A 57,671-nucleotide genomic window follows, 5' to 3' on the forward strand; every position below is an offset into this window, starting at 1 on the left:
AGATCTTAAAAGAGGAATAGAATCAGGTTGTCTTGCAGCACCTTCTAAAAATTTTCCTCCCAAAAGACCAATACCTATTGCAGCACCAATTGATCCTAAACCAATCATAATTGCTGCTGATAAATATATAAATTTCATATCAATATTATGCATTGTAATCTCCAAATTTTTTAAAAATATAATTTAAGATATTTATGTTTTTTTATCTGTCATAGAAAGATAAACAATAGTTAAAACCATAAATATAAAAGACTGTAAAAAAATTATTAAAATATGAAAAATAGCCCATGGTACACTTAATATCCATTGTAACCACCAAGGTAATAATGCTGAAATTAATATAAAAATCATTTCTCCTGCATATATATTTCCAAATAACCTTAAACCCAAAGAAATAGGTTTAGAAAGAAGAGAAATAAATTCTAAAAAAAAATTTAAAAAAACAAAACAAAAATGATTAAAAGGATGAAAAAATAAACTTTTTAAAAAATTATTTAAACCTTGATACAAAATACTATAATAAATAATCAAAAAAAATACACTAAAAGATATAGAAAAAACAACATTAATATCTGTTGAAGGAACAAATCTAATATTAGAAATATTTAAAAAATATTGACAAAAAAAAGGTATGAAATCTATAGGTAATAGATCCATAAAATTCATTAAAAATATCCAAATAAAAATTGTTAACGATAAAGGAGCAATTAAATAATTTCTGTTATGAGGATATAAATCCTTAATATTTTTATAAACAAAATCAACAGAAATTTCAACAATAGATTGTAATTTTCCAGGAACTTCAAGATTTAAATTTTGAGAAATATAATAAAAAAAAAATAAAAAAATAAAACCCAAAAAAAATGAAAAAAAAATAGAATCAAGATTTAAAATAAAAAAACTAGTGCTATTTTGTTCTAAATTTAAAATCTTAAAAGTTTTTAAATCTAATTGAAAATTTTTTAAATGATGATGAATATATTCTTTTGTATGAAATGTAATTCTAGAAAACATTATAATTCTAACCTTTCTATAATTCAAAAATAAATTTAAAAATAAAAAAAATTAAAATCTTAATAAAGAATTTTAATATAAAATATATATAAAATTTATTATATAAATTTTATAACATTTAATTTATTAATTTTAATTTCATAATTAAAAATATTTTTTTTTTAATAATATTATTTAAATATATATCATATAATATTTTTTTTATAAATAAATTATTTATTATATACTTTTTTTTTTAAGATATATCAGTAATATTGATATTGCGGCAGGAGTAATACCAGAAATTCTAGATGCTTGTCCTATGGAAGATGGTTTATAAAAATTTAATATATTAGTTACTTCATTTGATAAACCTTTAATTTTTTTATAATTAATCTTAGAAGATAAAAATAAATTCTCATATTTAATATACTTTTTAATTTCTTTATTTTGTCTATGAATATAACCTTTATATTTTAATTGAATTTCGATCTGTTTTAAGGACTCTAAATCATATAAAATATTAGATTTATAAATCTTTAATTGAATTAATTTTTCAATAGTAACTTCTGGTCTTTTTAAAATATCACTTAAACATATTTTAGAAGATAATGTAGAAATTGAAAAAAATTTTTTAATTTTTTTAGAAATAGAAGTATAAGGTTTAATTTGAATAGAATGAATATATTTTTTTTCATTTTTAATATTATTAAGTTTTTCATTATAACGAATCCATCTAAATTTATCAACTAAACCTAAATTTCTTCCAATTTTAGTTAATCTAAGATCAGCATTATCTTCACGAAGAAATAATCTATGCTCTGCTCTTGAAGTAAAAATTCTATAAGGTTCTTTAGTGCCTTTAGTACACAAATCATCAATTAAAACACCAATATAAGCTTGATCTCTTCTAGGATACCAAAAAGGTTTATTAAGCGCATATGAAGCAGCATTAATTCCTGCTATTAATCCTTGCGCTGCAGCTTCTTCATAACCTGTAGTTCCATTAATTTGCCCTGCTAAAAAAAAACCTGAAAAAAATTTAGATTCTAAAGTTAAATATAAATCTTGAGGATTTAAATAATCATATTCTACTGCATATCCAGGTTTTAATATTTTAGCATTTTCTAATCCTAAAATTGTTCTAATAAATTTTTTTTGAATAGAAAAAGGTAAACTAGTAGAAATTCCATTTGGATATATTATATTACTTTCTAGACCTTCTGGTTCTAAAAAAATCTGATGTCTAGATCGATTAGAAAATCTCGAAATTTTATCTTCAATAGAAGGACAATAACGTGGACCAATACCTGAAATTTTTCCTGAATAAACTGCACTTAAATGAATATTTTCTTGAATAATTTGATGTGTTTTAAAATTAGTATATGTAATATAACAAGGTACTTGATTTAAAATATTATTATTTTTCTTTAAAAAAGAAAAAAAAGGAATAGGAAAATCTCCAAATTGTTTTTCTAAAATATCTGTTGTAATACTTTTTTTATCTAATCTAGGTGGAGTACCTGTTTTTAAACGATTTATACGAAAAGGTAAATTTTTTAAATTCTTTGAAAGTAAAATAGAAGATTTATCATTTATTCTACCTCCAGAAAAATGATGTTTTCCAATATGTATTTTTCCATTTAAAAAAGTACCTGTAGTTAAAATAATTGATTTAGAAAAAATTTCTATATAATCAGATGTGATTATACCAATAATTTTATCTTTTTTTAAAATAAAATTAATAACTTCTTTTTCCAGAATTAATAAATTCTTTTGAGAAAATAAAACTTTTTTAACAACTTTTGAATAAATATTGCGATCAATTTGTGCTCGAGTGGAACGTACAGCTGGACCTTTTCTTGAATTCAAAATTCTAAATTGAATACCTGCTTGATCAGCAAAAATACCTATAAAACCACCTAAAGCATCAATTTCTTTTACTAAATGACTTTTTCCAATTCCTCCAATAGCAGGATTACAAGATAAACATCCTAAATTTTTAATATTCTGTGTCAAAAGAAGAGTTTTACAACCTAATCTTGAAGATGCTAAACACGCTTCAATTCCAGCATGTCCTCCTCCGACTACAATCACATCATAAAAATTTTTATATATATTATGCAAATTATTTTTTCCTATATACGAAAATAGATTAAAAAATTATTAAATATATAAAATATATTTAAACAAATTTTAATATACCATATAAAATTTATATATTTAAAAACATTTATTTTAAAAAAAAAATTAAAATTAATTTAAAATATATAAATCAATACATATAATAAACTATTTTTACATATTAATAATTTTATATGATTTAAAAAAATTTTTAAATATTTAAATAAAATTATAGCTTAAATCAAAATTTTATATTTTTTTTTAAAATATATTAATTCTTTTTATATCTAAAAATTTTATATCATTAAAATAATTATTATATTTTTATTCTCTTATCTATTTAAACATAATAAATAAGAATAAATTAATTAAAGACAATAAATAAATTAAATAAAAATAAAAAGAATACAAACAAAAAGAAAAAAAAAATATAAATAAATATATAAATTATTATTATTTTTCAAAAAAATGTTTAAAATTTATTTTTTAATCAATGTATAAAACATTTTTTTAATAATTTTTTATGTAAATAATATGTTTATAAGTTGTTTAAAAATATATTTTTTTCATAAAACTATTGATTTCATTTGAAAAACTTATATATTGGTATATATTATTTAATAATTTTTAAAAGGTATAAATTTTTTTATGGATTTAAAAAAAAATAAAATTTTTGTTTATTTTTTTGTTATAATTTTATTTATCTCAAGTATTTTTTATTTTAAAAATAATTCTATTATTCAGAAGTATATTAATAAACTAGATTTTATAAATTATAAAAAAGCTATAGATTATTTAGGAAAAAAATATTCAAAAATATTTTCTCAACATAATATTCATAATTCTTATGGACATTTAAATTCATATAAATTAATGGATAAAAATTTAAATAAACAAGAAATTTCTTTTATTACACATAATTATCAAAATTATTTTTCTGATATTAAAGATAGTAATATAAAAAATACATTATCTTGGAAAATTTTTAATATACAATCTCAATTAAAAAATTCAGAATTTTCTTTACAAACATTAAATTATTTAAATGAATATCCATGGAATAATATTTCTAAATTATTTAAAAATAATTTAGATAGTGCAATAAATCAACAAAATAAATTCAATTTTTTATGTTTAAATAATAATATTTCATTTGATTAGTTTTTTAAGATTAAGTAATTATTTTTAAAAATTTTGATTTTATAAATTAGGTATTAATAGAGAAATGAATTTTAAAATAGCTCTTATTGGAAATAAAAATGTAGGCAAATCTACAATATTTAATAATTTAACAAAAACTAAACAATCTTTAGTATTAAAAAAATATAAGAATTTATCTAGAGATCGACAAACTGGATTATTTATATTAAAAAAAAAAATAATTAAATTAATAGATACAGCAAGTTTTTTTCCATCAAAAAAAGATATTTTAAAAAAAGAAATATTTATACAAAATAATTTAGCTATATCTGAATCTGATATAATATTTTTTATAGTTAATGCAGAATCTGGATTAACATATTCAGATTTAGAAATATCTAAAAAATTAAGAAAATATGAAAAACCAGTTTTTTTAATTATAAATAAAATAGATCAATTAAAAAACCTTGATTATATAAATGATTTTTATAAATTAGGATTTCAAGAAATATTTAAAATTTCAGCTTTAAGTAAAAAAAGTTTAAAAAAATTCAAAAAAAATATTTTGTTTGTTTTTAAAAATAATCAATCTTTAAAAAATAAACTAAAATTATTTCAAAAAATTTTTTTATTAAAAAATATTAATTTTACAATTAAAGTTTCTGTTATAGGTAAACCAAATGCAGGAAAATCTACTTTAATTAATAGGTTAATAAAAAAAAATGATAGAATTATTACTTCTAAAATTTCTGGAACAACAAGAAATACAGTTCTAGTATCTACAATTTTTAAAAATATAAAATATATTTTTCTTGATACTGCTGGTATAAGAAGAAAATCTAAAATAAATAGTGATTTAGAAAATATATTTGTCAAAAAATCTATTTCTGCTGTTAAAAATTCAGATTTATCAATATTAGTTATTGATGTCAAAGAAAAAATTATTTCTAATCAAGATATTAATTTATCGAATTTAATTTATAAATCTAGATCATCTATGATTATTTTGTTAAATAAATGGGATTTATTAAATAAACAAGATCGAATATTTTTTAAAAAAAAATTTTTATTTCGTTTTCGCTTTATTAAGAATATAAAGTTTTATTATATTTCTGCAATTTTTACAAAAAATATTCGAAATTTAATTTTAAAATCTATAAAAAAAATATATTTTTTACAAAATAAAAAACATAGTAGTACATTTTTAACAAAAATTTTATACAAAGCAGTGAAGAATCAAAAACCTTTATCAAGAAATAGTTATATTCGTACGAAATTAAAGTATGCTCATTCTGGTGGAATAAATCCACCAATTATTATTATACATGGAAATAGAGTAAATAATTTATCTACATCATATAAAAAATATTTAAATAATTTTTTTAAATCTTCTTTAAATTTATTTGGAATTCCTTTAACTTTAGAATTCAAAAATAGTCGAAATCCTTATGTTTAAAAAATATTTTATAATTAAATTTCATGAAAAAATTTATAAAATTAATTATAGTTTGTAGTATATTTAGGAATTTTAACTTCAATATTTGATTTCCCTAATTTTGCTTGACATGACAATCTACTATTTTCAGTTAAATTCCATGCTTTATCTAAAACATCTTCTTCTTTTTCTGTAATTTGAGATAATGTAGTAAAACCTTTTTTTATTATACAATGACATGTACTACAAGAGCATGATTTTTCACAAGCATGTTCAATTTTTATTTTATTTCTTAAAGCAACATCTAAAATAGATTCTCCTTCTTTCCCAAAAAAAGAACCTCCATGGGGTAATAATTTTTTATGTGGTAAAAATTTTATTTTAGGCATTCTATCTACTCTTAATGAAATTAATTTTAAAAATTTTATAATGATTTTATTTTTCTAATTTTTTTTTTAAAATTATATAAAAATAATATTTTTTGAAATATAATAAAAGATTTTTTCCAAGATTTATTTTTAAATTTTTCTAAAATTTTTTTAATATATTTTTTTAATAATTGATTAATTTTTTTATAAAATAAATTAATTTGATTTATATTATTTTTTTTGGTTTTTATTTGATTTAATATTTTATAATATTTGAATTGTTTATTTAAAAAATTTTGATTTAAATTAATATTTATTGTTAATAATTTTAAATCGAATCCATTTAATTTTAAAATATATTGCATACGTTTTATTGGATTTTTTAAAATTTTATAACCTTTATTAATATAAATAGATTTTTTTAATGCTTTTTTTTTTTTTTTATAGAACAATTAACAAAAAAGTCAGGATGATATTTCTTCTGTAAAGAATAATATTTTTTAGATAAATCTTTTACTTTAATATTGAATTTTTGTGGTAATTTAAAATAACTAAAATAATTCATATTTTCTCTTTTTTTATTTTAATTTTATAAATTGAGTTTTATTCATAAAGAAGTTATTAAGATTGTATAAATTTTAATTTTTATTTAATTTTATTTTTATTTTTATAATCTTGAATTGCAGCTTTAATAGCACTTTCAGCTAAAATAGAGCAATGTATTTTAACTGGTGGTAAACTCAATTTTTTTGCTATAGATTTATTTTTTATTTGACTTGCAGAATTTATAGATTTTCCTTTAATCCATTCTGTGATTAAAGAACTAGATGCAATAGCAGAACCACACCCATACGTTTTAAAACGTACATCTTCAATAATTCCTTTTTTATTAACTTTAATTTCTAATTTCATCACATCTCCACATGCTGGAGCTCCAACTAAACCACTTCCTATTTTTTTACTTTTTTTATTAGAAAAAGATCCTACGTTTCTAGGATTTTCATAATGATCTAAAACTTCTTTACTATATGCCATTTAATTCATCCTTTTTAAAGTTTAATATAAAATTAAGTATTCCAATTCACTTTATCTAAATCAATACCATTTTGATACATTTCCCATAAAGGAGATAAATTACGTAGTTTTTTTACAGATTTTTTCACTAATTTAATAGTAAATTTAATATCTTGTAATGTTGTAAAACGACCTATAGAAAACCTTATAGAACTATGTGCTAATTCATCTTTTAATCCAAGTGATTTTAATACATATGATGGTTCTAAACTAGCTGAAGTACAAGCTGATCCAGATGAAATTCCAATTTCTTTTAAAGACATAATTAGAGATTCTCCTTCAATATATTTAAAACTAATATTTAATATATAAGGAGTTCCTTTTTTTAAATTTAAATTACTATTTAAATGAATCTCTTTAATTTTTGATAAACCATTCCATAAAATATCTCTTAATTGTTTGATTTTCAAATAATCTTTTTTAATTTTTTTTCTAGCCAGTTTACATGCTTGACTCATACCTACAATTTGATGTACTGCTAAAGTTCCAGATCTCATACCTCTTTCGTGTCCTCCACCATGTATTTGTGGATAAATTCTAACTCTAGGTTTTCTTTTTACATATAATACTCCTATACCTTTAGGTCCATAAATTTTATGTGCAGAAAAAGATAATAAATTAATTTGTGTTTGTTTTAAATTTAAAGGTATTTTTCCTACACTTTGAGTAGCATCTACATGAAAGAAAATATTATTTAAAAGACAAATTTTAGATATTTTTTTTATATTTTGTATAGCTCCAGTTTCATTATTTACATGCATAATTGAAATTAAAATGGTTTTTTTTGATATTTTTTTTTGTAGTTCTTCTAAATTAATTAGCCCATTTTTTTTTGGTTTTAAATATGTAATTTTAAAATTTTTACTTTCTAAATATCGACATGTATCTAAAACAGATTTGTGTTCTGTTTGACTAGTAATAATATGATTTCCTTTTTTTTTATAAAAATCAGTAATACCTTTTATAGCTAAATTGTTTGATTCTGTAGCTCCTGAAGTAAAAATAATTTCTCGAGGATCTGCATGAATTAATTTAGAAATCTCAAATCTAGCAATATTTACAGCTTCTTCAGCAGACCATCCAAATTTATGTGATCTGGATGCAGAATTTCCAAATATTCCATCTATAGTTAAATATTTTATCATTTTTTTTGCAACTATAGGATCTACTGGCGTAGTAGAAGCATAATCTAAATAAATTGGAATTTTCATTTTTTTTGTATACTCTTAAAGAACTTTTTGATTATATTAGATTGATAATTATATGAATATATTTGTATATAATTAAAAAAAATTTTTATCTTTAATATATTATACATTATAGCAAATTAAATATTGAGTATTTTATAGAATTTTAAATAGATTCAATAAAATTAATTTTAGTAAAATAATTATTCTTGATTTTTTTATTAAATTGTATTATATAAAATATTGTTTTTATTTTTTTTTATAAGGGTGTAGTTCAATTGGCAGAGCATCGGTCTCCAAAACCGACTGTTGGGGGTTCAAATCCCTCCACCCTTGTATAAAAATATTATCATAAAAAATTAAATTTAAATATTTTAAAGTAAATATTTAAGAAAATTTTTAGATAAAAGTATTTTATATATATTTATTATATTTCTTATAAAAAATTCTATTTATATAACAAAAATGTATAAAAATTTTTTAAAAATTTTTATATTTGTAAATGATGTTTGTTTATAAAAATTTAAAAAAAATATTTTATTAAATATTTTTATGGAATAAAAATTATGCCTGAATATCGTTCTAAAAAAAGTACTCATGGAAGAAATATGTCTGGAGCCAGAGCTTTATGGAGAGCTACTGGAATGACTGATCAAGATTTTGGAAAACCAATTATTGCTATAGTAAATTCTTTTACTGAATTTGTTCCAGGTCATATTCATCTTAGAGAAGTTGCACGTCTAATTTCAAAAGAAATATATAATTCAGGTGGTATTCCGAGAGAATTTAATACTATTGCTATTGATGATGGTATTGCAATGGGTCATTCAGGAATGTTATATTCATTACCTTCGCGTGATTTAATTGCAGATTCAATAGAATATATGATTAATGCGCATTGCGTAGATGCTATGATTTGTATTTCAAATTGTGATAAAATTACTCCTGGTATGTTAATGAGTGCTTTAAGATTAAATATTCCTACAGTTTTTGTCTCTGGTGGACCAATGGAAGCAGGTAAAAAACTTAATACTCAGAATAATATATTAAATAATTTTAAATTAGATTTAGTAGATGCTATAATGAGTAGTGCAAATCCAAGTTTTTCTGATTTAGAAGTAGATCAAATTGAAAAATCAGCTTGTCCTACATGTGGTTCTTGTTCAGGAATGTTTACCGCTAATTCTATGAATTGTTTAATAGAAGCATTAGGTTTAGCTCTTCCAGGAAACGGTACTTTATTGGCTACACATATTGATAGAAAAAAATTATTTTTAAAAGGATCTAGATTAATTGTTAAAATTACTCAAGATTATTATAAAAATAATAATCAAGAATATTTACCTCGTTCAATAGCTAATAAAAATTCTTTTTTAAATGCGATGTCATTAGATATAGCTATGGGTGGGTCTACAAATACTGTTTTACACTTATTAGCTGCAGCATATGAAGGAAAAGTAAATTTTACAATTAAAGATATTAATTTTTTATCTAAAAAAATACCACATATATGTAAAGTTTCTCCAAGTACATCTTTATATCATATGGAGGATGTACATAGAGCTGGAGGAATTATATCTATTTTATCTGAATTAAATAAAAATAAATTAATTAATTCAAAAGTTAAAAATATACTTGGGTTAACTTTAGATCAAACATGTAAAAAATATGATGTTTTATTAACAAAAGATAAAAAAATAAAAAAATTTTTTTTAGCAGGACCGTTAGGACGTAGAACAAAAAAAGCTTTTTCTCAATCATTTAGATGGAATAAATTAGATTTAAATAGAAAAACAGGATGTATTCGATCTATAAAAAATTCTTATAGTAAAGATGGAGGTTTGGCAGTTTTATATGGAAATCTTGCATTAGATGGATGTATTGTGAAAACTGCTAGTGTTGATGAAAAATTAAAAATATTTACAGGACCTGCTAAAGTTTATGAATCACAAGAAGATGCATCTTTTGCTATATTAAATAAAAAGATTTGTATTGGAGATGTCATTGTTATTAGATATGAAGGACCTAAAGGTGGTCCTGGAATGCAAGAAATGTTATATCCTACAACATATTTAAAATCAATGGGTTTAGATAAATCGTGTGCATTAATAACAGATGGAAGATTTTCAGGAGGAACTTCTGGTTTATCTATAGGTCATATTTCTCCAGAAGCTGCAAATAAAGGATTAATTTCTATAGTAAAAGACGGTGATTTAATAGAAATAAATATTTTAGAACGTAGTTTAAAGTTATTAATCTCTCAAAAAGAAATTACTCAAAGATTCATTTCAGAAAATAAAAGAAATAAACCATTTACTCCTATCAATCGAAAACGTTTAGTATCTTCTTCTTTAAAATTTTATTCTTTCTTTGCAACAAGTGCAGACAAAGGAGCAGTGAAAGATAAAATGAAATTAAAAAATTTTTAAATAAATATCATTTTATAAATTTATTTGAATAAATATTATTTTCCTGAAAAAATATAATATTTTATCAATAATGGAGTTATTTAAACATGTTGAATTATTTTAATACATTAAATTTTCGTCAAAAAATTCAAGAATTAAGTCAATGTGAAATTATTCATAAAGAAAATTTTTTAAATGGATTAAATATTTTAAAAAATAAAAAAATTGTAATTATAGGATGTGGTTCTCAAGGTTTAAATCAAGGTTTAAATATGAGAGATTCTGGTTTAGATGTTTCTTATGCATTAAGAAAAAAAAGTATATTAAATCAAAATAAATCTTGGTTAAGAGCTACTAAAAATAATTTTTGTGTAGATACATATGAATCTCTCATTCCTAAAGCAGATTTAGTGATTAATTTAACTCCAGATAAACAACATGAAATTGTAATAAAAAAATTGCAGTTATTAATGAAAAAAAATTCTATATTAGGTTATTCTCATGGTTTTAATATTGTAGAAATGGGAACTATTATTAGAAAAGATATTACAGTAATTATGGTTGCTCCAAAATGTCCTGGAACAGAAGTACGTGAAGAATATAAAAGAGGATTTGGAGTGCCTGCATTAATTGCAGTACATAAAAAAAATAATATTTTAAAGAAAGGTTTAGATTATGCTAAAGCATGGGCTTTTTCAATAGGATCGCATAAAGCTGGTGTGTTATATTCATCTTTTTCAGCTGAAGTTAAATCTGATTTAATGGGTGAACAAACCATATTATGTGGTTTATTACAAACTGGATCTATAGTTTTATATGAATATTTAGTAAATGAAGGTCATGATGCAGGATATTCTGGAAAATTAATTCAAAATGGATGGGAAGTAATTACAGAATCTCTCAAACATGGTGGTATTACTTTAATGATGAGTAGATTATCTAATCCATCTAAAATAAGAGCATATTATTTAGCACAGAGTTTAAAAAATATTTTTAGATCTTTATTTAAACAACATATGGATGATATTTTTTCAGGAAAATTTTCTTTAAATATGATTAAAGATTGGAAAAATAATGATAAGAAATTATTAAATTGGAGAAAAGAAACTCAAAAATCTATGTTTGAAAATTCTCCAAATTATTTAGACAATATTTTAGAAGAAGAATATTTTGCACATGGATTATTTATGGTAGCTTTATTAAAAGCAGGAGTTGAATTAGCTTTTGAAACTATGTTGAGTGCAGGTATTCGTGAAGAATCTGCATATTATGAATCTTTACATGAATTACCTTTAATTGCAAATACTATTTCTAGAAAAAAATTATTTGAAATGAATATTGTAATATCAGATACTGCTGAATATGGTAATTATTTGTTTTCTAAAAATGCAATTCCTTTATTAAAAGATTTTGTTATTAATTTAAAATATGGAGATTTAGGAAATCTTTTAGTATCTAATGATGTTGATAATATAATATTAAGAGATATTAATGAAAAAATTTATAATCATCCAATTGAAAAAATTGGAAGAAAATTAAGAAAATATATGAAAGATATGAAAAAAATTGATTTAAAATCATAAATATATATTTTTTGAATAAATTTTTTATTTTATTAAATATTATTTTTTAGGAATTATTTTTAAGAAAATTATTTTATTTTCTTAAAAATATTCTAGTTATTTTTGAAATTTAATTTAAAATTTTATATTTTGAATAAATTTAAAATTATTAAATCAATTTTTTTAAATAATTTCACAAATATTCTTTTGAATTTAATACTTAATTTATTATAAAATTTTAAAATTTTATAAAAATTTTATTATTTTGTATATATAATTACTTAAAAACATATTTTTAAAAATATTTTAGAGATTTTATTTATGACAAACAAAATTAAAAATATTACAGATGAAAATTTTAAAAAATATTTATTAACAAATAAAAAATATCTTTTAGTAGATTTTTGGGCTACTTGGTGTGCTCCATGTCAATCTTTATCTGTTATATTAAAAGAAATTTATAATCAATATCAAGATTGCTTGAAAATTATAAAAATTGATGTTGAAAAAAATATTAAACTTACATCTAAGTATTCTGTACAAAGTATACCAACTTTAATTTTATTTAAAAAAGATCAAGTTATTGATAAAAATATTGGATTTTTGTCTAAAGAACAACTATGTTTATTTTTAAATAAACATATGCAATAATTTTTTTTTAAAGTTATATATTTTAAATACATTCTTATTTAGAATTTTAATTTAAAAAAAATTAAAAAATATATTTTCAAAATTATTACTTTTCTATTTATTAAGAACTTATCATTATGAATCTAACAATTCTAAAGAACACCCCTGTATCAAAATTAATCATACTTGGAGAAAAAGTTGGTTTAAAAAATTTAGCTCGTATAAGAAAACAAGATATTATTTTTTCAATTTTAAAACAGCATGCTAAAAGTGGAGAAGATATTTTTGGAGATGGAGTATTAGAAATATTACAAGATGGATTTGGATTTTTACGATCTTTAAATAGTTCTTATCTAGCAGGTCCAGATGACATTTATGTTTCTCCTAGCCAAATTAGAAGATTTAATTTAAGAACAGGTGATACAATTTCAGGAAAAATTAGACCACCTAAAGATGGAGAAAGGTATTTTGCTTTATTAAAAGTAAATAAAGTAAATTATGATCAACCTGAAAACGCTAGAAATAAAATTTTATTTGAAAATTTAACACCCACTCATGCGAATTCTCGTTTAAGAATGGAAAGAGGTAATGGATCTACTGAAGATTTAACTGCACGTGTTTTAGATTTAGCTTCTCCAATAGGTCGAGGACAAAGAGGATTAATTGTAGCTCCTCCTAAAGCTGGTAAAACTATGTTGATTCAAAATATTGCTCAAAGTATTGCATATAATCATTCAGATTGTGTATTAATGGTTTTATTGATTGATGAAAGACCGGAAGAAGTTACTGAAATGAGAAAATTAGTACATGGAGAAGTAATAGCTTCTACATTTGATGAACCAGCATTACGTCATGTTCAAGTTTCTGAAATGGTTATTGAAAAAGCTAAAAGATTAGTAGAACATAAAAAAGATGTAATTATTCTTTTAGATTCTATTACAAGATTAGCTAGAGCATATAATACTATTGTACCTTCTTCTGGAAAAGTATTAACAGGTGGAGTCGATGCTAATGCATTACATAGACCGAAAAGATTTTTTGGAGCAGCTAGAAATGTTGAAGAAGGTGGTAGTTTAACAATTATTGCTACTGCTTTAGTAGATACTGGATCTAAAATGGATGAAGTCATTTATGAAGAATTTAAAGGTACAGGAAATATGGAATTACCTTTATCTAGAAAAATTGCTGAAAAAAGAGTTTTTCCAGCAATTGATTATAATCTTTCTGGAACACGAAAAGAAGAGTTATTAACGTCTACTCATGAATTAAAAAAAATGTGGGTTTTAAGAAAAATTCTTCATCCTTTATCTGAAATAGATGCAATAGAATTTTTAATTAATAGATTATCTGTAAGTAGAACTAATGAAGAATTTTTTGATTTAATGAAACGTGGATAAAATTTATTTTTTAATATATTTTTATATAAATTATATTTATAAATATACAAAATTCATATAATTCCTATCTGATATATTTTTTTTAGAATTAAAAAAAAATTATTTTTTAATTTATTTTTTTAGATATAAAAAAATATGTTATTAATATTTATAAAAATAATTTTTGATTATTGTGTGAGATTTTTTAAAATATATATAAATACGCTTGTAGCTCAGTCGGATAGAGCGCTACTTTCCGAAAGTAGAGGCCTCAGGTTCAAATCCTGTCAAGCGTATATAAATAGAATTATTGTTAATTTATATTGATAATTTTTTAAAATTATAATATATTTATTTAAATATAAATAAATATAATTTGGTGGCTATAGCTCAGTTGGTAGAGTCCTGGATTGTGATTCCAGTTGTCATGGGTTCAAACCCCATTAGTCACCCCATAATATTTTTTTAAAATTTAATTTAATTTGAAAAAAATTAAATATTTTTATTTATTTATAGTATTATATCGGCGAATAGCGCAGCTTGGTAGCGCAACTGGTTTGGGACCAGTAGGTCAGAGGTTCAAATCCTCTTTCGCCGAAATATTAATTTATATCATTTAATATTTATGAAAATTGTATTTATAAATTGAAATATTTCACATTGGTTTCTTTTACAAAACCATTTTTTATTAATATATTCAAAATAATATCCTTTATATTTTGTAGCAATCCAAATTTGTTTTAAAAATTCTTGTTTACTAATAATAATTTCTTTTTTAAATTCAATACTTATTTGAATTATTTGAGAATTAGATTCATAATCAATATCTAATTTTCCATTATAATTATCTAAATATTTTTCTATTTTTAAGAATGTTTTATTAGCTAAATTATGAAATTTTAATGTATTTATTATTTTTAATTTATTATTCTTAATCATATTTTTTCCAACTTTAGAATTTTTATATTTTTTAATAATATTTATATAATATTATTAGAATTTGATATAATAATTCTTTTTTTTTATTTTTAATTTGTGTTTTAAATTAAATTCATTTCAATATAAATATAATATTATGAAAAATAAATTATTTTTTTCAAAAATGCATGGTTTAAAAAATGATTTTATGGTGATAGAAACTTTAACACAAAAATTTTTATTAACAAAAAAAATTATTCAAAAATTATCACATCGTAATACAGGTATTGGTTTTGATCAATTATTAGTGATTGAATCACCTAAAATTCAAAATACTGATTTTCATTATCGAATTTTTAATTCTAATGGATCAGAAGTTGAGCAATGTGGAAATGGAGCAAGATGTGTAGCTAAATTTATTTTTAAAAAAAAACTTATAAAAAAAAAAAAAATTATAGTAAGTACTAAAAATAGAATTATGGTTTTAAAAGTTAAAAAAAACAATAAATTTTTAGTGAATATTGGAACTCCACAATTTCATCCAAAAAAAATTCCTTGTTTAAGTGTAATAGAAAAAAAAATATATTCTTTAAAAATTAATTCAAGAAAAATTTCTTTTGGAGTTGTATCTGTAGGAAATCCTCATTGTGTAATTATTGTACATGATATTTTAAAAGCACAAGTAAAAAAACTTGGTTCTATTTTAGAAAGTCATAGTTTTTTTCCTAAAAAAGTCAATGTTGGTTTTATGCAAATATTGAATAGAAAAAATATACTTTTACGTGTTTTTGAAAGAGGAGTAGGGGAAACTCAGTCTTGTGGTAGTGGTGCATGCGCAGCTGTAATGATTGGAATTCAACAAAATAAATTATCGAATACTGTTCATGTAATGTTAAAGGGAGGTAAAATTACTGTAAAATTTAATTCAAAAAAAAATTGTATATACATGCTTGGATCTGCGAATCATATATATGATGGATATATATATTATTAAAATTTTTTATATTAAATTTTTAAAAATTTATTTTTAGAAAATTTTCTAGATTTATAAAAAGTACAATTGAAGGAAATTTAGATGTGTCAAAATATTACAGAAATTCACAATATAAAAAATAAACATACTTTAAAAAATCAAAATATTAAAAAAATTTATTTTAAAAATTATATTCAAAAAAATACCACAGAATTTTATAAAACTATAATATCTTTATTTTTAGCTGGTTTTTCTACTTTTTCAATTTTGTATTCTATACAACCTATTTTACCTATTTTTTCAAGAATTTTTTTTTTAACTCCTACGGAAAGTAGTTTATCACTATCTATTGCAACTGCTTCTATGGCTTGCGGAATGTTATTTATGAGTCCGATTTCAAATAGAATAGGTAGAAAAAATGTTATGTCAATATCTTTATTTTGTGCTTCTTTTTTGACATTAATATGTGCTTTTTCTACAAGTTGGATAGAAATTATTATTATTCGATCATTAATTGGTATATCTTTAAGCGGAGTTACATCTGTTGCTATTATTTATTTAAGTGAAGAAGTAGATTTAAAAATTTTACCTTTATGTATTGGATTATATATCAGTGGAAATACTATTGGAGGTTTTTTAGGAAGATTAATTAGTAATATAATTGTTCGTTGTTTTTCATGGCGTTATGTATTTATAGTTGTTGGATCTGTATCTTTATTTTTTACAATATTATTTTTTTTGAATTTACCTCAATCAAAAAATTTTAAAAAATCTATGATAGATTTGAACTCTTGTATGAAAAATTTTTTTATTCCATTTAAGATCCAATCTTGTATAATATTTTTTATAGTTGGTTTTCTTTTTATGGGTAGTTTTGTAGCATTATTTAACTATATTGGATATAGATTTATAATGAAACCATTTTTGTTTCATCCAATATATATTTCTTGTTTATCAGTGATATATTTAATTGGAGTATATAGTTCTCCTAAAGCAAGTTTTTTATCTGAAAAATATGGAAGAATGAATGTTTTTCTTGGAGCTTTATATTTAATGATTATAGGTGTGATATTAACATATTATAATCTTATTTGGTTAATATTATTTGGTTTAATATTATTTACAACTGGTTTTTTTATTGCTCATTCTACAGCAAGTAGTGCTATTAGTATTATGTCTAAGAAAAATAAATTAGATGTAGCTTCTTTGTATTTTTTTTTTTATTATTTAGGTTCTAGTTTATTTGGAAGTTTTGTAGGTATTTTTTGGTTTTATTGGGGTTGGAATGGTGTTTTTTTAATATTAAATTTTGTTCTAATATTAAGTGTTATTCTTATAAATCAAATTAAAGATGATATATAGATTTATTTTTATATAAAAACGAAATTAAATTATATTAAAGAATTTTTTTTTTTTTAATATATTTTTTTATTTAAAAAATTTAAATTAAAGAAATTTTTTTTAATTTATATTTATAAATGAAATTGTTTTAATTTATAAATTTTTTATAATAATTTTAAATTATTAGAAAATTTAATTTTTAATTAGAATATATTAAATTTTATTTTAAATAAATAAAGTAAAACCTATTTTTTTTTTTTTTTTTTTTTTTTTTTTTTTTTTTTTTATAATTTTAATTAAATTTTATTTTTTTTTTTAAATTTAATTTTAATAATTTGAGAAGTGTTTGGTATATAATTTTGTTTTCTATTTATTGATTTAACTATAATTTTTATAATAAATTTTAAAATATTATAAAATTTTTGATTTTTATTTTTCAATTTTTTTTTTTTATATTTAATTTTTATATTAGGAATAATTTATATAAGATATTATAATATAAAAGTGTTTTATAATTTTTAATATTAATTAAATAAAATATATTTTTATAATTTTAAAAAAAAAATAAAAACTATAATTTTAAAGTTTGTATTTTTATGAAATTTTAAAAAATTTATATTTTAAAAATTTTATTTAAAAATTTAAAATATTTTTAGATAAATTTGATATCAAGGAATTTAAATATGATACCTGATTTTTATGTAAACATTAAAATTAATTCAAACAATTATAATAATGTTTTTTATATAAATAACAAGGTTTATGAAAATTATAATATAAATAAAGTTTTATTTCAAAAACAAAATATTAATAAAATTCCAAATATATTTTTTCAAAACAAAAATCAAAAAAATTTTAAATTGACTTATGAAAAAAAAAATTTTTTTATTAATACTAAAATTTATTTTAAAAATCAGTTATATTCAAAATATGATCAATTACATTCGAGTGTTATTCAAAAACCAAAAAATTTAAATAAAAAATACGATATAAAAAAAAATAATAATCAAGATAAATATTATTTAAATAGTTTACAAAGAAAATTATTAGATATTTGTAATTTAATTTCAAATTCATCTCAAGATAATTTATTTATTCCTGAAATGAGTAATATACATTGGGTTAGCATAGAAAATATAATTGATCCACAATCAAACGCTATTTTATTAGAAGATTTACAAAAAGATTTTAATTATTTAAAAAAAACTAATCATTTAAGTATAAATTTTGATTTAGATGATTTAAAAAATACTCATTATAAATTTAATGATGTATATATAGATTCAGAATTAGATGTTGTAGTAGTTGAAAGTTTACAAAAAAATTTTCCTGATCTAAAAGATAGACAATTAATTTCTAATTATTCGAATCATAAAATTTTATCTGAAGCAGTAAAAACTTTTTTAAATTTAGTTCCTAAATTTAAAAATTATCCACAAATTAATGCATCTACTCAATATATTATAAAAAAATTATCAGATGGAAATATTGAATTTACATTATTATATCATTCTAATTTAATTAATCCTAATGCATCATTCAGTTTTCCTTTTAAATATTTTGGAATTCGTGCACAATGTATTCTCTCTGAAGATAGTATTCCGATTGCTCAGTATTCTTATTTTCTTCAATAAGTTTATATTTTTTTTTTAAACATTATAATATTATAAAAATTATTTAAAAAAAAAACAGAGTACATATTTTAAGATATGATATTTAGTACTCTGTTTTATTTTTTTATATTAAAAATATTTTTAGTAAATTTATTAATTATATGAATTTTTTAAAATACTTTTTATGAAAATTTAAAAATTAAGAAATAAAATATTTATAAAAAACATATTTACCAATAATTTTCTCTAGTAATATTTCCTGGTTTTTTGCGAAGATTTTTAGTCATATTTTTTTTTTTGACTAAAATTTTAAATAAATCTTCAACCATATTAGGATTTCCACATAACATTATATTAGAGTTTTCTTTATTCATATTTATAGATATATTTTTTTCAAGTGTATTGTTTAATAATAATTTTTGAATTCTTCCATAGTAAAAATTTTTTTTTCTTTCTCTACTAATTGTAATAATTACAATTAATTTTTTTTGGTATATTTTTTTTATATTTTGAATAAAGTGTAAATATTTCAAATCAGAAAAATATCGTACTGAATGTACTAAAATAATTTTTTCAAATTTTTTTGTATCTTTTTTTTCTTGTAAAATAGAAAGATATGGTCCAATTGCAGTTCCAGTAGAAAACATCCATAATATTTTTGATGGAAGAATTTCTTTAAGAGTAAAAAATCCATAAGATTTTTTAGAAATTAAAATATTTTGTTTTTTTTTTAATTGTAGTAATTTTTGACTCATTTGTCCTTTTTTAATTAGTGTAATAAAAAATTCTATTTTATTTGATGTAGGAGGATTAACAAATGAATAAGCTCTTTGAATTTTTGTATTTGTGTATGGATTTTCAATACGTATTTTAGAAAATTGTCCGGCAATAAATTTATCTATTGAAGCTTTTAAAGATATATATAATAAATTTTTTTTCCAAAGTTGAATTTGCGTAATTTGAGCTTTTACCCATAAAGTCATATATATATCCTGTAAATTATATTTTTTGACATATTAATATATTTTTTATTTATACATTAATATCTAAAATTTAAATTCCTATTTTATTAAAATTTTTTATAATTTTTTATAAGATAGAATAAAATTTTTAAATAAAATAATAATTTTTAGAAAATGAATTTTATAAAATATATTTATTTAAATCATCTTTCATTATTAATTGATTTAAATGTTTTTTTACATAATTAGAATTAATAATAATGTTTTTTCCGTAATTTTCACTTGCATAAAAAGATATTTCTTCCATTAATTTTTCTAATACTGTATATAATCTTCTTGCTCCAATATTCTCTATACTTTCATTAATTTGCCACGATGTTTCAGCAATTTTTTTAATTCCATTTTTTGTAAATTCTATATTTACATTTTCTGTTTTTAATAAAGCTTTATATTGTGTAGTAATTGAAGCTTTTGGTTCTGTTAAAATTTTTTCAAAATCTTTTACAGTTAATGCATTTAATTCTACTCTAATAGGTAATCTTCCTTGTAATTCAGGTATTAAATCTGATGGAGAAGATATTTGAAATGCACCAGATGTAATAAATAGTATATGATCTGTTTTTACAGTTCCATATTTAGTTGAAACAGTACAACCTTCTATTAAAGGTAATAAATCTCTTTGAACTCCTTCTCTAGAAACGTCTGGTCCTGAAGAATTATTTCTTTTGCAAATTTTATCAATTTCATCAAGAAAAACTATTCCGTTTTGTTCAACTTCTTTTATGGCATTTTTTTTTAAAGATTCAGGATTAATTAATTTTAAAGCTTCTTCTTCAATTAAAATTTTCATAGCATCTTTTATTTTAAGTTTTCTTAATTTTTTTTTTGATCCACTTAAATTTTGAAATAATGATTGTAATTGATTAGTTAATTCTTCCATTCCAGGAGGTGCCATAATTTCAATTCCCATAGAAGATCCTAGTATGTTTATTTCTATTTCTTTATTATCTAATTTTCCTTCTTTTAATTTTTTACGAAAACTTTTAATAGTTTTTATTGGACGTTCATTTTTTTGATCATTTTCCTTAAGATGTTTTTTTGCGCCTGGGATTAAAACATCTAAAATTCTTTCTTCTGCAATTTTTTTTACTTTTTTTTTATTTTTTTGTAGTGTTTTTACTCGAATCATTTTAATTGAAATATCTGTTAATTCTCTAATTATAGAATCTACTTCTTTTCCTACATATCCTACTTCTGTAAATTTTGTTGCTTCTACTTTAATAAATGGAGCATGAGAAAGTTTTGCTAATCTTTTAGCGATTTCAGTTTTTCCTACTCCTGTTGGTCCAATCATTAAAATATTTTTTGGAGTTATTTCATTTCTTAATTCTGGATCTAATTGCATTCTCCTCCATCTATTTCTTAATGCAATAGCTACTGCTTTTTTTGCTTCGTTTTGTCCAATAATAAATTTATTTAATTTTTTTACTATTTTTTGAGGAGTCATATTAGTCATAATTTTTCCTTAATCTTCTATCGATAATTCTTTTATAGTAAAATTGTGATTTGTATATATACAAATATCAGCAGCAATTTTTAAAGATTTTTTTACAATTGTATAAGCATCAAATTTTGTATTTTTTAATAAAGCTAGAGCTGCGGATTGAGCATAAGATCCTCCTGATCCAATTGCAATTACGTTATTTTCTGGTTTAATCACATCTCCATTTCCTGTAATTATTAATGAAGATTTTTTACTTGCAACTATTAATAATGCTTCTAATTTTTTTAAAATTCTATCACTTCTCCAATCTTTAGCAAGTTCTATAGCAGATTTTTTTAAATGTCCATTATACATTGCTAATTTTTTTTCAAATAATTCAAATAAAGTGAATGCATCTGCTGTTCCACCTGCAAAACCTGCTAAGATTTTATTATGATATAGAGAGCGAACTTTTTTAACTTGACTTTTCATGATTGTATAGCCTAAAGTTGCTTGTCCATCTCCACCAATTACTACTTTATTTTTAGATCGTACACTTAATATAGTTGTCATTTTTTTTTCTTTATAAAAGTTTTTAAAAATTTTAACTTTAATTATTATTTATATGTATTTTAAAAATTATATTATTAATATTTTTAAAATAAATATTTATTTTTTATATGTAATATATTATATTAAATCTATATATGTTTTTTATAGGAATTTTTATGAAAAAAAATATTCATCCTAAATATTTTTCTAATTCTGCACGTTGTTCTTGTGGAAATATTATTACTTTTTTTAGTACTTTAGGAAAAGATATAAATTTAGATATATGTTCTAAATGTCATCCTTTTTATACAGGAAAGCAAAGAATTATTGATACTGGAGGAAGAATTGAATTATTTAATAAGAGATTTAATATTTTAAAAAAATAAATTTTTTATAAATAATAAAAATAATTTTAAAATTTTAAAATAATTATTTTATTTTTTAAAAATATTTATTTAAAAAAAACTGTTAATAATTAATTGAATATGTTTTGTAAATATTTTTTATTTTAAATATATAATAAATACATTATTTAAAATTTCTATATTATAAGTTATTTAAATAAAGTTATTTATTATGTATTCATCCATTTAATTGTATTTTTTAATATTTTTTCTCCTACAGTGGTTAAAATAGATTCAGGGTGAAATTGAAAACCACATATTTTAGAAACATTATCTCGCACAGACATTGCTATATTTTTTTTTTTTGCATTAATTATAAAATTTTTTGGAATATTTTTACAAATTAAAGAATGATAACGAGCTACTTGTATTGGATTTTTTATATTATAAAACATTTTTTTTTCATCATGATATATAATAGAAGATTGTCCATGAAGAATTTTTTTTGCATAGCAAATTTTTCCTCCATATGATTGTATTATTGCTTGATAACCTAAACATATTCCTAGAATAGGAATTTTATTTTTTAAAATAGAAATTAATTCTATCATACATCCCGCTTGTGTGGGATTTCCTGGTCCTGGAGATAATATTAATATAGGATTTTTCATATTAGAGATTTTTTTGATAATTTCTGATATAGATACATTATTTCTATATATAGTAACTTGATTTGAATTTTTTCTTAATAGATCTACTAAGTTATAAAGAAAAGAATCAAAATTATCTAAGAGTAAAATTTCAGACATGTATTTATATTTTCCTAATTAATTTTGTATCACGAATAGATTTAATTACAGCATATGCTTTATTCCATGTTTCTAAGCATTCTTCTTTAGGAATAGATTTTAATACAATTCCTGCTCCAACTTGTATTGTAGCGATATCGTTTTCAATATAAGCAGATCTAATTATTATACAAGTATTAAATTTTTTTTCTCCAGTAAAATATCCAATAGACCCTCCGTAACTTCCTCTAGTTTCTTTTTCTATTTTTGAAATTAATTTCATAGCTTGAATTTTTGGAGCTCCTGTTAAAGTTCCCATATTCATACATGCACGATAAGCATGTAATATATCTAATTTTTTTTTTAGGATTCCTGTAATAATTGAAACTAAGTGCATTACATGTGAATATTTTTCTACTTTAATTAATTTTTTTACATATCTACTACCTGTTTTACAAATTCTAGATAAATCATTTCTTGCTAAATCTACTAGCATAATATGTTCTGATAACTCTTTTTTATTTGTTTTCATTTCTAATTCTATTTTACTATCTAAATCATAATTAATATTACCGTTTTTAAATTTTCCTCTAGGTTTTGTTCCTGCAATAGGGTGAATTTCTATTTTTCTATTATTTGAATTATATTTTAAAAAACTTTCAGGTGATGCTCCAAATAATGTAAAATCTTGATCTTGCATGAAAAACATATAAGGACTAGGATTTCTTTTTTTTAAATTTTGATATGAATATAATGGTGATAAACATTGCATATAAAATTTTCTAGATGGAACAATTTGAAATATATCACCATTTTTAATATATTTTTTTATATTTTGTATGATTTTTGAAAACTGAATATCATTTTTATTACATTTAATTGTAGAATTATTTTTTTTATATTTAATTGATTTAAATTTTTTTTTGTTAATTATATTTTTAATATTTTTTATTCTTTTTTTAATTTTATTTACTTCGTGAATATTTTTATTAAAAATTGTAGATTGGATAGTACATTTTTTTTTTAAATGATTAATAAAAATCATTGTTTCAGATAAATAAAAACAAAAATCTGGACATTTTTGTATTTTTTTAACTTTTGGTAATAGTTCAAAATAAGAGATTAAATCATATGAAAATAAACCACCAAAAAAAATAGATTTTGGAAATTTTTTTATTTTTTGAATACTATTTATAATTATTCTAAATATATCAAATACAGATTTTTGTTTTAATTTAGAATCTTCATCTATATTTTTAGTTAATAAATTAGGAAAAATTAATTTTAAGATATTAGATTTTTTTTTTTTTTGAATATAATTTGGAATAATTAATTCTAAGTATTTAACTAAATTAGATCCATTTTGTGTTAAAGGTTTTATATAAACAATATTTTTTAATAAAGATATTCTTAATGCACTATCTACAATAATAATACTTTTTAGATTTTTTTTATCGTTTATATTTGCTGATTCTAAAAGTAATGTATTTTTATTATTTTGGCAAATATGATTGAATATTTTTAATGGATTATAATAATAATGAGATTTTTTTTGAATAACTTTAATTTTCAATTTCCTATTTTTCATTTTATTGTCCATGTTTTATAAAAAATACATAATTATTTAAATTTAGATAAAATAATTTTTTTATAAAATATTTTTTAATATTTTTTAAAAAAAATTTTATCAAATATAATTTATATTAATTAAATTTTAAAGAAAAATAAATTTCTATCTTTTAGAAAATATTTTAAAATTATTTATTCATATTATTTGTAAATATTTATTAAAGAAAGTGTTATTATAATAAAATTTTTACATTATATGTAGTAATTTTTAAGAAATAAATTTATTTAGTTTAATAAAAATTAAAATTTTTATATATTTAAAAAATTATATTTAAATTTTAAAAAAATTTTTGAAAAAAATATTTTTTAGAAAAAAAATTTTATTTTTAATTAATTTATTTTATTATATGTAATTTTTTTAATAAATATATATTTTAATATTTTTTTATAATTTATAAAAATTTGAGCGGGAAACGAGTCTCGAACTCGCGACCTTAACCTTGGCAAGGTTATGCTCTACCAACTGAGCTATTCCCGCATATGAAGATATTATAGGTATGAATTTTTTTAAATATACTTATAATTATATCTGATATAAATTTTATTTTCAATTTTTTATAAAAATATTATTTATGATTTTAAATTTTTTATATTAAAAAAATTTTTTTTATAGTATTTCAGTTCTAAAATAGATTCTTGAACATCATATGATGCAGAATGTTTATTAGCTTGATTACTTTTTTTAAATGATTTTTTATTCCATCTAGAATATAGTTCTTGTATTGTGCTTACATCAATATTTCGATAATGAAAATATGATTCTAATTTTGGCATATATTTTTTTAAAAATTCTCTATCTTTCCAAACAGTGCTACCGCATATAGGAGATTGATTTACTGGAACCCATTTTTTTAAAAATTGAAGAATTTCTGTTTCTGCTTTTTTTTCATTATATTTACTATAAACAACTTTTTGAATAAGTCCACTTTTATTATGAGTTCTTTTATTCCAACTATTCATTCTTTCTAAAATTTTTTTAGATTGATAAATACTAATTACTGGACCTTTTTGTAAAATATTTAGATTAGAATCTGTAATTATTACTGCAATTTCTAAGATACGATTTGTTAAATAACATAAACCTGTCATTTCTAGATCAACCCAAATTAAATTTTTTGAATGATTGTTTTTAATATTCATATATTTTTAAAAATTATTTAAGTAAAATTTTATATATATAATATAATAATGTTAAAAAGCATTTTTTAAAAATTTATTTTTATAAATTTATTATATTATTTATATTTTCGTACCTATAAATATATATTTATTTAAAATTATTATATTTTTAAAATTTTTATGATGTTTAAAAATTTTAATATGAGAACAATTATGAAAAGTTTAAGTCCTATTACAACTAAATCTTGGAAAAATTTAAAAAAACATTATTTAAAAATAAAAGATGTACATTTAAGAGATTTATTTCAGAATGATTTAAATCGTTTTAAAAAGTTTTCTTTGCATTTTGAAGATATAATTTTATTTGATTATTCTAAAAATAGATTAACTTCTAAAACTATGTTTCATTTATTAAATTTAGCTAAAGAATTTAATTTAAAAGAATCTATTGTATCCATGTTTCAAGGTAAAAAAATTAATTTTACAGAAAATAAATCAGTTTTACATATTGCTTTAAGAAGTTTTGATAAAAAAAATATTATTTTAAATAAAAAAAATATTTTTTTAGAAATAAAAAATGTATTAAAAAAAATTAAATTATTTTCAAATGCTGTGATTAATAAAAAATGGAAAGGTTATACTGGTAATTCTATTACTGATGTAGTAAATATTGGTATCGGTGGATCAGATTTAGGACCTTTAATGGTTACTGAAGCTTTAAAACCTTACAAAAATCATTTAAATGTACATTATATTTCAAATCTTGATGGTACGCATGTAACAGAGATTTTAAAAAAAATTGATATGCGTACTACAATTTTTTTAATTTCATCTAAAACTTTTACGACACAAGAAACTATTACAAACGCGACTACAATTAAAAAGTTATTTTTAAATCAAAAAAAAGTTTTAAAATCTGATATGTCTAAACATTTTTTTGCAATTTCAATGAATCAAGATGAAGTTTTAAAGTTTGGTATTTCAAAAGAAAATTTTTTTCCTATATGGGATTGGGTAGGTGGCCGTTATTCTGTTTGGTCTGCTGTAGGTTTATCTATTGCTTTATCTATTGGATATAAAAATTTTTCTTTATTTTTAAAAGGTGCTAGTTCTATGGACAAACATTTTTTAAATACTCCTTTAAAAAAAAATATACCAGTTTTATTAGGTTTAATTAGTATATGGTATAATAACTTTTTTAATTCTCAAACAGAAGCTATATTTGTATATGATCAATATATGCATAAATTTTCTACATATTTACAACAAGTGCATATGGAATCTAATGGTAAAAATATAGATCGTAATAAAAATATTGTCTCTTGGCAAACCGGATCAATTCTTTGGGGAGAACCTGGAAGTAATGGACAGCATTCATTTTATCAGTTATTACATCAAGGTACAAAATTAATTCCTTCAGATTTTATTATTCCTATAAATACTCATAATAAAATTAATGATCATCATATAAAATTATTATCACATTTTTTTGCACAAACTAGATCTTTAGCGTTTGGAAAATCTATAAAAGAAGTTTTAAAAGAACATAATTTTAAAAAAAAATTATTACAAGATAAAAAAAAAATAAATGATAATATAAATATTTATAAATTATGTAATGGAAATCAACCAACAAATTCTTTTTTATTAAAAAAAATTACTCCTTATACTTTAGGTATTTTAATTGCATTATATGAACATAAAGTTTTTACACAAGGAGTAATAATGAATATATTTAGTTTTGATCAATGGGGAGTAGAATTAGGAAAATCTGTAGCTAACAATATTTTAAATGAACTAAAAAATAAAAATTTAACTAAAAAATATGATTCCTCTACAAATTCACTAATAAATTTTTATAAATTAAATAAAGAATAATATTTTATTTTTTATAATAATTTTTTTAATTTTTAAAACAATAAAAAATATGTATAATAAACAAAAAATAATTTTTTTAATGGGTCCTACTACTTCTAATAAAACGAAATTTGCGATCAAATTAACTCAAATTTTTCCTATTGATATAATTAGTGTTGATTCTGGTTCAATTTATAAAGAATTAAATATTGGTACAGCAAAACCGACTCTAAAAGAATTATGTCTTGCTCCACATAGTTTAATTAATATTAAAAATATTACAGAATATTATTCTGCACAATCTTTTAGACAAGATGCATTATATGAAATTAATAAAAGTCTTTCTAATAATAGAATTCCTGTATTGGTTGGAGGAACTATGTTTTATTATCATGCTTTAATAAATGGTTTATCACCTTTACCTGAAAGAAATCTTCATATTAGAAAAAAAATTCTAAAAAAAAATAATTTTTATTTCAAAGGAAATTTACATAAAGAGTTATTATTTATAGATCCTATTTCTGCAAAACGAATTCATCCTAACGATTTACAAAGAATAATAAGAGCATTAGAAGTATATTTTATCTCAGGAAAAAAAATTAGTGATTTAATTAAAGATCATAAATATAAATTTCCATATCATGTTTTACAGTTTATTTGTTTTCCACAAGACAAATATATTTTACATAGAAAGATAGAATATAGATTAAGAAAGATGTTATCGTCTGGTTTTCAAGAAGAAGTTGAAAATTTACTAAAAAATAATAACTTTAATATAAATAATCCAGGAATGAAATGTTTAGGATATAGAGAGATGTGTGATTATATTTTAAATAAAATTAGTTATCAAAAAATGTTTAATAAAATTCTTTTATCTACTAAAAAATTAGCTAAAAATCAAATTACTTGGTTAAAAAAAGATAAAAATTCATTTTGGTTAAATAGTGAAAAAAAAAATTCTATAAATTTTATTATAAAAAACATTGATATCTTTTTGAACAAAAAATAAAATTAATATATTAAACTTATTTTATTAAATATTAATTTTAAATAAATATATTTAATTTTTTAATATTTAAATTATTATAATAATTTATAAATTTTTTTATAAAAGTATAATTTTTATTAAAATTTTATATATTTACTAAAATTATGTAATTATAATAAATTTTTATATGTAAATATATTTAGAAAAAATTCATATAAATAAATTATTTGTAATAATAAAATTTAATTTTATTAAAAATATTTTTATTTTTAGTTTTTTAACTATATTAAAAGTTTAATAAAAATATATTTAGATAAATTTTTTTAATTAAATTAAAGAAAATATAATTTATAAAATAAAATATAATTTAAATATATTAATATAAATACTATAATATTATATTATAAATATATGTTTTATATTGTAAATATAAATTTTGGAGTAAATAAATTTTGATTAATAGTATAGTAATTTTAGGAATACAATGGGGTGATGAAGGGAAAGGTAAAATTGTTGATTTATTATCTGAAAATTCTAATTATGTAGTTAGATATCAAGGAGGAAATAATGCTGGTCATACTTTATTAGTTAATAAAAAAAAAACTGTTTTGCATTTAATACCTTCATGTGTTTTACATAAAGATGTGATTGCTGTTCTTGGAAATGGTGTAGTAGTTTCTTTAACAGATTTAGTAAATGAAATTGTTTCTTTGAAAAAAAAAGGAATATTTATACAAAATCGTTTAATATTATCTTCTTCAATTCCATTAATATTTGAGTATCATATTAAGTTAGATAAAGCTCGTGAATGTAATCTTTTAAATAAATCTGTTATTGGTACTACTCATAAAGGAATTGGTCCTGCATATGAAGATAAAATTTCTAGACGAGCAATTCGAATAAATGATTTATATTATTCAGATTATTTTTATAAAATTTTAAAAAAAAATGTAAAATATTATAATTTTACATTAAAAAATTTATATCAAACAAAAACTGTAGATTTTAAAAAAATTTTTAATAAAACGATGATAGCATTTAAAAAAGTTAAACATATGATTCAAGATGTTTCATGTTTATTAAATAATAAAATTGATAAAAATAAAAAAATTATATTTGAAGGAGCTCAAGGTTCTCTTTTAGATATTGATCATGGAACATATCCATATGTTAGTTCTTCTAATAGTAGTATTGGAGGAGTAATTACTGGTACAGGTGTAGGAATTAAAAAAATTAAGTATATTCTTGGTGTATCTAAAACTTATTGTACTAGAGTAGGAAATGGTCCTTTTCCAACTGAAATTTTTGATGATATGAGTAAATATTTATGTAAAAAAGGAAAAGAATTTGGAACAACAACAGGTAGAAAAAGAAGAATAGGATGGTTGGATTTATTTTTATTAAAGAAAATGATACTTATTAATTCTTTGTCTGGATTATGTTTAACTAAAATGGATGTTTTAGACTTTTTACCAGAAATAAAGATTTGTATTAAATATTTAGATAAAAATTCTAATCAAGAAATATCTTCTTATCCTATGACTATACAAAGTTGGAAAAATATTATCCCAGTATACAAAATTTTTAAAGGATGGAATAAATCTACAAGAGGTATTACTTCATTTGCAGAGTTACCTATAGAAGCGCAACATTATATTAATTATATTCAATCTTTTTTAAATATTTCAATAGATTTAATTTCTACAGGTCCTAATAGGCATGAAACAATTATAATTAGCAAATTTTTAAAAAAATTTATTAAATAAAAATTTAAATTTTATTTAAAGAAATTTCATTTTTAATATTTTATAAATTATTACAGTATTTCATTTAATAAAATTTTTAGTATAGATATTATTTTTTGTATTATTATAAATAAAAATTTACATTTAATAGGATAATTAACATTAAAATATTTAAAAACAGAATCAATTGTATTAAAATACATGAAAGAGCTTTGAGAAAATATAATATTCCTTTGAAATGGTCAAAAAATATAAAAAATGCAGTCAATGTTGTTAAAAATCAAAATATATCTAACGAAATTAATATTAGAAAAGATTTAAGAAAATTACCTTTTATTACTATTGATGAAAAAAATTCATATGATTTTGATGACGCTATTTACTGTTATTTAATAAAAGAAACTTTAAAATGGAAATTATTTGTAGCGATTTCAGATGTGAGTTTTTATATAAAAAAAAATTCTATTTTAGATCGTGAAGCTTTTAATCGAGGAAATTCAATATATTTACCTTTAAAAGTAATACCTATGTTACCAGAAGAATTATCTACAAATTTTTTATCTTTATTACCAAATAAAGATCGTTTATGTGTAATTTGTGAAATGACTTTATCTGAGTTTGGAGATTTAATTAAATATAAACATTATGAAGCTGTAATTAAATCACATGCTAGAATTACGTATAAAAATATTACTAAAATATGGAAAAAAGATTATTTATTATCTAAAAAATTTAAAAAAATAAAAAAATCTTTATTAGAATTAAATGATTTAAATAATATCTTATTAAAAAATGAAATGCTCAAAAAAGTTATTTCAATTAAAAATGATGAACCTGTTTTTATTTTTAATTCTTCTTATATGATAGAAAAAATTACTTTAAAAAAAAGAACTTTAGCACATGATTTAGTGGAATCTTGTATGTTATTAGCAAATAAAGCTTCTGCTTTATTGATACATAAAAATAATAAAATATCTTTATTTAGAAATCATGCATATCCAACATATAATAAAGTTAAAGATTTTAGAAAAATTTTAAATAAATTTAATTTAAGATTAAAAGGTGGGAAAAAACCTCTTTTAAAAAATTATTTTCAATTATTAAATAAGTTAAAAAATAAATCTTTTCAAGAAATAGTTAAATTATGTTTATTAAAATCTACAAAAAAAGCTTTTTATAGCGAAAAAAATATTGGTCATTTTGGTTTAGCAGAAAAATTTTATACTCATTTTACTTCTCCAATCAGACGTTATTCAGATTTAATTATTCATCGAATTATTAAAAATATTTTATATACTAAAAATAAAAATTTTTCTAAAAAAAATATTTTTATTAAAAATATGTATATATATAATTTAAAGAATTTAAAAGATATTTCAAAAAAATGTTCTATAACAGAAAAAAGATCAGATAAAGCATTTAAATTTATTACAAATATATTACAACTTGAATTTGCAAAGAAAAATATTAAAAAAAAATTTTATGGAATTATTTCTCATATTACGGAATTTGGATTTTTTGTTAAAATAAATAATTTATATATAAATGGATTGGTGCATGTTTCTACATTAAAAGATGATTATTATTATTATAATAAAAATACAATGACTTTACATGGAAAAAATTCTAAAAAAAAATTTTTTATTGGAAATAGAGTATATGTTCAAATTATTTCTATAAAAGAAAAAAAGAAAATAATTTATTTACATTTAATATAGTTTTTTAAAAAAAAATATTATTTTAAATGTCTAGATTTCTTGTGTTAATATAGAATTATACTTTTATAAATTATTTAATTGAAAATTTTTATAATAAAATGTTATATATTAAAAATAAATTTTTTAAAAAAATAATTTAAATTTTTATTTTTATAATATTATTTTAAATAATTATTTTAAATAAGGAGATTTTTTTAAGTGCGACATTATGAAATTGTATTTATGATTCATCCAGATAAAAGTGAAAAATCAAACATTATTATTACCAATTATAAAAATATTATTAAAAAATTTTCAGGAAAAATACACCGTTTAGAAGATTGGGGAAAAAGACATTTATCATATCCAATTAAAAAATTAAAAAAAGCGCATTATATTTTAATGAATATAGAAATTTCACAAAAAAATATCAAAAAATTAGAAAATTTATTTAAATTTGATGATTCTATTATAAGAAATATTATTATTTCTACGAAAAAAGCTGTTTTAGAAGTTTCTGCAATATTAAAAGAAAATAATATGGAATTAAATAAAAAAGAATCAATGGTAATAAAAAAAATAAATTAATTATTTTAAAAAAAAATTTATAAATATTTTTTCAAAGAAATGTAATAAGGATTATAAATATGATTAGATATTTTCGTCGTAGAAAATTTTGTAAATTTACTGCAGAAGGTATTAAAGAAGTGGATTATAAAAATGTTTCAATTTTAAAAAATTATATTACTGAAAGTGGAAAAATTATTCCTAGTAGAATTACTGGTACAAAAGCAAAATATCAACGTCAATTATCAAAAGCCATTAAAAGAGCTAGATATCTTGCTTTAATACCATATACGGATCGTCATCAGTAGTTTAAAAAATTAGTGTAAAATTGTAATTTCATGTCATAATATTTTATTATTAATTAGGAAATTTTATGAAAGTAATTTTAATTACTGCTTTTAGAAATTTAGGTAAAGTAGGAGATCTTATAAAAGTTAAATCTGGTTATGCAAGAAATTTCTTATTTCCTAAAGAAATTGCATTGCCTGCTATTAAAAAAAATATAGAATATTTTGAAAGTCGTAAAAAATTTTTAGAAGATAAAAAAATTAAAAAATTAAAAATAGCTCATTCTCGTATTAAAGAAATTAAAAAAATTAAGTTTATTAAAATATTTGCTAAATCTGGAGATAAAGGTAAATTATTTGGATCAATTAATACAAGAGATATTTCTAAAAAATTAAATGAAATAGGGTTTAAAGTACATAAATCAGAATTAAAATTAGAAAATGGAAAATTACGTTCTATAGGAGAATATTTTGTTTTATTTCAACCTCATACAGATGTTTACATTAATTTTAAATTAATTATTTTACCTAAATAAAGAATAAATATTATTTTTTAATTAAATTTTTTATTTAATTTATATAAATTATAATATTTATTTAATTATAACAATCTATTATAAAAAAAAAAAAAGAATGAAAAATATTAATATAAAAATTTTAAATAAAAATATAAAGAATGAAAATTTTTTTCCAAAACCCTCAACTTTAGGATCTGCTGGAATAGATTTAAGAGCATGTATAATAAAAAAATTTAATATGAAACCTAATCATTCTTATTTATTTTCAACTGGTATTTCTATATATATCAAAGATACATCTTTGGCAGCTATAATTCTTCCACGTTCTGGATTAGGACATAAATATGGAATTGTATTAGGAAATACAGTAGGTTTAATTGATTCTGATTATCAAGGAGAAATTATGATTTCTTTATGGAATAGAAGTAATAATAATTATTATATAAATCCATATGATAGAATTGCACAGATGATTTTTATTAAAGTAGAAAAAGTACAATTTAAAATTGTACAGAATTTTGTCGATACAAGTGCTCGAGGAGAAAATGGTTTTGGACATACTGGATTATAAAAAATTTTTTTCTTGATGTTGAATGAGAATTTTTAATTGTTTTTTCATAATATTTTTATTTTTTAAATACAAAATAATATCGTTTATGTCAATTATTGAAGATATTTGACATAAATATTTTTTTTCAATTTCTTTTTTTGCAGATAATTTAGTTGTTCCAGATTCTTTTCGATCAATTGCAACTAAAATATTTGATATTTTAGAATCTTTATTTTTATTTATAATATTAATTGCATTTTTTATTGCTGTTCCAGCAGTAATAATATCATCTATAAGGACTATTTTTCCTTGTATTTTATGTCCTACAGTTTCTCCTTTTTCACCATATGTTTTGATTTCTTTTCTATTAAAAGAATATGGTTTATTGATATTAAAATCATTTTTTAATGCTAGAATTGTAGAAATTAAAATAGGAATACCTTTATAAGCAATTCCAAATAATACATCAAATTCAATATTTAAATTTACTAAAGTTTGAGCATAGAATTTTCCTATTTTTTTTAGATCTTCTCCGGTAGAAAATAAAGACATGTTAAAAAAATATGGACTTTTTCTATTAGATTTTAATATAAAATCTCCAAAAATTAAAATTCTTTTATTTAAAATAAATTCAATAAATTTATTTTTCCAATTTTTCATTATAAACCTTATTTTTAATTTAAGAGTTTTTTATTTTTTTATTTTTTTTTTTTTTTTTTTTTTTTTTTTTTTTTTTGGCCCTTGCTGGATTTGAACCAGCGACCAAGCGATTATGAGTCGCTTGCTCTGACCAACTGAGCTAAAGGGCCTTTTTAATTTTTCTATAAAATAAATTATAATAGAAATATTAATAATAATCTAGTAGTCTTTTAATAAAATTAAAAAATTTTTAAATATATATTTAAAATTGATTTTAAAAAAAAAATATGATAAAATTTAATTTTCCTCTGTAGTTCAGTTGGTAGAACGGCGGACTGTTAATCCGTATGTCACTGGTTCGAGCCCAGTCGGAGGAGTTTTATTTAAAAACTTTATTTTTTTTTTGTAATTCCAATAAATTTTAATTCATGAGTAATTTTTTTTTTTTCTTTAGATATATCAGCACATTGTAAAACATAATCATCAATTCGATCTTCGTAATCGTTTTTCATACTTAAAATAATTTTTTTAATATCTTGGTATTTCATATCTGGTTTAATATAATCATTTAAGTTTTTTATCAATAAAATTCTTTTTTGATTATCACGTATTTTTTTTCCAAGATCATTCATCTCTCTTTTTAGTTTATTTTTTCTTCGAAATAAATGCACAACATGTAAAACGTTTTTAAAAGATTTTGGAGAATTTTGATTATCATGATTTTTTTTATTATGTGTATTCATTATTTATACTTTTTAAGTTAAGAGTTTATTTTATATATCATACATTATTTTCAAAAAAAAAAGATTTTTATTATGAATAATATATTTAAATTTAATTTTTTATTTTATGATTATGAAACTTTTGGAATTAACACTGCTTTAGATAAAGCTTCTCAATTTGCATGTATTAGAACAGATTTTAATTTAAGAATCATTTCTAAACCTATTGTATTATATTGTTATCCTCCTATAGATTATTTACCTGACCCCAAATCTGTATTGATTACTTCAATTACTCCATATATGACTTTACGTTTAGGATTAAATGAATCGAATTTTTCAAAAAAAATTTATTATTATTTTAATCAACCTAATTCTTGTATACTAGGATATAATAATATTTCATTTGATGATGAAATTACACGAAATATTTTTTATAGAAATTTTTTTGATATATACTCATGGAGTTGGAAGAATAATAATACTCGATGGGATGTGATTAATATTGCTCGTGCTTTTTATGCATTACGACCTAAAGGTATTAAATGGCCTAAAAATAAAGATAATTTAGTTTCATTTAAATTATCAAAATTAACTCGAGAAAATTTCATTAATCATGATAAATCTCATGATGCTCTATCTGATGTATATGCTACAATTGATTTATTAAAGTTATTTAAAAAAAATAATAAAAAATTTTTTAATTTTTTATTTATAATGAGAAAAAAAAAAAATATATTAAATTTAATTAGTAATTATTATTATCAATCTGTAATTTATATTTCTAGTTATTATGGATCAAAGAATAAAAATTGTGGTTGTGTTTTTCCTTTAACTTTACATTCTGAAATTAAAAATATTTTAATTGTATTTGATTTAAATATAAATTATTTATCTGAAAAAAATATAAATAATTTTAAAAACTTTAATTATGATATTAATTATTTATTTAATTTAGGTATGAAATTTATTTATTTAAATAAATGTCCAATATTAATTCCTATAGATTTTTTAAGTAATTCAGATATTATTAGATTAAAAATAAATATCGAACAACAAAAAAAAAATATTATTTTTTTAAAAAAATTTATGAACACTAATAGAATTTTAAATATTTCGAAAGTATATTTTAAAAAGACAAAATATAAACATATAGATTTAAAGTTATATGAAAAATTTTTTAGTTATTTGGATCAAAAAAATATAAATATTTTACGTTCATTGATTAATCAAAATAAATTTCATAATACAATTGAAATTAAAGATAATCGTTTTTCTGAATTAATATTTTTTTTTAAAGCAAGAAATTTTCCACATATTTTAAATTTAAAAGAAAAAATACTTTGGTTAAAATATTTAAAAAAATTTTTTAATCAGACTAGAATTTTAAACTATAAAAAAGATATTTATTTTTTAAAAAAAAAATATTATGATCAAAAAAATAAAATAAAATTATTAAATAGTTTATTAGATTATTTAAAATATATAAATGAGTCTATTCAAACATTTAAGAAAAATATAACGTTTAAATAAAAAATTTTATTATATAATTTATTTATATTTTGATTTTAAAGTATTTGTTTTAAAAAGAAAATCATTCATTTTTTTATATATTATTTTTTGATCTTTTAATTTCATCATATTTAATTTTTTTTCATTAATTAATATAGTTTGTTTTTTTATCCATTTATTCCAAGCTTTTTGTGAGATATTTTTATATATTTTTTCTCCTAACTTTCCTGGATATACCATATATTTTAAACCTTTCATTTTTTTTTTAAAAAAAATACAATATATTTCTCTTTTCATATTTTTAATCCTCTTTCGTGTCTTTTTTTATAAATTTTAAAAAAATTTTTTTTACTGGAGCAGGAATACCAATTATTGGAGGTTTAGATATATTAAACCATATATTTTTTTTTTTTTTTATTTGTTTTTTTATATTAATTAATACTAAAATAGGATGAATTAATAAAGAATAATAGTTAAAATGATGTAAAAAATTTTTTTTTTTTTTTATTTTTTTTATTTTTAATGTATTTTTTTGAATCCATTTATAAGCTTTTTTTTTTTTAAAAAAAAACGGGAAATAATATAAGTTTTTCCAAATTTTTTGTTTTTGTTGTTCTAAATAAAAAAAATTTTTGTACTTTAATAATATAAACCAGCATTTTTTTATTTTCTTTATTTTTTTATGATTGAGATCATTTATTTTTAAAATATTATTTTGTTTATTAAATAAACATTTTGTTTTTAGTGGACATTCTATACAAATAGGATTTTTTATTTTACAAATTAATGAACCTAGATCCATTAAAGCTTGATTAAATTTTGCACAGTTATGAATTGGAATTAAACAATTAATTTTTTTCCACAATTTTTTTTCTAATTTATAGTTTTTTAATGTATAGTTATAAAATCTTTTTAAAATTCTTTTTACGTTTCCATCTAATATTGGAAAACAATAATTATGTGTTAAAGATAATATTGCTCCTGCAGTAGATTTTCCTATTCCAGGAAGATTTATTAAATTATTAAATTCTTTTGGAAATTTATTATTATATTTATTTTTAATAATTTGAACAGTTTTATAAATATTTTTAGCTCTTTTATAAAATCCTAATCCACTCCATATATAAAGAATTTCATTTAAAGAAGCTTTAGATAAATTTTTTAAATTAGGAAATTTTTGAATAAATTTTTTAAAATATGGAATAACTACTTTTACTTGAGTTTGTTGTAACATAATTTCAGAAATCCATATTTTATAAATATTTTTATTTTTAGTCCAAGGTAATTTTTTTCTATGATAAATATGAAACCAATTTAAAATATTATTTGAAAAATTGAAAGTTTTATGCATATTTTTTTAATACCTTAATTTTAAAATATATTTAAAAATACATTTTTTATTTTAGATATATTAAATATATTTATATATTTTCAAGATATATAATATATAATATATTTAAAAAATATTTATTGTTTGTAATTATAAAATCATGTTAAATAATATTAATAAAACTATTAAGACATTTAGAATTAGAAGTAGAAAATTAAGTGTAAAAAAACATAATAATATAAATATATATTGGCCTTTAATTGGAATTAATCTAGAAAAAAAAAAAAATTTAACAAATTATTTTTTGAATTTATATACTCCTATTATTTTAGAAATTGGTTTTGGTTTTGGTGAATATTTAGTTAATTTATGTCAAAAATATAAAAATATTAATTTTATAGGGATTGAAGTATATATTCCAGGAATATCGTTTTGTTTAGAAAAAATTTATAAACTTAATTTAAGGAATATAAAAATTATTTATAGTGATGCTTTATTTTTTTTTATAAATTATGCAAAAAATATAAAATTTTATAAAATTAATATTTTTTTTCCAGATCCTTGGCCAAAGAGAAAACATCATAAAAGAAGAATTATTCAACGTTCATTAATTAAAATTATTTTTAAACGTTTATTAATTAATGGAATTTTACATATTATTACTGATTCTTTTTCTTATTATGAAAGTATTTTAAAAATTTTAAAAAAATTTCATGGATTTCAAGATATATCTAAAATTTTTAAAAATTTTTTAAAAAATAACAAAATTTTTAATAGTCGTTTTAAACAGAAAGCATTAGTAAAAAAAAACAAAATATATAATCTTGTATATAAAAAAGTTTTTTAGAAAATATTTTAATAATATAATGATTATATAATAAATAATTCTAATAAATTATTTAAAAATAATTTACCGATATCAGTAGTAATCCAATATTTTTTATTTTGAATTAAATATTTTTTTTTAATAGCTATTTCAATAGGTTTTTTAATAATATTTTCTTTAAGACCTGTGTATTTTATAAAATTTTTGCGTAAACATGGTTTATATAATCTAAAATTATTCATAAAAAATTCTAATGGTATATGTTTTTTTTTAATAAAATATTTTTTTTTTATGTAATGCCCATTCATATATTCAGAAATATTTTTATTTTTTATAATTCTTATAATCTTATTTGTTTTTAAAGTTATTTTACTATGAGCTCCACAACCTATACCTAAATAATCTCCAAACTTCCAATAATTTAAATTATGTTGACATTGATATTTTAATTTAGAATAAGAAGAAATTTCGTATTTTAGATAATTATATTTATTTAAAATTTTTGAACTTTTGTTAAACATTTGAAATGTATCTTGTTCTTTAGGTAAGATAGGAGTTTTTTTATAAAATAAGGTATTACGTTCGATAGATAATTGGTATAAAGATATATGTTGAGGTTTAAAATTTATTGCATATGTTAAATCAGAAAGAAATTCTTTTAATGTTTGTTGTGGTAGTCCAAATATTAAATCAAAATTTAATGAATAAAAATTTATTTTTTTAATCATATGAATGGTTTTAATTAATTCTAAAAAAGTATAATTTCTTTGAATATTTTTTAAAATTTTTTCATTAAAACTTTGAATACCTAAAGATAAACGATTTACTCCAATTTCTTTATATTCAAAAAATACTTCTTCTTGTACGGATTTTGGATTAGCTTCTAAAGTAATTTCTATGTTTTTAGAAAAAGATACTATTTTTTTTATTTCTTGAATAAGGAATTTGATATATTTTGGATGTATGAGATTAGGTGTCCCACCTCCAATAAAAATAGAATGTATTTTTCTAGATTTTATGAAATTAATGTTTTTTTTAAGATCTAATAATAAATTTTTAATATATTTTTTAGAAGGTATATTTTCAATATTGATTGTTTTTGAATAAAAATCACAATAAGGGCATTTTTTTAAACACCATGGAATATGAATATATATACTTATTGAAGGAAGTTTCATAATTATAATATTTTTTAATATTTTTAAAAAATTTTATCTAATTTATTTTTTTATTTTTATTGATTTATTTTTAAATATTTTTTATTTTAAAAGTAAATTTTATAATTTTTTTTAGGTTGATAGTTTATATTTATAGAATTTTAAAAAAAAATAAGTATTATTTTTATATAATTGTTTGATTTGTATAAAATAATTTTTTCATAAATTTATAAAATTAATTTTATATAATATTAATTTTTAATTTTGAAAAATATATTTGATTATTTGATGTTTTTTTTTAAATTATATTTTTTTTGATTAAACCAACTATTTAAAATTATTAATGCTGCCATAGAATTAATTTTAGATTGAGTGAGGAATTTTTTTCCTCCTGTATTAAACAAAATAGATTTTGCTTCAATTGTGGTATATCTTTCGTCATGTAATTTTACTTTTATATTAAATTTTTTAAATAATTTTAATGCAAAAATTTCTGTTTTAAGAGTTGTTTTTTGTTTTTTTCCTTTGGTATTTAACGGTAATCCTACAATAATTTTTTTTGGATTCCATATAGATAATAAAATATTAATTTTTTTCCAATATGTTTCTTCTTTTATATAAGAAATAAAATTTAATGGTCTGGTAGTATAAGTACAACATTCACCTATTGCTACACCTATATTCCTTGTTCCAAAATCAAAAGCTATAATAATCATTTTATTTTTTTTATTTAATAGTAATATTTATTAAAGTTTTTTAATTATTTAATAAAATTTTATGATTAATTTTTTAGATTTTATATTAAATAATTTTTTATTAAAAATTAAAATTATTTTTTTAATTTATTTTTTTTTAAATAAATTTTCTTTTAAAATACTTTATTTAAATTAAAAAATTTGTAAAATTTTTAAAAATATTTATAAATATATAAAAAAATATATGAAGTATGTTTAAAAATTTTAAAAAAAATAATCTAAAAAAGTTTTCAATATATTTTTAAGTGATTATGTTTTTTTTAATTTAATAATTTATTTCATTTTTATCATTATATAAATTTTCTGCATAGTTATCAAATCTAGAAAAATGTCCGTTAAATGTCAATCGTATATTACCTATAGGGCCGTTTCTTTGTTTACTAATAATTATTTCTGCAATTCCTTTTAAATTTGTATTTTGATGGTATATTTCATCTCGATAAATAAACATTATCAAATCTGCATCTTGTTCAATAGATCCAGATTCTCTTAAATCAGAATTAATCGGTCTTTTATCAGATCTTTGTTCTAGAGATCGATTTAGTTGAGAAAGAGCAATTATAGGTATTTTTAATTCTTTAGCTAATATTTTTAATTTTTTTGAAATTTCTGCGATTTCTAAGGTTCTGTTTTCAGAAAAAGAAGGTACATTCATTAATTGTAGATAATCAATCATAATTAAACTAAGTCCATTATTTTCTTTATAGATTTGATAAGCACGTGAACGAATTTCATTTGGTGTAAGAGAAGAAGAATCATCAATATATATATTTTTTTTTTTTAATAAAATATTTATTGTACTAGAAATTCTAGACCATTCATCATCATTTATATTTCCTGTACGTATTTTTGTTTGATCTACTCTAGATAAAGAAGATAATATTTTTATCATGATTTGTTCACTAGGCATCTCTAAACTAAATATTAGAATTGGTTTTTTATATAACATAGAAGCATTTTCACATAAATTCATAGCAAATGTAGTTTTTCCCATAGAAGGTCGAGAAGCAATAATAATTAAATCTGATGCTTGTAATCCAAATGTTTTTTGATTGAGATCTTGATATCCAGTGTCAATTCCTGTAATCTTTTTATGTGGATTTTTTATAAGTTTTTCAAGATTTGAAATAGTAATATTTAAAATTTCTTTAATATTTTTAGGTCTATTATTTTCGATTTTATTTTTTGAAAGTTTTACGAAATAAGATTCTATATAATTTAAAATTTCTTTGCTATTTTTTCCATTAGGGAAGTGTCCTAAATAAGAAATTTTTTTAGATATACTAATTAATTTTCTCATTATTGCATGTTCTTTAATAATGTTTGCATAGAAGGCAATATTTGAAATACTAAAAGTATTTTTAGTGAGTTCAGCTAAATAAGTAAAATTTATAATATTTTTAAAATTTTTTTTATTTTTAAAAGATTCTGATAGTGTAATTAAATCTATAGGTTTATTTAAATGAATTAATTTTTTCATTTCTTTAAAAATTATTTTATGTAATGGATTAAAAAAATCTTTTTCGGTTACAATTTTTTCAATTTTATTCCATTTTTTGTTATTTAACATTAATCCACCTAAAACAGATTTTTCAGCTTCTATTGAATGAGGTAATTTTTTGTTTTTTTTTACATTATTTTTTAAGTTTATATCTTCTATTTTTTTTTTAAACATAAATAATTATCCATAATTTATTTTATTTATTGTGATTTAATAATGAATATATTTTTTTAATTTTTTTTTAAAATTCGATTTTTTTATTGTTTGAACATTTAAGTTATTTAAAAAATATTTCCATTTTTTTGATCCTTTTTTTCCGTAAAAAATTCCATTTATATGACGTGTAATAGATTTTATAGGTGTATTTTTTTTTATTTCTTTATTGATATATTTAAACATATGAAATAAAATTTTTTTAATTGTTAATTTTTTATTTTTTTCAGAAAATATTTTTTGATCTATTTCTTTTAAAATTAAAGGATTTTTATATACTTCTCTTCCAATCATAACTCCATCAACTTTTTTAAGATGATTTTTTATTTCTTTAATAGATTTAATTCCACCATTAATAATAAATTTTAAATCAGGAAAATCTTTTTTTAATTTATAGATATAATTATATTTTAATGGAGGAATATTGCGGTTTTCTTTGGGATTAAATTTATTAAGAATAGCGTTTCTAGCGTGAATAATGAAAATTTTGCATAATTTATTTTGAGATATTTCATAAATAAAATTACTTAAAAAATTGTATGTATTATTATTATTAAAACCTATTCTTGTTTTAATACTTACAGGAATTGGAACAGATTTTTTTATTAAATCTAAAGATTCTAATATAATTTGAGTATGTTTCATTAAAACTACTCCTAAATTATTTTTTATCATTGATAAAGAAGGACATCCAATATTTAAGTTAATTTCATTATATTTTTTTTTATATGCTATTTTTGCACATTTAGCTATATCTTTAGGTTGATTTCCTATTATTTGTAATGAAATTTTTTTTTCTGGATCTTTATTTTTTCTTAGTTTAAATTTTTTATTTAAAATATTTTGAGTGGTTATCATTTCTGTATATAGAAATGCATTTTTTATTAATAATCTATGAAAGTATCTACAGTGTCTGTCTGTATAATTAAACATTGGAGCTACACAAAAACGTTTATTTTTCATTTATTTAAAAAATAATCTTTTAATATAATTAAATTAATTATAAAGTATTTATTTATTAAAGATAGTTTTATTAAAATATTTTTTATATTGGAGATATATTAATATGGCAAGTCGTGGAGTTAATAAAGTTATTTTAATAGGATATCTTGGACAGGATCCAGATATTCGATACATGACAAATGGATCAGCAGTAGCAAATATTAATATAGCTACTTCAGAGAGTTGGAAAGATAAAAATACAGGAGAAATTAGAGAAAAAACTGAATGGCATAAAGTAGTTTTATTTGGAAAATTAGCTGAAATTACAGGAGAATATTTAAAAAAAGGATCTCAAGTATATATTGAAGGATCTTTACAGACTAGAAAATGGAAAGATCAAAACAATTTAGAACGGTATACAACAGAAATTATTGTAAATATTAATGGATCTATGCAAATGCTTGGTAGTAGACAAAATAAATTTAATATAGATCAATCTGATGATAAAAAAAAATTTTCTAAGAAAAATTCGTTATCAAAAACTAAAACAAATATTAAACAAAATTCTAATAAAAATTTATTGTTAGACGATGAATCAAATATAGATTTTGAAGATGACATTCCTTTTTAAAAATTTTTTTGATATTAAGTTTAATTAGAATTTTTACTTTCGTATAATTAGATTATTTAATATTTTAATCTAAGATTACGAAAGTTTTTTATAAGATATTTTTTTCAAATATATATTTTTTCTTGAATAAATTTTAAAAATATATTACAAAAATCATTTAAATGAGAAATAAAAGGAGCATGATTAGATTTTTTTATAATATAAGAGTTATTATCATGTAATAAATTATTTAATAAATATGAAATTTTTATTGGAACTATAGAATCTAATTCTCCATATATTCTTAAAGTTGGAATTTTAATTTTTTGAATAACATTTCTTAAATCAATTTTTTTTAATATTTTTATATTGAATTTAATAGAAGAAATATTAGGTTTGGTTATAGAAAGCACTTTTTTTTTTAATTGTTGAATATTTTTTTTATTTGCTTTATTTTTTTGTAGATTTATAAAGTTTTTTATAGATTTTTTATAATTATAAATTAGTTCTGTTTTTAATTTTTTAATTTGAGTAAATTTCATTCCTGGCCAAAATTTTTTTTTTAGAAAACATGGAGAAGATGAAATAGTAACTAATAAAATAATTTTTTCTGGAATTTTTATAGTTAATAAAGTTGATAATATACCACCTAACGACCATCCTATTAATATAGAATTATATGGAATTTGAGATATTTTTTTGTGAATATAGTTATTTAATTCTATATAAAAATTATTTTTTATATTTGGATTAGGAAGATTAATTGTATGTATATTAAAATATTTTTTTAATTTTTTTTTTAAAAAAAACCATATTTTTTTATTAAATCCAAGTCCATATATAAGTACTAAATTGATTTTTTTTTTATTCATAATATATGATTTTATTATTTTTTAATTTATAATATTTTTTTTTTAAATATAAAATTTATATATTTTATTATATATTTTAATTAAATATATATTTAATTTAATTTTTAATATAAGATTAAGTTTATTAATAAATAAAAATTTATATTCTTATGATCAAAATTTCTGAAAATGCACAAAAATATATTTATAAATTATTATCTAAAAAAAAAAAAAATACACATATAAAAATTTTTGTAATAAATCCAGGTACTGAAAAAGCAGAATGTGAAATAGAATATTTATATCAAAAAAATGTAAATAAAAAATATAAAAAATTTAAATTTACAAAATTTAATGTTTATATAAAAAAAATTCATATACCTTTTTTAAGAAGTTCTGAAATAAAATTAATACAAAATAATTTAAATTTTGAATTAATTTTAAGATCTCCTTATATAAAAAAAAATGTTAAAAGTAGTTTTACATCTTTTGAAGAAAAAATTAATTATTTTATAGAAATGAATATAAATCCATTTTTGTATTCACATGGTGGAAAAATTATTTTAATTCAAGTGAATAAGAAAAAAGAAGTAATAATTAAATTTCAAGGTGGTTGTAATGGATGTTCTATGGTAAGTTCTACTTTAAAAAATATGGTTGAGAAACGTTTACTTGATGAGTTTCCTAGTCTTACTTTAGTACGCGATATTACTGATCATAAACCAAATATATATTCTTATTATTAAGAAAATAAAAGAATTAAAGTAACAAAAATAAAATTAAAAATTATATTATTTTAAATAATTAAAAATGATTTTAATGAGAATCTGTTATTTCTCCTCTTAAATTTTTTTTAATTTTTTGTTTAATTAAATTAAAAGAAAAATTTTGACTAAATAAGAAATGTAATTTTGTAATTGCAGCTTCAAGAGTTAAATCTTTTCCGCTAATAATTCCTGAATTAAAAAGAGTATTTCCAGTAAAATAATTTTTCATATTTACTGTTCCTGAAAAACATTGAGTAAGATTTAATATAATAATTTTTTTTTGTATGGCTTTATGTAATTGTATTAAAAATTTTTTATTTTGAGGAGCGTTACCTGTTCCATATGTATATAAAATTAAACCCTTAGTGGGTTTTAATAGACAGTTTTTGATAATTTTATTAGAAATTCCTGGATATATTGTAAGTACATTAATTGGTTGAGATGCAATATTATGAACAATTAAATTTTCATTTTTTGTATTTAAAACATTTTTTTTAATATATTGAATATTTATTCCTATTTTTAATAAAGGATTTAAATTAGGTGAAGAAAATGCATTTAATTTATTTGCATGCATTTTTGTAGTTCTGTTACCTCTATATAATTTATTATGAAAAAATAATGTTACTTCATGAATAGGATAGTGTGCTGCAATGAATAAAGAATTAAGTAAATTTTTACGACCATCAGATTTTATTTCAGAAAGAGGAATTTGAGATCCTGTAATGATAATTGGTTTATTTAGATTTTCTAAAATAAAAGATAAAGCTGAAGCAGTATAAGACATAGTGTCTGTACCGTGTAAAATTATAAATCCATCATATTTTTTATAATTTTTTTGAATATCATATGCAATATTTGTCCAATTTTGAGGTGTTATATTAGATGAATCTATAAGTGGTTGATATTCATTAATTGTAAATGTAGGAATTTCTTTTTTATAAAATTCTGGTATATTTTTTATTTGTTTTTGTAAAAAACCTGAAATAGGAATATATCCTTTATGAGATTTTTTCATTCCAATAGTACCACCAGTATATGCTATATAGATTTTTTTTTTCATATGTTGTATTAAAAAAAGAAAGAATTTAAACTTATCATATTTTTAAAATAAAATTTTTATTGAACTTTTATAAAGAAATTAAACTTTATAAAATAATTTTTTGACAATATTATAAAATATCATACACTATATTGAATTTTATTTATATAATTTATAGTTATTAAAAAAATTCTGATAAAATATATAAGAGAAAATATTGAATTAATGAATACACATATAATATTAAATAAAAATAATTTATTAAAAATTAAAAAAAGACGTACTTTTGCTATTATTTCTCATCCAGATTCAGGAAAAACTACTGTTACAGAAAAATTTTTATTATTAAGTAAAATTATTCATCAAGCTGGAACAATTAAATCAAAAAAATCTAAAAAATATGCTAAATCGGATTGGATGGAAATTGAAAAAAAAAGAGGAATTTCAGTTACTACTTCTGTAATTCAATTTTCTTATTTAAAACATTATTTAAATTTATTAGATACACCTGGACATGAAGATTTTTCTGAAGATACATATAGAGTACTTACAGCAGTAGATTCATGTTTAATGATTATTGATGCTTCTAAAAGTGTAGAAAAAAGAACAAAAAAATTAATTAAAGTAGCTCGTTTAAAAAAAATTCCAATTATTACTTTTATTAATAAATTAGATCGAAATACGCATGAATTTATAAAAATTTTAGATGATATTGAAAATAAATTAAAAATTTTTTGTATACCTATGACTTGGCCTATTGGTAGTGGAAAAAACTTTAAAGGTATTTTTAATTTTTATAATCATAAAGTTTTTTTATATTTTAAAGATTTTAAAACAGGTAATTTTAATTCAATAAAAGAAATTTCAATTATAGATTCTGTTAATTTAAAAAAATATTTAAGTAAAACAGAAATTTTTATTTTATTAGAAGATTTAGATTTAATTAAATCATATTATCATAAATTTAACAAAAAACGATTTTTAAGAGGATTAGACACACCAATATTTTTTGGAAGTGCGTTAAATAATTTTGGTTTAAGTAATGTTTTAGATGGATTAATTAAATGGGGTCCATATCCAAAATATAGAATTAGTAATTTTAGAAAAATTTATTCAGTAGAAAAAAAATTTTCAGGTTTTGTTTTTAAAATTCAAGCTAACATGAATTTAAGACATCATGATAGAGTCGCTTTTATACGTATAGTTTCTGGAAAATATATCAAAGGTATGAAAATTTTTCATGTTCGTACGAAGAAATTTAGAATTATAAATGACGCTATGAATTTTATTGCTGGAGAAAGATTTATTATTAATAAAGGTTATCCTGGAGATATCATTGGAATATATAGTAGAGGAAATATTAAAATCGGAGATACTTTTACAGAAGGAGAAAATATTGAATTTTCTGAAATTCCAAAGTTTGCACCAGATTTTTTTAAATGTATTTGTTTAAAAAATTCATTTAAACAAAAAACATTATTGCGTGGATTAAAACAACTTTCAGAAGAAGGTGTAGTTCATGTGTTTAAACCGATGATAGATAATTCTTTAATATTAGGAGTTATAGGTAATTTACAGTTTGATGTGGTGTTAGAAAGATTAAAAATAGAATATAACGTTTTGGCAAGTTATAAAAATACTAATATTTCTCATATTCGATGGATTGATTCAGATAATATTAAATTATTAGAAAAATTTAAAAATGAAAATTATTCTTCTTTAGCGTATGATTATGATAATTCTATAGTTTATTTTTCTACAAGTTTATTTAAACTAAATATTATTATTTCAAAATATAAATATATAAAGTTTTTAAAAGTGAAATAAAATTTCAAAATAAATTCTTTAAAAATAAAATAATTTTTATAAATTACATTAAATTTTTATGAGTAAATTTATTGAAATAATTTTTAAAATTTTCTTAATAAATATTAATTTAAATTTATATAAACTCAATAATTATAAAATTTATATTGTATAAATATATTTTTAATATTTTTATAAAATAAATTTATTAAAAAAAATTTTTTTTAAGATTAATGTATGAATTTTTAAAATTATTTAAATTGTTAGAAAATTTTACGCAGAATTTTTTAAAAGAATTTAAAAACAATTTAAAATTTATAAGAAATTAATACTAATAGTAAATTTATTTTTAAAGATATATCTTTTTTCAAAGATAAAAAAATAGTAATTTTTTGTATTTGAAATACTTATATATTTAAAAATTTTTTAATAGAATTTAAATTTTTTTTATAGAAAATTTTTAAAAAAATTAAAATTTTAAATTTTTTAGAGCATGTTTTTTTTAGAATAAATATTTTAAGTAATTTTTATAAAAAATATATTAAAAAAAATATATTATATAATTCATTTAATTATTGTATATATTTTTTATGAAAAAAATTTTTTAAATAATAAAATTGTATTTATTTTTATACAAAATAATAAGAATAATTTTAAATAATGATTAATATAAATTTTATAGATTAGTGATAAGAATAAATAAAATTGTATGTATATTAAAACAATAAAAAAAATTATTTAACAAAATATTTTTTTATATAATTTTAAAAAAAAATTTTATTAAAAAATTTTATAATTTTTTATCTTTTTTAAATTTTTAATTTTAAATTGAATATTTAATATTTAAAAAATTTTGGTGAGAAAGGGATTCGAACCCTTGATACAATTTCTTGTATACACGCTTTCCAGGCGTGCTCCTTAATCCTCTCGGACATCTCACCTATATATTTTATATCTATTTATTAGTTTAGTTTAAAAAAAAAAAACGTCAAGAGTTTTATATGGAAATTTTAATTAATAAAATTTGTATTCTTTATAAGAAAATTTAAAGTATATAAATATATATAAATTTAAAAATTTTTAATATATAAATAAGTTTATTTGTGAGAATTATTTATTTTTAAAATAAATTTTATATTTTATAATAATAAAATTTATAATATTCTTTCCTTATTAATTTTATAGATCAATAAATATGAAAAAAAAAGATAATTTATTTTTAATAGGTCCTATGGGTGCAGGAAAAAGCACAGTAGGAAGATATCTAGCTCAGAAACTTAAAATGAAATTTTATGATTCAGATCAAGAAATTGAAAAAAGAACTGGAGCGGACATAAATTGGGTATTTGATGTAGAAGGTGAAATAGGTTTTAGAAAACGAGAATCACGTATTATTTATGAATTAACTAATAAAAAAGGAATTGTTTTAGCGACAGGAGGAGGTTCTGTGATTTCTAGCAAAAATAGGAAATATTTATCTTCTCGTGGAATAGTAATTTATTTAAATATTACTATTATGAAACAGCTAGTTAGAACTAGAAAAAATAATAATAGACCGTTACTGCAAAATTCAGATTCTATACAACGTACTTTAGAAGATTTAGCTAAAGAACGTAATCATTTTTATAAAAGTATATCTGATATAATTATTAATGCAGATAATTATAGTCCTCATAAAATAGTTCACAATATAATTCGATCATTAAATTTATAAATATTTTATAAATGAGACAAATATGTTAAAAAAATTTATAGTAAATTTAAAAAAAAATAAATATCCAATTATTATTGGTTATAAATTGTTTAATAAAGATTACATTTTAAAATATTTTAAACACAAAAAAAAATATATTGTAATTACCAATAATACATTACTTAATTTGTGGAAAAAATATTTTTATAAATATTTAAAAAAAAGTCATATCTTTGTTGATATAATATCTATACCTGATGGAGAAAATTATAAATCTTTAAATGAAGTTAATAATATTATTACACGTCTTTTAACTAAAAATTATGGAAGAGATTCTATTTTAATAGCATTTGGAGGAGGTGTAATAGGAGATTTAACAGGGTTTATAGCATCTATTTATCAAAGAGGTATTGAATTTATTCAAATTCCTACTACTTTATTAGCTCAAGTAGACGCTTCTGTGGGTGGTAAAACAGGAGTAAATCATAATTTAGGAAAAAATATGATTGGTTCTTTTTGGCAACCAAAATATGTAATTATTGATTTATTTTTTTTATTTAGTCTACCCAAAAAAGAATTTTTATCTGGATTTTCAGAAGTAATTAAATATGCTGTTATTTTTGATAAAAAATTTTTTTCTTGGATTGAAAATAATTTTAATAAATTAAAAAATTTAGATAAAAATACTTTATTATATTGTATTTATAAATGTTGTAAATTAAAAGCAAAGATTGTCTTATTAGATGAAAAAGAAAAAAATTGTAGAGCTTTATTAAATTTAGGTCATACTTATGGTCATGCTATTGAATCATATATGAATTATAAAAATTTATTACATGGAGAAGCTGTTTCTATGGGTATTGTACTTGCATTAGAAACTTCTTATATAATAGGTATTTTAAAAAAAAATGTATTACATAGAATTATTAAATTATTAAAATGTTTTAACTTACCTGTATTACCTCCAAAAAATATGCCTGCATTAAGTTATATTTTATATATGAAAAAAGATAAAAAAAATATTTTAAGTAAAATTAGATTAGTTTTACCATCTCATATTGGTTTAGTAAAAATTTATAATAATATTAGTCAAGAAATTATTATTTCTGCTATAAAAAAAACATTACAAAGAAAATATTAAAATATTTTATTTAATGATTAAATCTTTATAAAATTTATTGATATGGTTATTTAAAATTATGAATAAAATACTTATATCACCTTCTATTTTGTCAGCAAATTTTTCTATTTTAGGAAAAGAAATAAAAAATGTTTTACAAGCTGGTGCAGATATGATTCATTTTGATGTTATGGATAATCACTATGTTCCAAATTTAACTTTTGGTCCGATAGTTTTAGAATCTATAAGAAAATATCCTATTTCAGCACCGATTGATGTGCATATTATGGCTAAACCAGTAGATAATTTAATTCCATTATTCGCTCAAGCGGGAGCTAATTTTATTACTGTTCATCCTGAATCTACGTATCATTTAGATAGAACTTTAGGTATTATTAAAGAAAATGGTTGTAAAGTAGGGTTAGCTATTAACCCTTCTGTATCTATTAATGTTATAGATCACGTTATAGATAAATTAGACTTAATTTTATTAATGTCTGTAAATCCTGGTTTTTCTAAACAAATTTTTATTGAGAATACTTTTAAAAAAATTTTTGAATTAAAAAAAAAAATAAATTTAACAAAAAAAAAAATATATATTTCTGTAGATGGTGGAGTAAAATTTTGTCATATTAAACCTTTAATAAAATCTGGAGTAAATATTTTAGTTATAGGATCTTATATATTTGATAATATAAATTCTAAATTTATTGTAAAAAAAATTAAACACGAAATAAATAATTTTAAAAATATTTCTGTAGTTTAAAGATTATAATTGAGTACATAAAAACTAATGAAAAAAAAAAAAATAACAGTGTTTAGTGCAATTCAACCTTCAGGTAATTTAACTATAGGAAATTATATTAGTGTATTAAAACATTGGAAAAACATGCAAAATAAATATAAATGTATTTTTTGTATAGCAGATTTACATTCATTAACTTCTATTAAAAAAAAAAATTTTTCATATAAGAAATCTATTTTAGATACTTTAGCTTTATATTTAGCATGTGGAGTAAATCCTAATAAAAGTATTGTTTTTATACAGTCTTTAGTTCATGAACATTCAGAATTAAATTGGATATTAAATTGTCAAACATATTATCAAGAATTAATTAGAATGACTCAATTTAAAACTAAAACAAAAAAGATAAAAAAAAAAATTAATACCGGTTTATTGAATTATCCTACTTTAATGGCAGCAGATATTTTATTATATCAAACAGATAAAGTACATGTAGGTCAAGATCAAAAACAACATATTGAATTAACTAGAAATCTAGCTATACGTTTTAATACTCATTATGGAAAGGTTTTTAAACTACCTGAAATTTTCATGTTTCAAATTGGTTCTAAAATTATGTCTTTACTTGATCCAAATAAAAAAATGTCTAAATCTGATTTAAATCAAAAGAATGTAATTTATTTATTAGAAAATTTAAACGAAATATTTAATAAAATTAAATCTTCTATTACAGATTCAGATAATCCTCCTAAAATTTTATATGATTCTATAAAAAAACCAGGTTTATCAAATTTATTAATTATTTTATCTGCTTTAAGTGAAAAATCTATATTTGAAATAGAAGATTATTTTTTAGGAAAATCTTATTTTGAATTAAAGAAAGAAGTTTTTAATATTATAAAGAAACATTTAACAAAAATTCAAAAAAAATTTTTTATTTATAGAAATAATAAATCTTATTTAATAAATATAGCACATGAAGGAGCAAAAAAAGCTTCTATTATAGCAAGAAAAACTCTTAATCAAGTTTATAAAAATTTAGGTTTTTTAAAAAAAAAATATTTATAATGTATTTTTTAAATTTTTATAAATTTTTTATGTTTTATTTTAAAAATTTTATTTTGTTTTAAATAATTTTTTATATTTTTAAAAATGATAAAAATTTATAAATATAATTAAATATTATTAATAATTTTTAAAGATGATTTTATCATTACAGAAATTATGATAAATATTAAAATTATTTTTATTGTTTTTGAATATAAAAAAAAGAAAATAATTAAAAATATTATATTTATATAATTTATTTTAAAACTTTTAATTATATTAATAGATTTGAAAAATGTAATAGTATTTTTAGAAATTTAACAAAAAAATAAATTTAATTGAAATTAAAAATAAAAAATTAAACAATAATATATAACAATATAGTTTTTTATTATAAATTTTTATTTATAGAATATTTTTTTAAAATACAATTAAATTAATGAAATTAATATTTTTTATAAGATAAATTTAATTATATAAATAAAATTAATTATATAATGTAAATCATTTTTATAAAAATGTATTAGTAATTTGTAAATTGTTGTAAATAAAATACTGAAAACGCTAAAAATAAGTTTATTAAAAACATTTTTTTATGCGTTTTTTTTATATAAAATTTTCATTAAAAATTTATTAATTTATAAAAAATTATTTCATTTATTAAATTTAATAAAAAATATGAAATTAGGAAATAATTTAATTTTTTGAAAATATATTTTTTTAATTAAATAAAATAATAAAAATAAAGTAAGATTAAAAAAATTTTAAAAATTTTTTATTTAAAAGATATTAATTAGTATTTTTATATTTAAAAAATTAAATATATTATTATTTGAAGAAATAAATATTTTTAAAGAATTATTAAAATTATATGTGATGAGATTTTTATTATAATTAAAATAATTATTTATTTTTTTTTAAAAAAAAAATAAAGATAAGTAATTTAAATATAATTTTTTTTTTATATATTATAATTAATTAATAAATTTAAATAAATAATTTTAAAATTTTAAAATTATTATTTTATTTAAAAATATATTTATTTTTATATATAAATATTTCAATTAAATTTTATATTTTCATATGTTGAAGAATAACTTTTAAAGTTTATATTTTTTTAAAGTTAAATTATAAATTTACAATATCAATGTATTTTATAAATAAAATAAACAAAAATTATTATATAATTATGTTTTAAATTTAAAAATAATTTTATTTAGGAGAATTATTTGATTTATACATTAATAGTAAAAGGTCCTGCATATGGTAAAGAAAATTCTATAAGTGCTTTATTTTTTGCTAAAGCTTTGATATCTAACAATAAACATATTTTAAAAAGTATTTTTTTTTATTGTGATGGTGTTTTAAATGCAAATAAATTTTTATCACCTGCAAAAAATGAATATGATATAAGAAAAAAATGGTGTGTTTTTAGTTTGAAAAATCAAGTTAGATTAAATGTTTGTTTTAGTGCAGCATTAAGACGTGGTATTATTGGTATAAAAGAAACATGTAATCAGAAAATTTTAGATGGAAATTTAGATATTTTTTTTAAAATTTCTAGTTTAGAAAATTTATCTCGAGATATACAAAATTCTGATAGAGTAATACAGTTTTAACAATATTAATAGATTTGAAAAAAAAACTTATATGAAAAAAATAGCATTAATTTTTTCTTATTCTCCTTATGGAAATAGTTTTAGTCAAGAAGGATTAGATCTTTTGATTTCTTTAACTGGATATACAAATCGAATTGGAGTTTTTTTTATTGGAGATGGTATTTTAAATTGTATAAAAAAACAAAAATCAAAAAAAATTTATTTTTTAAATTATACCAAAAGATTTAAGATATTAAATTTTTTAGGAATTAAAAGATTTTATTGTAATATTTCTACTCTAAAAAGTAGAGGTTTATTTGGTATAAAAAATTTTTTTTTAAAAATAAATATTTTAAGTGATATTAATTTTAAAAATGAATTATGTACTTTTGATCATATTATAAATTTTTAAGGATAAAAATGTTACATACGTTCATTAACTCTCCTTTTAAAAGTGATTTTTTATTATTTTCTACAATAATTTCAAAAAAAGATGCTGTAGTTTTATTACAGGATGGTGTTTTATTAGCATTGAAAAATAATTATTTTTTACAAAAAAAATATTTTTATTTTAAAAATAATTACGTTTTAGTAAATGATTTAAAAGCTAGAGGAATTTTAAACTCTAAAGTATCTAATTTGTTTAATCCTATAAATTATATTGATTTTGTTGATTTAACTGAAATACATAAACAACAAATTATTTGGTAAATAATTTATTTAATTTAATAAAAATATGATTAAAAATTTTAAAATTAGGAATTTATTATGACAACAATTAATCAATTAGTTCGTAAACCTAGATTAAAAAAAAAATTTAAAAGTAATGTTCCTGCATTATCTAAATGTCCTCAAAAAAGAGGTGTTTGTTTGAGAGTTTATACTACTACTCCAAAAAAACCAAATTCTGCTTTAAGAAAGGTATGTAGAGTTCGTTTAACAAATGGATTAGAAGTCACTGCTTATATAGGAGGAGAAGGTCATAATTTGCAAGAACATTCTGTAATTTTAATTAGAGGAGGTCGTGTTAAAGATCTACCTGGAGTCAGATATCATATTGTTAGAGGTGCTTTAGATTGTGCTGGTGTAAAGGATCGTAAAAATGCACGTTCTAAGTATGGAGTTAAGAAGAAAAAAAATTAATTTTTAATTAATTGTGTTTTTTTTTAAATATATTGATATAAAAGGAAAATATATGCCTCGTCGTAAAGTTATTGGATCTAGAAAAATTTTACCAGATCCAAAATATTCATCTGAATTATTAAGTAAATTTATTAACATATTAATGGTAGATGGAAAAAAATCTATTTCTGAAGTGATTGTTTATAGTGCTTTAAAAATGTTATCTAAAAAAGTTGCAAAAAAACCATTAGATGCATTTGAAAATGCATTAGAACAAGTTCGTCCTGTTGTAGAAGTAAAATCTAGAAGAGTTGGGGGATCTACATATCAGGTACCTATAGAAGTTAGACCGGTTAGAAGAAATGCTTTAGCTATGAGATGGATAATTGAATCTGCTCGAAAAAGAAATGATAAATCTATGTCTCTTAGATTATTAAATGAATTATTAGATGCTATTTCTAATAAAGGTAATGCTGTTAAAAAAAAAGAAGATATGCATAAAACAGCAGAAGCGAATAAAGCTTTTGCGCATTATAGATGGTAAGTTTAATTTTAAATGAAAGGCAATAAAATGGCTCGTCTAACACCTATTATAAATTATAGAAATATTGGAATTAGCGCTCATATTGATGCAGGTAAAACAACTACAACAGAAAGAATTTTATTTTACACAGGTGTAAATCATAAAATTGGAGAAGTACATGATGGAGCTGCTACTATGGATTGGATGGAACAAGAACAAGAAAGAGGTATAACGATTACTTCAGCAGCTACTACAGCTTTTTGGTCTGGTATGGCGAATCAATATTCTTCTCATCGAATTAATATAATTGATACTCCAGGACATGTAGATTTTACAATTGAAGTAGAACGATCTATGCGAGTTTTAGATGGAGTAATTATGGTATATTGTGCTGTAGGAGGTGTTCAACCGCAATCTGAAACAGTTTGGAGACAAGCTAATAAATATAATGTTCCAAGATTAGCATTTATCAATAAAATGGATAGATTAGGTGCTAATTTTTTAAAAGTAGTACAACAAATTAAAAAACGTTTAGGTGCAAATCCTATTCCTATACAGTTATCTATAGGTTCAGAAGAAAATTTTATTGGAGTGATAGATTTAGTTAAAATGAAAGCAATTTATTGGAAAGATGAAGATCAAGGTGTAAGTTTTACCTATAAAGATATTCCTAAAGAATTATTAGAAGAATCTATGCATTGGAATCATAAAATTATAGAATTAGTAGCTGATTCTGATGAGTTTTTGATGGAAAAATATTTTAATGAAGAAAAATTTTCTGAACAAGAAATTAAAAATGTTTTAAGAAAAAAATCTTTAAATAATGAAATTGTTTTAGTGACTTGTGGATCGGCATTTAAAAATAAAGGTGTACAATCTTTATTAGATGCTGTGATTGATTATTTACCTTCTCCTATAGATG

58 protein-coding genes and 8 tRNA genes (2 of these 66 cut by a window edge) are annotated in these 57,671 nt (G+C 19.2%); 38 read left to right on the forward strand and 28 right to left on the reverse strand.

Features of this window, described 5'->3' with window-relative positions; genetic code table 11:
* The 3 genes from atpE to mnmG all read right to left on the reverse strand — a co-directional run.
* A protein-coding gene (gene atpE / locus LDP12_RS00275) for a F0F1 ATP synthase subunit C (protein ID WP_265226357.1) crosses the window boundary here: on the reverse strand, positions 1-153 show its 5' portion. The gene continues 87 nt to the left of window position 1, outside the view; the window shows 153 of its 240 coding nt (coding positions 1-153); it begins with the start codon at positions 151-153; its stop codon lies beyond the left edge, outside the window.
* A gap of 39 nt (positions 154-192) precedes the next feature.
* Complete coding sequence (gene atpB / locus LDP12_RS00280; protein WP_265226359.1) at positions 193-1,014, reverse strand: F0F1 ATP synthase subunit A; 822 nt, start codon at positions 1,012-1,014, stop codon at positions 193-195.
* A gap of 219 nt (positions 1,015-1,233) precedes the next feature.
* Positions 1,234-3,111 (reverse strand): tRNA uridine-5-carboxymethylaminomethyl(34) synthesis enzyme MnmG, encoded by a 1,878-nt coding sequence (mnmG, locus tag LDP12_RS00285; RefSeq protein ID WP_414734426.1) that lies wholly within the window; start codon positions 3,109-3,111, stop codon positions 1,234-1,236.
* 654 nt (positions 3,112-3,765) lie between these two features.
* Between mnmG and LDP12_RS00290 the strand changes: the two genes are divergently transcribed.
* Positions 3,766-4,278 carry a hypothetical protein gene (locus LDP12_RS00290; protein ID WP_265226362.1) on the forward strand — a complete coding sequence of 171 codons (513 nt, stop codon included), beginning with the start codon at positions 3,766-3,768 and terminating at the stop codon, positions 4,276-4,278.
* Between the two features lie 64 nt (positions 4,279-4,342).
* Positions 4,343-5,713: a ribosome biogenesis GTPase Der gene (gene der / locus LDP12_RS00295; protein WP_265226368.1), complete on the forward strand. Its 1,371-nt coding sequence runs from the start codon at positions 4,343-4,345 to the stop codon at positions 5,711-5,713.
* Positions 5,714-5,754: 41 nt separating this feature from the next.
* On the opposite strand, the gene fdx is transcribed toward der, so the two are convergent.
* From fdx to LDP12_RS00320, 5 genes are all read right to left on the reverse strand, one after another.
* Entirely contained in the window at positions 5,755-6,081 is a 327-nt protein-coding gene (gene fdx, locus LDP12_RS00300; protein WP_265226369.1) for an ISC system 2Fe-2S type ferredoxin, read from the reverse strand.
* 35 nt (positions 6,082-6,116) lie between these two features.
* Complete coding sequence (gene hscB, locus LDP12_RS00305) at positions 6,117-6,512, reverse strand: Fe-S protein assembly co-chaperone HscB (protein WP_265226371.1); 396 nt, start codon at positions 6,510-6,512, stop codon at positions 6,117-6,119.
* Positions 6,482-6,625: a hypothetical protein gene (locus LDP12_RS00310; RefSeq protein WP_265226373.1), complete on the reverse strand. Its 144-nt coding sequence runs from the start codon at positions 6,623-6,625 to the stop codon at positions 6,482-6,484. The genes hscB and LDP12_RS00310 overlap by 31 nt, the downstream gene beginning before the upstream one ends.
* Positions 6,626-6,705: 80 nt before the next feature.
* Positions 6,706-7,095, reverse strand: coding sequence for a Fe-S cluster assembly scaffold IscU (gene iscU, locus LDP12_RS00315; protein WP_265226378.1), 390 nt, complete (start codon positions 7,093-7,095; stop codon positions 6,706-6,708).
* Positions 7,096-7,127: 32 nt separating this feature from the next.
* Positions 7,128-8,345 carry an IscS subfamily cysteine desulfurase gene (locus LDP12_RS00320; protein ID WP_265226379.1) on the reverse strand — a complete coding sequence of 406 codons (1,218 nt, stop codon included), beginning with the start codon at positions 8,343-8,345 and terminating at the stop codon, positions 7,128-7,130.
* A gap of 239 nt (positions 8,346-8,584) precedes the next feature.
* On the opposite strand from LDP12_RS00320, the gene LDP12_RS00325 reads away from it, so the two are divergent.
* From LDP12_RS00325 to LDP12_RS00360, 8 genes are all read left to right on the forward strand, one after another.
* Positions 8,585-8,657, forward strand: a tRNA-Trp gene (locus LDP12_RS00325).
* 230 nt (positions 8,658-8,887) lie between these two features.
* On the forward strand, positions 8,888-10,750 hold the full coding sequence (ilvD, locus tag LDP12_RS00330; protein WP_265226380.1) for a dihydroxy-acid dehydratase: 1,863 nt from the start codon (positions 8,888-8,890) through the stop codon (positions 10,748-10,750).
* 89 nt (positions 10,751-10,839) lie between these two features.
* Entirely contained in the window at positions 10,840-12,312 is a 1,473-nt protein-coding gene (ilvC, locus tag LDP12_RS00335) for a ketol-acid reductoisomerase (protein ID WP_265226552.1), read from the forward strand.
* A 300-nt stretch (positions 12,313-12,612) separates the two neighbouring features.
* The gene (gene trxA, locus LDP12_RS00340) at positions 12,613-12,942 is read left to right on the forward strand and encodes a thioredoxin (RefSeq protein ID WP_265226381.1); all 330 of its coding nucleotides are present in this window, start codon (positions 12,613-12,615) and stop codon (positions 12,940-12,942) included.
* A 116-nt stretch (positions 12,943-13,058) separates the two neighbouring features.
* A complete protein-coding gene (gene rho / locus LDP12_RS00345; RefSeq protein ID WP_265226382.1) occupies positions 13,059-14,318 on the forward strand; it encodes a transcription termination factor Rho in 1,260 nt (419 codons plus the stop codon).
* Between the two features lie 201 nt (positions 14,319-14,519).
* Positions 14,520-14,593, forward strand: a tRNA-Arg gene (locus LDP12_RS00350).
* Between the two features lie 83 nt (positions 14,594-14,676).
* Positions 14,677-14,752, forward strand: a tRNA-His gene (locus LDP12_RS00355).
* 69 nt (positions 14,753-14,821) lie between these two features.
* Positions 14,822-14,895 (forward strand) — tRNA-Pro (locus tag LDP12_RS00360).
* A gap of 14 nt (positions 14,896-14,909) precedes the next feature.
* Here the strand turns inward: LDP12_RS00360 and cyaY are convergent.
* Positions 14,910-15,236 (reverse strand): iron donor protein CyaY, encoded by a 327-nt coding sequence (gene cyaY / locus LDP12_RS00365; RefSeq protein WP_265226383.1) that lies wholly within the window; start codon positions 15,234-15,236, stop codon positions 14,910-14,912.
* A gap of 136 nt (positions 15,237-15,372) precedes the next feature.
* Between cyaY and dapF the strand changes: the two genes are divergently transcribed.
* From dapF to LDP12_RS00380, 3 genes are all read left to right on the forward strand, one after another.
* Positions 15,373-16,209, forward strand: coding sequence for a diaminopimelate epimerase (gene dapF / locus LDP12_RS00370; protein ID WP_265226384.1), 837 nt, complete (start codon positions 15,373-15,375; stop codon positions 16,207-16,209).
* Between the two features lie 81 nt (positions 16,210-16,290).
* Positions 16,291-17,550: an MFS transporter gene (locus LDP12_RS00375; protein WP_265226386.1), complete on the forward strand. Its 1,260-nt coding sequence runs from the start codon at positions 16,291-16,293 to the stop codon at positions 17,548-17,550.
* Positions 17,551-18,212: 662 nt separating this feature from the next.
* On the forward strand, positions 18,213-19,163 hold the full coding sequence (locus tag LDP12_RS00380) for a hypothetical protein (protein ID WP_265226388.1): 951 nt from the start codon (positions 18,213-18,215) through the stop codon (positions 19,161-19,163).
* A 209-nt stretch (positions 19,164-19,372) separates the two neighbouring features.
* Here LDP12_RS00380 and LDP12_RS00385 read toward each other — a convergent pair whose 3' ends face one another.
* From LDP12_RS00385 to hslV, 3 genes are all read right to left on the reverse strand, one after another.
* Positions 19,373-20,125: an FAD-binding oxidoreductase gene (locus LDP12_RS00385; RefSeq protein ID WP_265226392.1), complete on the reverse strand. Its 753-nt coding sequence runs from the start codon at positions 20,123-20,125 to the stop codon at positions 19,373-19,375.
* Positions 20,126-20,285: 160 nt separating this feature from the next.
* Complete coding sequence (gene hslU / locus LDP12_RS00390) at positions 20,286-21,620, reverse strand: HslU--HslV peptidase ATPase subunit (protein WP_265226393.1); 1,335 nt, start codon at positions 21,618-21,620, stop codon at positions 20,286-20,288.
* Positions 21,621-21,629: 9 nt separating this feature from the next.
* Positions 21,630-22,160 (reverse strand): ATP-dependent protease subunit HslV, encoded by a 531-nt coding sequence (gene hslV / locus LDP12_RS00395; protein ID WP_265226394.1) that lies wholly within the window; start codon positions 22,158-22,160, stop codon positions 21,630-21,632.
* Between the two features lie 155 nt (positions 22,161-22,315).
* Between hslV and rpmE the strand changes: the two genes are divergently transcribed.
* The gene (gene rpmE, locus LDP12_RS00400) at positions 22,316-22,525 is read left to right on the forward strand and encodes a 50S ribosomal protein L31 (protein ID WP_265226395.1); all 210 of its coding nucleotides are present in this window, start codon (positions 22,316-22,318) and stop codon (positions 22,523-22,525) included.
* Positions 22,526-22,713: 188 nt separating this feature from the next.
* On the opposite strand, the gene LDP12_RS00405 is transcribed toward rpmE, so the two are convergent.
* From LDP12_RS00405 to orn, 4 genes are all read right to left on the reverse strand, one after another.
* Positions 22,714-23,292 (reverse strand): aminodeoxychorismate/anthranilate synthase component II, encoded by a 579-nt coding sequence (locus LDP12_RS00405; protein ID WP_265226401.1) that lies wholly within the window; start codon positions 23,290-23,292, stop codon positions 22,714-22,716.
* A gap of 4 nt (positions 23,293-23,296) precedes the next feature.
* The gene (locus LDP12_RS00410) at positions 23,297-24,859 is read right to left on the reverse strand and encodes an anthranilate synthase component 1 (protein WP_265226406.1); all 1,563 of its coding nucleotides are present in this window, start codon (positions 24,857-24,859) and stop codon (positions 23,297-23,299) included.
* 446 nt (positions 24,860-25,305) lie between these two features.
* Positions 25,306-25,378, reverse strand: a tRNA-Gly gene (locus tag LDP12_RS00415).
* Between the two features lie 92 nt (positions 25,379-25,470).
* Positions 25,471-26,040 carry an oligoribonuclease gene (gene orn, locus LDP12_RS00420; RefSeq protein ID WP_265226407.1) on the reverse strand — a complete coding sequence of 190 codons (570 nt, stop codon included), beginning with the start codon at positions 26,038-26,040 and terminating at the stop codon, positions 25,471-25,473.
* A 192-nt stretch (positions 26,041-26,232) separates the two neighbouring features.
* On the opposite strand from orn, the gene pgi reads away from it, so the two are divergent.
* From pgi to dut, 8 genes are all read left to right on the forward strand, one after another.
* Complete coding sequence (gene pgi / locus LDP12_RS00425; protein WP_265226409.1) at positions 26,233-27,897, forward strand: glucose-6-phosphate isomerase; 1,665 nt, start codon at positions 26,233-26,235, stop codon at positions 27,895-27,897.
* Between the two features lie 49 nt (positions 27,898-27,946).
* The gene (gene miaA, locus LDP12_RS00430) at positions 27,947-28,885 is read left to right on the forward strand and encodes a tRNA (adenosine(37)-N6)-dimethylallyltransferase MiaA (protein WP_265226416.1); all 939 of its coding nucleotides are present in this window, start codon (positions 27,947-27,949) and stop codon (positions 28,883-28,885) included.
* A gap of 431 nt (positions 28,886-29,316) precedes the next feature.
* Complete coding sequence (locus LDP12_RS00435) at positions 29,317-30,630, forward strand: adenylosuccinate synthase (protein WP_265226418.1); 1,314 nt, start codon at positions 29,317-29,319, stop codon at positions 30,628-30,630.
* Positions 30,631-30,821: 191 nt separating this feature from the next.
* Positions 30,822-32,327 carry a ribonuclease R family protein gene (locus tag LDP12_RS00440; RefSeq protein WP_265226419.1) on the forward strand — a complete coding sequence of 502 codons (1,506 nt, stop codon included), beginning with the start codon at positions 30,822-30,824 and terminating at the stop codon, positions 32,325-32,327.
* 198 nt (positions 32,328-32,525) lie between these two features.
* Entirely contained in the window at positions 32,526-32,894 is a 369-nt protein-coding gene (gene rpsF, locus LDP12_RS00445; protein ID WP_265226420.1) for a 30S ribosomal protein S6, read from the forward strand.
* A gap of 59 nt (positions 32,895-32,953) precedes the next feature.
* On the forward strand, positions 32,954-33,181 hold the full coding sequence (gene rpsR / locus LDP12_RS00450) for a 30S ribosomal protein S18 (protein WP_265226421.1): 228 nt from the start codon (positions 32,954-32,956) through the stop codon (positions 33,179-33,181).
* Positions 33,182-33,246: 65 nt separating this feature from the next.
* Positions 33,247-33,696 (forward strand): 50S ribosomal protein L9, encoded by a 450-nt coding sequence (gene rplI / locus LDP12_RS00455; RefSeq protein ID WP_265226422.1) that lies wholly within the window; start codon positions 33,247-33,249, stop codon positions 33,694-33,696.
* A gap of 97 nt (positions 33,697-33,793) precedes the next feature.
* On the forward strand, positions 33,794-34,249 hold the full coding sequence (gene dut, locus LDP12_RS00460; RefSeq protein WP_265226423.1) for a dUTP diphosphatase: 456 nt from the start codon (positions 33,794-33,796) through the stop codon (positions 34,247-34,249).
* Here the strand turns inward: dut and pyrE are convergent.
* Positions 34,244-34,888, reverse strand: a complete 645-nt coding sequence (pyrE, locus tag LDP12_RS00465; RefSeq protein WP_265226424.1) for an orotate phosphoribosyltransferase — start codon at positions 34,886-34,888, stop codon at positions 34,244-34,246. The genes dut and pyrE overlap by 6 nt on opposite strands.
* A 75-nt stretch (positions 34,889-34,963) precedes the next feature.
* Positions 34,964-35,037 (reverse strand) — tRNA-Ile (locus LDP12_RS00470).
* A 134-nt stretch (positions 35,038-35,171) separates the two neighbouring features.
* Between LDP12_RS00470 and LDP12_RS00475 the strand changes: the two genes are divergently transcribed.
* Positions 35,172-35,244: transfer RNA gene (locus LDP12_RS00475), tRNA-Asn, on the forward strand.
* 15 nt (positions 35,245-35,259) lie between these two features.
* Here LDP12_RS00475 and LDP12_RS00480 read toward each other — a convergent pair.
* Positions 35,260-35,610, reverse strand: coding sequence for a DUF496 family protein (locus LDP12_RS00480; protein WP_265226425.1), 351 nt, complete (start codon positions 35,608-35,610; stop codon positions 35,260-35,262).
* 72 nt (positions 35,611-35,682) lie between these two features.
* Between LDP12_RS00480 and sbcB the strand changes: the two genes are divergently transcribed.
* A complete protein-coding gene (sbcB, locus tag LDP12_RS00485; RefSeq protein ID WP_265226426.1) occupies positions 35,683-37,122 on the forward strand; it encodes an exodeoxyribonuclease I in 1,440 nt (479 codons plus the stop codon).
* Positions 37,123-37,140: 18 nt separating this feature from the next.
* On the opposite strand, the gene LDP12_RS00490 is transcribed toward sbcB, so the two are convergent.
* Together LDP12_RS00490 and mutY are read right to left on the reverse strand one after the other, a co-directional pair.
* Positions 37,141-37,398, reverse strand: coding sequence for an oxidative damage protection protein (locus LDP12_RS00490; protein WP_265226427.1), 258 nt, complete (start codon positions 37,396-37,398; stop codon positions 37,141-37,143).
* Between the two features lie 4 nt (positions 37,399-37,402).
* Entirely contained in the window at positions 37,403-38,452 is a 1,050-nt protein-coding gene (mutY, locus tag LDP12_RS00495) for an A/G-specific adenine glycosylase (RefSeq protein WP_265226428.1), read from the reverse strand.
* A 139-nt stretch (positions 38,453-38,591) separates the two neighbouring features.
* Here mutY and trmB point away from each other — a divergent pair, with 139 nt between their 5' ends.
* On the forward strand, positions 38,592-39,278 hold the full coding sequence (trmB, locus tag LDP12_RS00500; protein WP_265226429.1) for a tRNA (guanosine(46)-N7)-methyltransferase TrmB: 687 nt from the start codon (positions 38,592-38,594) through the stop codon (positions 39,276-39,278).
* 23 nt (positions 39,279-39,301) lie between these two features.
* Here trmB and hemW read toward each other — a convergent pair whose 3' ends face one another.
* From hemW to dusA, 4 genes are all read right to left on the reverse strand, one after another.
* Complete coding sequence (gene hemW / locus LDP12_RS00505) at positions 39,302-40,438, reverse strand: radical SAM family heme chaperone HemW (RefSeq protein WP_321160218.1); 1,137 nt, start codon at positions 40,436-40,438, stop codon at positions 39,302-39,304.
* A gap of 257 nt (positions 40,439-40,695) precedes the next feature.
* A complete protein-coding gene (gene ruvX, locus LDP12_RS00510; RefSeq protein WP_265226431.1) occupies positions 40,696-41,130 on the reverse strand; it encodes a Holliday junction resolvase RuvX in 435 nt (144 codons plus the stop codon).
* Positions 41,131-41,434: 304 nt separating this feature from the next.
* Positions 41,435-42,844, reverse strand: a complete 1,410-nt coding sequence (gene dnaB, locus LDP12_RS00515) for a replicative DNA helicase (RefSeq protein ID WP_265226432.1) — start codon at positions 42,842-42,844, stop codon at positions 41,435-41,437.
* A gap of 36 nt (positions 42,845-42,880) precedes the next feature.
* Positions 42,881-43,846: a tRNA dihydrouridine(20/20a) synthase DusA gene (gene dusA / locus LDP12_RS00520; protein ID WP_265226433.1), complete on the reverse strand. Its 966-nt coding sequence runs from the start codon at positions 43,844-43,846 to the stop codon at positions 42,881-42,883.
* Positions 43,847-43,949: 103 nt separating this feature from the next.
* Between dusA and ssb the strand changes: the two genes are divergently transcribed.
* Entirely contained in the window at positions 43,950-44,456 is a 507-nt protein-coding gene (gene ssb, locus LDP12_RS00525) for a single-stranded DNA-binding protein (RefSeq protein ID WP_265226434.1), read from the forward strand.
* Positions 44,457-44,560: 104 nt separating this feature from the next.
* On the opposite strand, the gene LDP12_RS00530 is transcribed toward ssb, so the two are convergent.
* Positions 44,561-45,307, reverse strand: a complete 747-nt coding sequence (locus tag LDP12_RS00530) for an alpha/beta fold hydrolase (RefSeq protein WP_265226435.1) — start codon at positions 45,305-45,307, stop codon at positions 44,561-44,563.
* A gap of 149 nt (positions 45,308-45,456) precedes the next feature.
* Between LDP12_RS00530 and LDP12_RS00535 the strand changes: the two genes are divergently transcribed.
* Entirely contained in the window at positions 45,457-46,032 is a 576-nt protein-coding gene (locus LDP12_RS00535) for a NifU family protein (protein WP_265226436.1), read from the forward strand.
* A gap of 70 nt (positions 46,033-46,102) precedes the next feature.
* Here LDP12_RS00535 and ansA read toward each other — a convergent pair whose 3' ends face one another.
* Positions 46,103-47,116, reverse strand: a complete 1,014-nt coding sequence (gene ansA / locus LDP12_RS00540; RefSeq protein ID WP_265226437.1) for an asparaginase — start codon at positions 47,114-47,116, stop codon at positions 46,103-46,105.
* A 219-nt stretch (positions 47,117-47,335) separates the two neighbouring features.
* On the opposite strand from ansA, the gene LDP12_RS00545 reads away from it, so the two are divergent.
* A complete protein-coding gene (locus LDP12_RS00545) occupies positions 47,336-48,922 on the forward strand; it encodes a peptide chain release factor 3 (RefSeq protein WP_414734427.1) in 1,587 nt (528 codons plus the stop codon).
* An 833-nt stretch (positions 48,923-49,755) separates the two neighbouring features.
* Here LDP12_RS00545 and LDP12_RS00550 read toward each other — a convergent pair.
* Positions 49,756-49,842: transfer RNA gene (locus LDP12_RS00550), tRNA-Ser, on the reverse strand.
* Positions 49,843-50,096: 254 nt separating this feature from the next.
* Between LDP12_RS00550 and aroK the strand changes: the two genes are divergently transcribed.
* The 10 genes from aroK to fusA form a co-directional block, all read left to right on the forward strand.
* Complete coding sequence (gene aroK, locus LDP12_RS00555; RefSeq protein ID WP_265226439.1) at positions 50,097-50,615, forward strand: shikimate kinase AroK; 519 nt, start codon at positions 50,097-50,099, stop codon at positions 50,613-50,615.
* Between the two features lie 22 nt (positions 50,616-50,637).
* Positions 50,638-51,735 (forward strand): 3-dehydroquinate synthase, encoded by a 1,098-nt coding sequence (aroB, locus tag LDP12_RS00560; RefSeq protein ID WP_265226440.1) that lies wholly within the window; start codon positions 50,638-50,640, stop codon positions 51,733-51,735.
* 58 nt (positions 51,736-51,793) lie between these two features.
* Entirely contained in the window at positions 51,794-52,480 is a 687-nt protein-coding gene (rpe, locus tag LDP12_RS00565; RefSeq protein ID WP_265226441.1) for a ribulose-phosphate 3-epimerase, read from the forward strand.
* Positions 52,481-52,507: 27 nt separating this feature from the next.
* Positions 52,508-53,527 (forward strand): tryptophan--tRNA ligase, encoded by a 1,020-nt coding sequence (gene trpS, locus LDP12_RS00570; RefSeq protein WP_265226442.1) that lies wholly within the window; start codon positions 52,508-52,510, stop codon positions 53,525-53,527.
* Between the two features lie 1,208 nt (positions 53,528-54,735).
* Positions 54,736-55,125, forward strand: a complete 390-nt coding sequence (tusD, locus tag LDP12_RS00575; protein ID WP_265226443.1) for a sulfurtransferase complex subunit TusD — start codon at positions 54,736-54,738, stop codon at positions 55,123-55,125.
* 31 nt (positions 55,126-55,156) lie between these two features.
* On the forward strand, positions 55,157-55,516 hold the full coding sequence (tusC, locus tag LDP12_RS00580) for a sulfurtransferase complex subunit TusC (RefSeq protein WP_265226444.1): 360 nt from the start codon (positions 55,157-55,159) through the stop codon (positions 55,514-55,516).
* An 8-nt stretch (positions 55,517-55,524) separates the two neighbouring features.
* A complete protein-coding gene (gene tusB, locus LDP12_RS00585) occupies positions 55,525-55,815 on the forward strand; it encodes a sulfurtransferase complex subunit TusB (protein ID WP_265226445.1) in 291 nt (96 codons plus the stop codon).
* 57 nt (positions 55,816-55,872) lie between these two features.
* On the forward strand, positions 55,873-56,247 hold the full coding sequence (gene rpsL, locus LDP12_RS00590; protein WP_265226446.1) for a 30S ribosomal protein S12: 375 nt from the start codon (positions 55,873-55,875) through the stop codon (positions 56,245-56,247).
* Positions 56,248-56,299: 52 nt separating this feature from the next.
* A complete protein-coding gene (rpsG, locus tag LDP12_RS00595; protein WP_265226447.1) occupies positions 56,300-56,770 on the forward strand; it encodes a 30S ribosomal protein S7 in 471 nt (156 codons plus the stop codon).
* A 27-nt stretch (positions 56,771-56,797) separates the two neighbouring features.
* Positions 56,798-57,671 carry the beginning of an elongation factor G gene (fusA, locus tag LDP12_RS00600; RefSeq protein WP_265226553.1) on the forward strand. 1,238 nt of this gene lie beyond the right edge of the window, so only the first 874 of its 2,112 coding nucleotides appear in the window; its start codon is at positions 56,798-56,800; its stop codon lies beyond the right edge, outside the window.

It is taken from the genome of Buchnera aphidicola (Chaitophorus viminalis) (assembly GCF_026122795.1).
Classification (GTDB): domain Bacteria; phylum Pseudomonadota; class Gammaproteobacteria; order Enterobacterales; family Enterobacteriaceae; genus Buchnera_J; species Buchnera_J aphidicola_BK.

Excerpts from the sequence above, each read along its gene's own strand:
- LDP12_RS00290 (WP_265226362.1), top strand. The coding sequence starts at position 3,766 with ATGGATTTAAAAAAAAATAAAATTTTTGTTTATTTTTTTGTTATAATT.
- tusB (WP_265226445.1), top strand. The coding sequence starts at position 55,525 with ATGTTACATACGTTCATTAACTCTCCTTTTAAAAGTGATTTTTTATTA.
- rpmE (WP_265226395.1), top strand. The coding sequence starts at position 22,316 with ATGAAAAAAAATATTCATCCTAAATATTTTTCTAATTCTGCACGTTGT.
- rplI (WP_265226422.1), top strand. The coding sequence starts at position 33,247 with ATGAAAGTAATTTTAATTACTGCTTTTAGAAATTTAGGTAAAGTAGGA.
- LDP12_RS00380 (WP_265226388.1), top strand. The coding sequence starts at position 18,213 with ATGATACCTGATTTTTATGTAAACATTAAAATTAATTCAAACAATTAT.
- dut (WP_265226423.1), top strand. The coding sequence starts at position 33,794 with ATGAAAAATATTAATATAAAAATTTTAAATAAAAATATAAAGAATGAA.
- sbcB (WP_265226426.1), top strand. The coding sequence starts at position 35,683 with ATGAATAATATATTTAAATTTAATTTTTTATTTTATGATTATGAAACT.
- rpsR (WP_265226421.1), top strand. The coding sequence starts at position 32,954 with ATGATTAGATATTTTCGTCGTAGAAAATTTTGTAAATTTACTGCAGAA.
- trpS (WP_265226442.1), top strand. The coding sequence starts at position 52,508 with ATGAAAAAAAAAAAAATAACAGTGTTTAGTGCAATTCAACCTTCAGGT.
- ruvX (WP_265226431.1), bottom strand. The coding sequence starts at position 41,130 with ATGATTATTATAGCTTTTGATTTTGGAACAAGGAATATAGGTGTAGCA.
- LDP12_RS00490 (WP_265226427.1), bottom strand. The coding sequence starts at position 37,398 with ATGAAAAGAGAAATATATTGTATTTTTTTTAAAAAAAAAATGAAAGGT.
- LDP12_RS00385 (WP_265226392.1), bottom strand. The coding sequence starts at position 20,125 with ATGACTTTATGGGTAAAAGCTCAAATTACGCAAATTCAACTTTGGAAA.
- aroB (WP_265226440.1), top strand. The coding sequence starts at position 50,638 with ATGTTAAAAAAATTTATAGTAAATTTAAAAAAAAATAAATATCCAATT.
- dnaB (WP_265226432.1), bottom strand. The coding sequence starts at position 42,844 with ATGTTTAAAAAAAAAATAGAAGATATAAACTTAAAAAATAATGTAAAA.
- der (WP_265226368.1), top strand. The coding sequence starts at position 4,343 with ATGAATTTTAAAATAGCTCTTATTGGAAATAAAAATGTAGGCAAATCT.
- fdx (WP_265226369.1), bottom strand. The coding sequence starts at position 6,081 with ATGCCTAAAATAAAATTTTTACCACATAAAAAATTATTACCCCATGGA.
- miaA (WP_265226416.1), top strand. The coding sequence starts at position 27,947 with ATGTATAATAAACAAAAAATAATTTTTTTAATGGGTCCTACTACTTCT.
- LDP12_RS00530 (WP_265226435.1), bottom strand. The coding sequence starts at position 45,307 with ATGAATAAAAAAAAAATCAATTTAGTACTTATATATGGACTTGGATTT.
- rho (WP_265226382.1), top strand. The coding sequence starts at position 13,059 with ATGAATCTAACAATTCTAAAGAACACCCCTGTATCAAAATTAATCATA.
- LDP12_RS00320 (WP_265226379.1), bottom strand. The coding sequence starts at position 8,345 with ATGAAAATTCCAATTTATTTAGATTATGCTTCTACTACGCCAGTAGAT.
- rpsG (WP_265226447.1), top strand. The coding sequence starts at position 56,300 with ATGCCTCGTCGTAAAGTTATTGGATCTAGAAAAATTTTACCAGATCCA.
- hslU (WP_265226393.1), bottom strand. The coding sequence starts at position 21,620 with ATGACTAATATGACTCCTCAAAAAATAGTAAAAAAATTAAATAAATTT.
- pyrE (WP_265226424.1), bottom strand. The coding sequence starts at position 34,888 with ATGAAAAATTGGAAAAATAAATTTATTGAATTTATTTTAAATAAAAGA.
- rpsL (WP_265226446.1), top strand. The coding sequence starts at position 55,873 with ATGACAACAATTAATCAATTAGTTCGTAAACCTAGATTAAAAAAAAAA.
- atpB (WP_265226359.1), bottom strand. The coding sequence starts at position 1,014 with ATGTTTTCTAGAATTACATTTCATACAAAAGAATATATTCATCATCAT.
- dusA (WP_265226433.1), bottom strand. The coding sequence starts at position 43,846 with ATGAAAAATAAACGTTTTTGTGTAGCTCCAATGTTTAATTATACAGAC.
- iscU (WP_265226378.1), bottom strand. The coding sequence starts at position 7,095 with ATGGCATATAGTAAAGAAGTTTTAGATCATTATGAAAATCCTAGAAAC.
- mutY (WP_265226428.1), bottom strand. The coding sequence starts at position 38,452 with ATGCATAAAACTTTCAATTTTTCAAATAATATTTTAAATTGGTTTCAT.
- LDP12_RS00410 (WP_265226406.1), bottom strand. The coding sequence starts at position 24,859 with ATGAAAAATAGGAAATTGAAAATTAAAGTTATTCAAAAAAAATCTCAT.
- LDP12_RS00480 (WP_265226425.1), bottom strand. The coding sequence starts at position 35,610 with ATGAATACACATAATAAAAAAAATCATGATAATCAAAATTCTCCAAAA.
- rpe (WP_265226441.1), top strand. The coding sequence starts at position 51,794 with ATGAATAAAATACTTATATCACCTTCTATTTTGTCAGCAAATTTTTCT.
- LDP12_RS00310 (WP_265226373.1), bottom strand. The coding sequence starts at position 6,625 with ATGAATTATTTTAGTTATTTTAAATTACCACAAAAATTCAATATTAAA.
- LDP12_RS00405 (WP_265226401.1), bottom strand. The coding sequence starts at position 23,292 with ATGTCTGAAATTTTACTCTTAGATAATTTTGATTCTTTTCTTTATAAC.
- cyaY (WP_265226383.1), bottom strand. The coding sequence starts at position 15,236 with ATGATTAAGAATAATAAATTAAAAATAATAAATACATTAAAATTTCAT.
- LDP12_RS00535 (WP_265226436.1), top strand. The coding sequence starts at position 45,457 with ATGATCAAAATTTCTGAAAATGCACAAAAATATATTTATAAATTATTA.
- trmB (WP_265226429.1), top strand. The coding sequence starts at position 38,592 with ATGTTAAATAATATTAATAAAACTATTAAGACATTTAGAATTAGAAGT.
- ansA (WP_265226437.1), bottom strand. The coding sequence starts at position 47,116 with ATGAAAAAAAAAATCTATATAGCATATACTGGTGGTACTATTGGAATG.
- trxA (WP_265226381.1), top strand. The coding sequence starts at position 12,613 with ATGACAAACAAAATTAAAAATATTACAGATGAAAATTTTAAAAAATAT.
- LDP12_RS00375 (WP_265226386.1), top strand. The coding sequence starts at position 16,291 with ATGTGTCAAAATATTACAGAAATTCACAATATAAAAAATAAACATACT.
- ilvD (WP_265226380.1), top strand. The coding sequence starts at position 8,888 with ATGCCTGAATATCGTTCTAAAAAAAGTACTCATGGAAGAAATATGTCT.
- orn (WP_265226407.1), bottom strand. The coding sequence starts at position 26,040 with ATGAATATTAAAAACAATCATTCAAAAAATTTAATTTGGGTTGATCTA.
- pgi (WP_265226409.1), top strand. The coding sequence starts at position 26,233 with ATGAAAAGTTTAAGTCCTATTACAACTAAATCTTGGAAAAATTTAAAA.
- aroK (WP_265226439.1), top strand. The coding sequence starts at position 50,097 with ATGAAAAAAAAAGATAATTTATTTTTAATAGGTCCTATGGGTGCAGGA.
- tusC (WP_265226444.1), top strand. The coding sequence starts at position 55,157 with ATGAAAAAAATAGCATTAATTTTTTCTTATTCTCCTTATGGAAATAGT.
- ssb (WP_265226434.1), top strand. The coding sequence starts at position 43,950 with ATGGCAAGTCGTGGAGTTAATAAAGTTATTTTAATAGGATATCTTGGA.
- dapF (WP_265226384.1), top strand. The coding sequence starts at position 15,373 with ATGAAAAATAAATTATTTTTTTCAAAAATGCATGGTTTAAAAAATGAT.
- hslV (WP_265226394.1), bottom strand. The coding sequence starts at position 22,160 with ATGACAACTATATTAAGTGTACGATCTAAAAATAAAGTAGTAATTGGT.